General features: G+C 37.0%; 54 protein-coding genes and 2 tRNA genes (2 of these 56 cut by a window edge). 32 read left to right on the forward strand and 24 right to left on the reverse strand.

Annotated elements, in window-relative coordinates:
* The 5 genes in view from Q0E03_RS06255 to lexA are tightly spaced (at most 24 nt apart) and all read right to left on the reverse strand, a layout consistent with a single transcriptional unit that may run on beyond the window.
* Positions 1 to 774, reverse strand: partial view of a hypothetical protein gene (locus tag Q0E03_RS06255; protein ID WP_297130520.1) — the 5' portion only. The gene continues 504 nt to the left of window position 1, outside the view; the window shows 774 of its 1,278 coding nt (coding positions 1-774); it begins with the start codon at positions 772 to 774; the stop codon falls past the left edge of the window.
* 24 nt (positions 775 to 798) lie between these two features.
* A complete protein-coding gene (locus tag Q0E03_RS06260; RefSeq protein WP_297130523.1) occupies positions 799 to 1,389 on the reverse strand; it encodes an HAD family hydrolase in 591 nt (196 codons plus the stop codon).
* A 1-nt stretch (position 1,390) separates the two neighbouring features.
* Positions 1,391 to 1,891, reverse strand: coding sequence for a dCMP deaminase family protein (locus Q0E03_RS06265; protein WP_297130526.1), 501 nt, complete (start codon positions 1,889 to 1,891; stop codon positions 1,391 to 1,393).
* Between the two features lie 15 nt (positions 1,892 to 1,906).
* The gene (locus tag Q0E03_RS06270) at positions 1,907 to 2,725 is read right to left on the reverse strand and encodes an Mrp/NBP35 family ATP-binding protein (protein ID WP_297130529.1); all 819 of its coding nucleotides are present in this window, start codon (positions 2,723 to 2,725) and stop codon (positions 1,907 to 1,909) included.
* Positions 2,726 to 2,746: 21 nt separating this feature from the next.
* Positions 2,747 to 3,337: a transcriptional repressor LexA gene (lexA, locus tag Q0E03_RS06275; RefSeq protein ID WP_297130532.1), complete on the reverse strand. Its 591-nt coding sequence runs from the start codon at positions 3,335 to 3,337 to the stop codon at positions 2,747 to 2,749.
* Between the two features lie 223 nt (positions 3,338 to 3,560).
* On the opposite strand from lexA, the gene Q0E03_RS06280 reads away from it, so the two are divergent.
* Both Q0E03_RS06280 and Q0E03_RS06285 read left to right on the forward strand, forming a co-directional pair.
* Positions 3,561 to 3,637 (forward strand) — tRNA-Met (locus Q0E03_RS06280).
* Positions 3,638 to 3,641: 4 nt separating this feature from the next.
* Positions 3,642 to 3,716, forward strand: a tRNA-Glu gene (locus Q0E03_RS06285).
* A 555-nt stretch (positions 3,717 to 4,271) separates the two neighbouring features.
* Here Q0E03_RS06285 and Q0E03_RS06290 read toward each other — a convergent pair.
* The 3 genes from Q0E03_RS06290 to Q0E03_RS06300 form a co-directional block, all read right to left on the reverse strand.
* Positions 4,272 to 4,694, reverse strand: a complete 423-nt coding sequence (locus tag Q0E03_RS06290) for a flavodoxin (RefSeq protein WP_297130535.1) — start codon at positions 4,692 to 4,694, stop codon at positions 4,272 to 4,274.
* 16 nt (positions 4,695 to 4,710) lie between these two features.
* Positions 4,711 to 5,265, reverse strand: coding sequence for a DUF3793 family protein (locus Q0E03_RS06295; RefSeq protein ID WP_297130538.1), 555 nt, complete (start codon positions 5,263 to 5,265; stop codon positions 4,711 to 4,713).
* A gap of 240 nt (positions 5,266 to 5,505) precedes the next feature.
* The gene (locus Q0E03_RS06300) at positions 5,506 to 5,643 is read right to left on the reverse strand and encodes a hypothetical protein (RefSeq protein WP_297130541.1); all 138 of its coding nucleotides are present in this window, start codon (positions 5,641 to 5,643) and stop codon (positions 5,506 to 5,508) included.
* A 295-nt stretch (positions 5,644 to 5,938) separates the two neighbouring features.
* On the opposite strand from Q0E03_RS06300, the gene Q0E03_RS06305 reads away from it, so the two are divergent.
* The 4 genes from Q0E03_RS06305 to Q0E03_RS06320 all read left to right on the forward strand — a co-directional run bounded on the left by Q0E03_RS06305 (position 5,939) and on the right by Q0E03_RS06320 (position 11,573).
* Positions 5,939 to 8,614, forward strand: a complete 2,676-nt coding sequence (locus tag Q0E03_RS06305; protein ID WP_297130544.1) for a glycosyltransferase — start codon at positions 5,939 to 5,941, stop codon at positions 8,612 to 8,614.
* Complete coding sequence (locus Q0E03_RS06310; protein WP_297130547.1) at positions 8,615 to 9,655, forward strand: glycosyltransferase family A protein; 1,041 nt, start codon at positions 8,615 to 8,617, stop codon at positions 9,653 to 9,655.
* Positions 9,656 to 9,866: 211 nt separating this feature from the next.
* A complete protein-coding gene (locus Q0E03_RS06315; protein WP_297130550.1) occupies positions 9,867 to 10,559 on the forward strand; it encodes an iron-sulfur cluster assembly scaffold protein in 693 nt (230 codons plus the stop codon).
* Positions 10,560 to 10,577: 18 nt separating this feature from the next.
* Complete coding sequence (locus tag Q0E03_RS06320; RefSeq protein ID WP_177663409.1) at positions 10,578 to 11,573, forward strand: GGGtGRT protein; 996 nt, start codon at positions 10,578 to 10,580, stop codon at positions 11,571 to 11,573.
* 128 nt (positions 11,574 to 11,701) lie between these two features.
* Here Q0E03_RS06320 and Q0E03_RS06325 read toward each other — a convergent pair whose 3' ends face one another.
* From Q0E03_RS06325 to Q0E03_RS06335, 3 genes are all read right to left on the reverse strand, one after another.
* The gene (locus tag Q0E03_RS06325; protein WP_297130552.1) at positions 11,702 to 12,919 is read right to left on the reverse strand and encodes a tyrosine-type recombinase/integrase; all 1,218 of its coding nucleotides are present in this window, start codon (positions 12,917 to 12,919) and stop codon (positions 11,702 to 11,704) included.
* Between the two features lie 15 nt (positions 12,920 to 12,934).
* Positions 12,935 to 13,102, reverse strand: a complete 168-nt coding sequence (locus tag Q0E03_RS06330) for a helix-turn-helix domain-containing protein (RefSeq protein WP_277657459.1) — start codon at positions 13,100 to 13,102, stop codon at positions 12,935 to 12,937.
* Positions 13,103 to 13,412: 310 nt separating this feature from the next.
* Positions 13,413 to 14,378 carry a hypothetical protein gene (locus Q0E03_RS06335; protein WP_297130557.1) on the reverse strand — a complete coding sequence of 322 codons (966 nt, stop codon included), beginning with the start codon at positions 14,376 to 14,378 and terminating at the stop codon, positions 13,413 to 13,415.
* A 588-nt stretch (positions 14,379 to 14,966) separates the two neighbouring features.
* On the opposite strand from Q0E03_RS06335, the gene Q0E03_RS06340 reads away from it, so the two are divergent.
* Positions 14,967 to 16,199 (forward strand): HipA domain-containing protein, encoded by a 1,233-nt coding sequence (locus Q0E03_RS06340; RefSeq protein ID WP_297130560.1) that lies wholly within the window; start codon positions 14,967 to 14,969, stop codon positions 16,197 to 16,199.
* Positions 16,200 to 16,444: 245 nt separating this feature from the next.
* On the opposite strand, the gene Q0E03_RS06345 is transcribed toward Q0E03_RS06340, so the two are convergent.
* A complete protein-coding gene (locus tag Q0E03_RS06345; RefSeq protein ID WP_297130563.1) occupies positions 16,445 to 18,019 on the reverse strand; it encodes an Eco57I restriction-modification methylase domain-containing protein in 1,575 nt (524 codons plus the stop codon).
* A gap of 81 nt (positions 18,020 to 18,100) precedes the next feature.
* On the reverse strand, positions 18,101 to 18,283 hold the full coding sequence (locus Q0E03_RS06350; protein ID WP_297130566.1) for a hypothetical protein: 183 nt from the start codon (positions 18,281 to 18,283) through the stop codon (positions 18,101 to 18,103).
* 264 nt (positions 18,284 to 18,547) lie between these two features.
* Between Q0E03_RS06350 and Q0E03_RS06355 the strand changes: the two genes are divergently transcribed.
* Both Q0E03_RS06355 and Q0E03_RS06360 read left to right on the forward strand, forming a co-directional pair.
* Positions 18,548 to 19,111 carry a helix-turn-helix domain-containing protein gene (locus Q0E03_RS06355; RefSeq protein WP_297130569.1) on the forward strand — a complete coding sequence of 188 codons (564 nt, stop codon included), beginning with the start codon at positions 18,548 to 18,550 and terminating at the stop codon, positions 19,109 to 19,111.
* Complete coding sequence (locus Q0E03_RS06360) at positions 19,108 to 19,926, forward strand: hypothetical protein (RefSeq protein ID WP_297130572.1); 819 nt, start codon at positions 19,108 to 19,110, stop codon at positions 19,924 to 19,926. Before Q0E03_RS06355 ends, Q0E03_RS06360 begins: the two co-directional genes overlap by 4 nt.
* A 110-nt stretch (positions 19,927 to 20,036) precedes the next feature.
* Here Q0E03_RS06360 and Q0E03_RS06365 read toward each other — a convergent pair whose 3' ends face one another.
* Positions 20,037 to 20,204, reverse strand: coding sequence for a hypothetical protein (locus Q0E03_RS06365; RefSeq protein WP_297130575.1), 168 nt, complete (start codon positions 20,202 to 20,204; stop codon positions 20,037 to 20,039).
* Positions 20,205 to 20,367: 163 nt separating this feature from the next.
* Here Q0E03_RS06365 and Q0E03_RS06370 point away from each other — a divergent pair, with 163 nt between their 5' ends.
* Positions 20,368 to 20,688: a helix-turn-helix domain-containing protein gene (locus tag Q0E03_RS06370; RefSeq protein ID WP_297130578.1), complete on the forward strand. Its 321-nt coding sequence runs from the start codon at positions 20,368 to 20,370 to the stop codon at positions 20,686 to 20,688.
* A gap of 221 nt (positions 20,689 to 20,909) precedes the next feature.
* Here the strand turns inward: Q0E03_RS06370 and Q0E03_RS06375 are convergent, their stop codons facing one another.
* Positions 20,910 to 21,278, reverse strand: coding sequence for a hypothetical protein (locus Q0E03_RS06375; RefSeq protein WP_297130580.1), 369 nt, complete (start codon positions 21,276 to 21,278; stop codon positions 20,910 to 20,912).
* A 492-nt stretch (positions 21,279 to 21,770) separates the two neighbouring features.
* Between Q0E03_RS06375 and Q0E03_RS06380 the strand changes: the two genes are divergently transcribed.
* Positions 21,771 to 23,789 (forward strand): family 10 glycosylhydrolase, encoded by a 2,019-nt coding sequence (locus Q0E03_RS06380; protein ID WP_297130583.1) that lies wholly within the window; start codon positions 21,771 to 21,773, stop codon positions 23,787 to 23,789.
* A gap of 233 nt (positions 23,790 to 24,022) precedes the next feature.
* Here Q0E03_RS06380 and Q0E03_RS06385 read toward each other — a convergent pair whose 3' ends face one another.
* From Q0E03_RS06385 to Q0E03_RS06395, 3 genes are read right to left on the reverse strand one after another with little or no spacing between them, the layout of a single operon-like run.
* Complete coding sequence (locus Q0E03_RS06385) at positions 24,023 to 24,679, reverse strand: GDSL-type esterase/lipase family protein (protein WP_297130585.1); 657 nt, start codon at positions 24,677 to 24,679, stop codon at positions 24,023 to 24,025.
* A 20-nt stretch (positions 24,680 to 24,699) separates the two neighbouring features.
* Positions 24,700 to 26,331 (reverse strand): acyl-CoA dehydratase activase, encoded by a 1,632-nt coding sequence (locus Q0E03_RS06390; RefSeq protein WP_297130588.1) that lies wholly within the window; start codon positions 26,329 to 26,331, stop codon positions 24,700 to 24,702.
* Complete coding sequence (locus tag Q0E03_RS06395; protein WP_297130591.1) at positions 26,328 to 27,599, reverse strand: 2-hydroxyacyl-CoA dehydratase subunit D; 1,272 nt, start codon at positions 27,597 to 27,599, stop codon at positions 26,328 to 26,330. Before Q0E03_RS06395 ends, Q0E03_RS06390 begins: the two co-directional genes overlap by 4 nt.
* 164 nt (positions 27,600 to 27,763) lie before the next feature.
* Between Q0E03_RS06395 and Q0E03_RS06400 the strand changes: the two genes are divergently transcribed.
* Positions 27,764 to 29,842, forward strand: a complete 2,079-nt coding sequence (locus Q0E03_RS06400; protein ID WP_297130594.1) for a beta-galactosidase — start codon at positions 27,764 to 27,766, stop codon at positions 29,840 to 29,842.
* A gap of 258 nt (positions 29,843 to 30,100) precedes the next feature.
* Here the strand turns inward: Q0E03_RS06400 and Q0E03_RS06405 are convergent, their stop codons facing one another.
* Positions 30,101 to 31,621 (reverse strand): beta-N-acetylhexosaminidase, encoded by a 1,521-nt coding sequence (locus Q0E03_RS06405; protein WP_297130597.1) that lies wholly within the window; start codon positions 31,619 to 31,621, stop codon positions 30,101 to 30,103.
* A gap of 874 nt (positions 31,622 to 32,495) precedes the next feature.
* On the opposite strand from Q0E03_RS06405, the gene Q0E03_RS06410 reads away from it, so the two are divergent.
* The 11 genes from Q0E03_RS06410 to Q0E03_RS06460 all read left to right on the forward strand — a co-directional run bounded on the left by Q0E03_RS06410 (position 32,496) and on the right by Q0E03_RS06460 (position 44,785).
* On the forward strand, positions 32,496 to 33,212 hold the full coding sequence (locus Q0E03_RS06410) for a LytTR family DNA-binding domain-containing protein (protein WP_297130600.1): 717 nt from the start codon (positions 32,496 to 32,498) through the stop codon (positions 33,210 to 33,212).
* Positions 33,205 to 34,491, forward strand: coding sequence for a sensor histidine kinase (locus Q0E03_RS06415; protein ID WP_297130603.1), 1,287 nt, complete (start codon positions 33,205 to 33,207; stop codon positions 34,489 to 34,491). Before Q0E03_RS06410 ends, Q0E03_RS06415 begins: the two co-directional genes overlap by 8 nt.
* A 345-nt stretch (positions 34,492 to 34,836) precedes the next feature.
* Positions 34,837 to 37,998, forward strand: a complete 3,162-nt coding sequence (locus Q0E03_RS06420; protein ID WP_297130606.1) for a S8 family serine peptidase — start codon at positions 34,837 to 34,839, stop codon at positions 37,996 to 37,998.
* Positions 37,999 to 38,000: 2 nt separating this feature from the next.
* Entirely contained in the window at positions 38,001 to 38,126 is a 126-nt protein-coding gene (locus tag Q0E03_RS06425; protein WP_297130609.1) for a hypothetical protein, read from the forward strand.
* Positions 38,127 to 38,412: 286 nt separating this feature from the next.
* Entirely contained in the window at positions 38,413 to 38,991 is a 579-nt protein-coding gene (locus tag Q0E03_RS06430) for an RNA polymerase sigma factor (protein WP_297130612.1), read from the forward strand.
* Positions 38,992 to 39,046: 55 nt separating this feature from the next.
* The gene (locus tag Q0E03_RS06435) at positions 39,047 to 39,844 is read left to right on the forward strand and encodes a hypothetical protein (protein WP_297130614.1); all 798 of its coding nucleotides are present in this window, start codon (positions 39,047 to 39,049) and stop codon (positions 39,842 to 39,844) included.
* Between the two features lie 170 nt (positions 39,845 to 40,014).
* Entirely contained in the window at positions 40,015 to 40,548 is a 534-nt protein-coding gene (locus Q0E03_RS06440; protein WP_297130616.1) for an RNA polymerase sigma factor, read from the forward strand.
* Positions 40,545 to 41,174 carry a DUF4367 domain-containing protein gene (locus Q0E03_RS06445; RefSeq protein WP_297130620.1) on the forward strand — a complete coding sequence of 210 codons (630 nt, stop codon included), beginning with the start codon at positions 40,545 to 40,547 and terminating at the stop codon, positions 41,172 to 41,174. The genes Q0E03_RS06440 and Q0E03_RS06445 overlap by 4 nt, the downstream gene beginning before the upstream one ends.
* Before the next feature lie 785 nt (positions 41,175 to 41,959).
* Positions 41,960 to 43,324 carry a hypothetical protein gene (locus tag Q0E03_RS06450; protein ID WP_297130622.1) on the forward strand — a complete coding sequence of 455 codons (1,365 nt, stop codon included), beginning with the start codon at positions 41,960 to 41,962 and terminating at the stop codon, positions 43,322 to 43,324.
* Between the two features lie 4 nt (positions 43,325 to 43,328).
* Complete coding sequence (locus Q0E03_RS06455; RefSeq protein ID WP_297130625.1) at positions 43,329 to 44,162, forward strand: ATP-binding cassette domain-containing protein; 834 nt, start codon at positions 43,329 to 43,331, stop codon at positions 44,160 to 44,162.
* A complete protein-coding gene (locus Q0E03_RS06460; protein ID WP_297130629.1) occupies positions 44,138 to 44,785 on the forward strand; it encodes a hypothetical protein in 648 nt (215 codons plus the stop codon). Before Q0E03_RS06455 ends, Q0E03_RS06460 begins: the two co-directional genes overlap by 25 nt.
* 417 nt (positions 44,786 to 45,202) lie before the next feature.
* Here the strand turns inward: Q0E03_RS06460 and Q0E03_RS06465 are convergent, their stop codons facing one another.
* The 4 genes from Q0E03_RS06465 to Q0E03_RS06480 all read right to left on the reverse strand — a co-directional run bounded on the left by Q0E03_RS06465 (position 45,203) and on the right by Q0E03_RS06480 (position 47,972).
* Positions 45,203 to 46,150, reverse strand: a complete 948-nt coding sequence (locus Q0E03_RS06465) for a HipA domain-containing protein (RefSeq protein WP_297130632.1) — start codon at positions 46,148 to 46,150, stop codon at positions 45,203 to 45,205.
* On the reverse strand, positions 46,147 to 46,476 hold the full coding sequence (locus tag Q0E03_RS06470; RefSeq protein WP_177400070.1) for a HipA N-terminal domain-containing protein: 330 nt from the start codon (positions 46,474 to 46,476) through the stop codon (positions 46,147 to 46,149). Before Q0E03_RS06470 ends, Q0E03_RS06465 begins: the two co-directional genes overlap by 4 nt.
* A complete protein-coding gene (locus tag Q0E03_RS06475) occupies positions 46,473 to 46,676 on the reverse strand; it encodes a helix-turn-helix domain-containing protein (RefSeq protein ID WP_078767572.1) in 204 nt (67 codons plus the stop codon). The genes Q0E03_RS06470 and Q0E03_RS06475 overlap by 4 nt, the downstream gene beginning before the upstream one ends.
* A 189-nt stretch (positions 46,677 to 46,865) precedes the next feature.
* Positions 46,866 to 47,972: a hypothetical protein gene (locus Q0E03_RS06480; RefSeq protein WP_297130634.1), complete on the reverse strand. Its 1,107-nt coding sequence runs from the start codon at positions 47,970 to 47,972 to the stop codon at positions 46,866 to 46,868.
* A gap of 272 nt (positions 47,973 to 48,244) precedes the next feature.
* Here Q0E03_RS06480 and Q0E03_RS06485 point away from each other — a divergent pair, with 272 nt between their 5' ends.
* Positions 48,245 to 48,367 (forward strand): GGGtGRT protein, encoded by a 123-nt coding sequence (locus Q0E03_RS06485; protein ID WP_297130782.1) that lies wholly within the window; start codon positions 48,245 to 48,247, stop codon positions 48,365 to 48,367.
* A gap of 128 nt (positions 48,368 to 48,495) precedes the next feature.
* On the opposite strand, the gene Q0E03_RS06490 is transcribed toward Q0E03_RS06485, so the two are convergent.
* Positions 48,496 to 48,738, reverse strand: coding sequence for a helix-turn-helix domain-containing protein (locus tag Q0E03_RS06490; protein ID WP_297130636.1), 243 nt, complete (start codon positions 48,736 to 48,738; stop codon positions 48,496 to 48,498).
* Between the two features lie 99 nt (positions 48,739 to 48,837).
* On the opposite strand from Q0E03_RS06490, the gene Q0E03_RS06495 reads away from it, so the two are divergent.
* From Q0E03_RS06495 to Q0E03_RS06530, 8 genes are all read left to right on the forward strand, one after another.
* Entirely contained in the window at positions 48,838 to 49,875 is a 1,038-nt protein-coding gene (locus Q0E03_RS06495; protein ID WP_297130639.1) for a hypothetical protein, read from the forward strand.
* 297 nt (positions 49,876 to 50,172) lie between these two features.
* Complete coding sequence (locus Q0E03_RS06500) at positions 50,173 to 50,691, forward strand: hypothetical protein (protein ID WP_297130641.1); 519 nt, start codon at positions 50,173 to 50,175, stop codon at positions 50,689 to 50,691.
* 64 nt (positions 50,692 to 50,755) lie between these two features.
* On the forward strand, positions 50,756 to 51,208 hold the full coding sequence (locus Q0E03_RS06505; protein WP_297130644.1) for an NUDIX pyrophosphatase: 453 nt from the start codon (positions 50,756 to 50,758) through the stop codon (positions 51,206 to 51,208).
* 354 nt (positions 51,209 to 51,562) lie between these two features.
* Positions 51,563 to 52,906 carry a type I glutamate--ammonia ligase gene (gene glnA, locus Q0E03_RS06510; protein WP_297130647.1) on the forward strand — a complete coding sequence of 448 codons (1,344 nt, stop codon included), beginning with the start codon at positions 51,563 to 51,565 and terminating at the stop codon, positions 52,904 to 52,906.
* A 163-nt stretch (positions 52,907 to 53,069) separates the two neighbouring features.
* Positions 53,070 to 54,782: an ammonium transporter gene (locus Q0E03_RS06515; RefSeq protein WP_297130650.1), complete on the forward strand. Its 1,713-nt coding sequence runs from the start codon at positions 53,070 to 53,072 to the stop codon at positions 54,780 to 54,782.
* 82 nt (positions 54,783 to 54,864) lie between these two features.
* A complete protein-coding gene (locus tag Q0E03_RS06520) occupies positions 54,865 to 55,968 on the forward strand; it encodes a glutamine amidotransferase family protein (protein WP_294835918.1) in 1,104 nt (367 codons plus the stop codon).
* Positions 55,968 to 57,470, forward strand: a complete 1,503-nt coding sequence (locus tag Q0E03_RS06525; protein ID WP_297130653.1) for a glutamate synthase-related protein — start codon at positions 55,968 to 55,970, stop codon at positions 57,468 to 57,470. Before Q0E03_RS06520 ends, Q0E03_RS06525 begins: the two co-directional genes overlap by 1 nt.
* 11 nt (positions 57,471 to 57,481) lie before the next feature.
* Positions 57,482 to 57,671, forward strand: partial view of a glutamate synthase gene (locus Q0E03_RS06530; RefSeq protein WP_294835922.1) — the 5' end (the start) only. It continues 542 nt past the right edge of the window; only the first 190 of its 732 coding nucleotides appear in the window; its start codon is at positions 57,482 to 57,484; its stop codon lies beyond the right edge, outside the window.

Genomic DNA, 57,671 nt, shown 5'->3' on the forward strand with positions numbered 1-57,671 from the left:
CATACATTTGATATATCCTGCGTGCTGTACTTCAGATGTTTCCTTATACTTTATGTCAATAGGGAATGACACAAAAACGCCATTATCCTCAACTGTGTATTCGGCACTTCCGCGACTCCATCCGTCAAGCGTCATATAATTACCGTTTTTGTCTTGAAGTGTATGGAACGGATTGTAATAACCGTCGGGAACACCTGTTTTTCGGTCAAACTTTATTTCTTGATATATATAGCACATAGCAACATAAGCAAGTTTTTTGCAAGTTTTCGCCTGACTTATTTCAATCTTAACTTTTTCATCAATTATTTGCTTAGTAGTTGCTCTTGTCAAGGCGGTAATCTTATATTTTAGCGTTCCGTCCTTATTATCTATTTCCGATAAAATATAAACACCGTAAACATAGCTACCGTCCTCGTTAATATCGTTTACAGCCTTAATGATTATTTTGTCGGTAGGGTCAGAACCCATCTGTTTGAAATAAAGCTGCGGCTTTTCAAGGTCGATATAAGGGCTCCAATTCTCAAAATTATACTCAACGCCCTTATGCGTCATAATTATCTTGTCGCCCTGCTTATAAAAATGATAATCCCTTTTGTTGTTTTCACAAAGCAGCACTTTGTCGCTTTCTTTTTCGGTTACGGCAACTTTGGTCATCGTAACGGCTTTCTCGGCGCTTCTGTCGGTTTTAACTGACTTTTCCGCAATAAAATACGAAGCAAACACAGCGCAAACCGTGAGCAACAAAACTAAAAATATATCGGCAATTTTTCTCATTAAAAACTCTCGTTTCTTTTAATTTTAATCTGAATAAACATCATTGTAATCAAACGGCACTTTTTTGCTGTGCTCGATATGATAGCACTGATTCTTTGCAAGTGAAAAAATATACTTGTCATGTCTGTAAGAATCAGAATAAACATCCATAACTTCCAAATCTTCAGGCTTATGTACCTCGTAAAGACGGCGCACTTTTTCCTCGGCTCTGCAATTTTTGCCAACAATAACGCCTGTCTTTCTGTTGTGACGAGAGCAAATAAGCTCATCAACCTTCAAGCGGTTTGCAATTTCTTCAAGCAAAAAATCAGGGCTTGCACTTATAATAATGCTGTATCTTTTTCTTTCAAGAAACCATGGGTGCACCTTGTTTATGTACTTGTCCCAAAATTTTTTGACAGCCTTTTCTGTCGGTATCATAGGCAAATAGAGGTAGCAAGTGCGTTTGAACTCGGTAAATCCAATTAAGCCAAGTCCCAAAAGCAAGCCTGCAACCACAACGATTGGCAAAATAATTATACACCACGGATAGTGGATCATACAGTACATAAAAAACAACGAACCACTGTCAAACGGAACTATTGTTTTGTCAAAATCATAAATATCAATCTGCATATTATACATCACTTTCGTCAAATGAAATTTCAAGTTTTTTGTGTGAAGCCGTGAACTTTGTGAGTTTCACTCCGGCTGACAAAAACATCTTTTTGCTTGCAAGAGTGCTTTCTGTTTCGGCATACTTGTCGGACATATACACAACCTCTTTTATTCCGCTTTGGATAATTGCCTTGGCACATTCATTGCACGGAAAAAGCGCAACATAAATCCTTGCACCGCTGAGATTGTGACCGCCCGAATTCAAAATCGCATTGAGTTCTGCATGGCAAACAAACGGATACTTTGTGTCGTTTGAACATTCGCCACTTCTCTCCCATGGATACTCGTCATCACTGCAACCACGGGGAAAACCGTTGTAGCCGACAGACATAATTTTGTTGTCATCGCTGACGATACAAGCGCCAACCTGCGTGCTCGGGTCTTTGCTTCTCATAGATGAAAGAAGCGCAATCCCCATAAAATATTCATCCCACGAAATATAATTTTCTCTCTTTGGCATATACCGTTCTCCTCATCAATCAAGTGCAGACACAAACTCATCAAGTTCAGGACAATCAACATCCTCAACTCTGCCCTCGTCAACAAGCTTTGCAACGCTTGGGTCAATCGGAAGCTTTGCAAGAACAGGAACTCCGAGTTCCGATGCTGTTTCGTCAATTTGACTTTCGCCGAAAATGTTGTGCTTCTTGCCACAATCAGGGCACTGATAATAGCTCATATTTTCAACCAAGCCGAGCACAGGAACATTCATAATCTTTGCCATATTGAACGCCTTGTTGACAATCATCTTTACCAAATCCTGCGGAGTTGTAACAATAACAATTCCGTCAACAGGGAGGCTCTGGAACACCGTGAGTGCAACATCGCCCGTTCCCGGAGGCATATCAACAAAGAGATAGTCAAGCTCGCCCCAGTTTACATCGGTCCAAAACTGCTCAATAACGCCCGAAATAACAGGACCTCTCCAAACAACCGGTGAGTTGACATCTTCAAGAAGAAGGTTGATTGACATCATTTTTACACCTGTTTTGGTGACTGTTGGCAAAAGACCTGTTTCGTCCTGCATTGCCCTTGATGTTATACCAAATGATTTTGGAACTGACGGACCTGTAATATCAGCGTCAAGAACGCCGACCTTGAGTCCTGCCTTTTGGCATTTTGCGGCAAGCAAACAGCTTACAAGGCTTTTGCCTACACCGCCCTTACCCGATACAACGCCGATAACTTTCTTAATATTTGAATTTGCATTCATTGGTTTCAAAAAGCTTTGTGGCTCTTTTCTTTCTGCGCAGTTGCTCGAACAACTTGAGCAATCGTGTGTACATTCACTCATTTTTTCCACTCCTAAATTATATTAATAAGTTCTGATTACCATATTCACCTTGCCCAAAATTGCGACCTCATCAACGATAATAGGCTCGTAAGCATCATTTTCAGGTTGAAGCCTGAAATGACCGTTTTCTTTGTAAAACCTCTTAACCGTTGCCTCGTCGCCAATGAGAGCAACAACTATTTCGCCGTTTGTTGCAACGGGGGTTTGCTCAACTATAACCGTGTCGCCGTCCAAAATTCCGGCATTTGTCATCGAGTCGCCCCTAACTCTGAGAGCAAACATATTTTGCCCCTTGTTTTTTACGGGAACAGGAATATAATCCTCGATGCTTTCGACTGCCAAAATCGGCTGACCTGCCGTAACCGTGCCTACAAGCGGAACGTGATACGCCTTTGTGTCGTAGCCCTTTATGCGAATAGTTCTTTTCATCAAAGGGTCACGCTCGATATAGCCGGCTTCTTCAAGAGAATTGAGCATATACTGAGCAGATGACGGCGAGCGATAGCCCAAAGCCGTTTCAATCTCTCTTACGGTCGGCGCAACACCTCGTTCATCAAGACATTTCTTAATAAAATCAAGGCATTTCTGTTGTTTAGCACCCAACTTTTTCATTTAACCCTCCGACATAAATTATAATATAGTTAATTTTATACATCTTATATATTCAATATACTATCACCCAAAAGGTATAAAGTCAAACAAATGTACCCCTTTTAATAAAAAGTTTAAAAAAGAGAGTGATTATGTGGCGAATTTTACACTTTTGAAAAAATTTTTAAAAAAAGTGTTGACAAAAGAGATGTTTTACGCTATACTCTTGCTTGCAAGTCAAAATGGCTTTATAGCTCAGTTGGCTAGAGCATGCGGTTCATACCCGCAGTGTCACTGGTTCGAATCCAGTTAAAGCCACCAATTCGGCCCGGTGGTCAAGAGGTTAAGACACCGCCCTTTCACGGCGGTAACACGGGTTCAATTCCCGTCCGGGTCACCACAGAAGGAACATCAAACGATGTTCCTTTTTTCATACTGTCGATAAAGTCCCTGAAGCACGCCAATATTATTATAACCACATTAGCCTCCTCTTAAATATAAAGGGGGAGATAGCAACACGAAGTGTTGACGGAGGGGTTTTAAAAATGCTGTAAGTATCGAACTTACAGCATTTTTGGCGTTTTCCGTTTTTTGCTCAGTCGAAAGAAAAAGGCTTCCAAAAAATCCGTGGATTTTTTGGAAAGAGGAAAAACATATGTAGTATACTTACAAAACTATGTTTTGTTCTATACGGAATATGTTTTGACGATATACATCTTCCTTCGCAAGAAAACGAAATTCAGAAACTTTCTCAACAGTCTTAAATTATCCAAAAAATTTTTAATATAACAAAAAGCGAACGACATAGCCGCTCGCCTTTTGTTTATTGGATTAGGAGTAGAGAAATAGGAACAATTTTACTTTTTAACCAAGTTTAAACTGTTCCAAACATCTTTAGCGACTGCTAAACACATTTGGAGCAATTTAAGCCGAAGCTCAAATTGTTCATAGGGCTCTAAGCCAGCATTTTACCCAATTCTTTGCATTTTTCTATTGTTTCGTCATCAGGAGCGTCATTACAAATCACGCTGTCGCAAACCAAATCTACACCGAGAGATTTGCAGTCGTCCTCCCATGTTTGCATCCATTCACCGTTGCCCCAGCCATACGAACCAAAAAGTGCAATTTGCTTACCTTTAAGTTTGCCTTTGCAAGAATCGAACATTGGCTCAAATTCTGTATCTTCAAGTTGTTCGCAACCCATTGACGGGCAACCGAACGCTATGAAATCATAATTTTCTGTCATATCGGAGTTAAACGAATCCGCCGTAAAAAGTTCTGCCTGTCCGCCAACGGACTTTACACCTTCAACAATTGCGTCTGCCATAGCAGCCGTGTTGCCTGTTCCGCTCCAATATACAACCGCTGTTTTACTCATAAATTCACCGTCTTTCTTAAAACGCTCTGACAGTAAGTTTTGCTATGCTTCTGCCTTTGAGCCAAAGTTTTGTATATACTTCTTTGCACTTGTTAAATTTTGCAAAGGTTTTTATTGCTTCACACTCGTTACAGTAAACTTTCCAACATCCGGTGCACTTACTGTTTTGCCCCGCATTTTCGATAAATCCTTTGACATCATCAAGCGGATATCCAAGAAAAATTCCGATTTCGTGCGGAAACTCCTCCGTACAAATCAAACGGGATTTTAATCTTTCAATGCACGCTTCAACATCCGTGTTGCAATAGCCGTAATCTCTTAACAAATCCGACACGCCGTCCTGTTGCAAATCGTGTGCCAATTTTGATTTCCTCACGGCATAAACAAGCGCACTGTTTTCACTTTTTTTAAGCACCAAAAGGCATACACCCGTGTCTTGCAATTCGTTGTTTATCTTTTCAACAGATGATGTGAGAAGCGCCTCGTCGTCAAACAAAACATTCACAAGATTTGCTGTTTTCAACGATGCAAGAGTTGGCGAGCAATGCTCTATCAAGTACTTTTCAAGCATATTTTTTCTTCCTGTATTGTGTGCGAATATTCTGCGTCAGCAAGTTAGCATATGCTAACCGCACAGTCAAAAAAATAAAGCACTTTGCTTCATATGATATATTGACTTTCGCTTGTTTTGTCAGTTAGCAACTGCTAACCACAGACACATAATACCATCTCTCACAGCATTTGTCAACACTTTTTTCAAAAAATTTGAGGCATTTTCTTTTGAAGCCTTGTTGTTTTCGTCATCGGTTTTTTAAATGCCGATTTCAACACCGCTTGTATTTTCAACATCACTGTTATCATATTTTAAAATCTTGGTTAACGCCAAATCGTTATCTACCCAAGAGGTTGTCCAAATAATTTTAATTATACACAAAAACATTATTGCCAAATGCACAAGAAAGCAGGGCCAAAAACGCCGTAAAAAAAGAAAAAGCCCTTATTCTTTTGTGCAAATCCAACAAGAATAACGCCTTCTTTCTGTACAAAACTATGTCAAAAACATATGTCAAATCGTAGAACACAACACTAAAATTGTCAATACTTTCCCCGTTTTTGGTCGTTATTTTTTATTTTTTAACAGGGCTATTTTCTTTTTATTTGACAATTCTATTGATATATCGGTTATTATAAAGTATAATATAAAATGATAAAAATGTATAAAACTCAACAAAAGAGGAAACAGAATGAACAGCAACACACAATTCGATTACAAAGTTTCGATAATCATTCCTATATATAATTCGGAAGAATTTATTTCCGACACCCTTGATTCGTTGGTCAATCAAATTTTTGACATTGACGAAATGGAGGTGCTGATGATTGATGACGGCTCTGTTGACAGAAGCGCCGAAATCTGCAAGAAATACGCCGAAAAATACAGCAATTTCAAGCTGTATCAAAAGGAAAACGGCGGTGTTTCAAAGGCTCGTAATTTTGGAATAGACAAGGCTCGTGGAAAATACATTATGTACCTCGATGCCGACGACACATATTCAAGCGAAACAGTTAAAAATGTTGTCGCATTTTTTGACGAGCACTACGATGAGGTTGACTTGGTTACATTTCCTCTTACTCAATACATTCTTCCTGAAATGGAAAAAACTCCGGCACACACAAGATACCATATTTTAAGGCAAACAGGTATTTATGATTTGAACGATTTTAACAACATATACATTGTACAAACAACAATGAATATCTGTGTCAAAAACAAGCCGGGCAACAACAATCTTTTTGACCCTAATCTTTTGTTGCAGGAAGACCAAAAATATATCACCATTATGCTGATGGAAAAAATGAAAATCGGCTTTTGTCGTGAAGCAAGCTACAATTATTTCAGACACGAGGGAAGCACCACAATCAGCAAATTCTATCCTCAAAACATCTTTGAAAAATCAACAAAATATTTTGAATGGCTCTTTGCGCAATACGAACCGGGCAAAATACCAAAATACATCCAAGCCATCGTTTTTCACGATATGAATTGGAAAAACAGAAGCGACATCTTGTATCCATGGCATTTGGAAGGTGAGGCATACAAAAAAGAATATCAGCGCCTCATCAACTTGCTCAATCAAATTGACGCAGATGTTATCAATGCTCACCCGACAGTCAGCAACTTCCACAAGCAATACTTCCTTTGTTTAAAGGAAAACAACCCTATCTACCCATTCATTTCAAAGCGTGGAGTATTCTTGATTAACTCCGACAATTCTCAGGTTTCGTATTTTTGCAGAAAAATAGAAATTATGATGAAAAGAATTTCGGTTCACAACAACGAAATGACATTTTTGGGACACATCAAATCACCGCTTTTCAACTATTTGGACAAGCCGAAAATCGTTGTTTACGAAAACGGCAAAAAGATTGACAAAGAGATTGATTTGTTCCTGTCGTCATACAGCTATTACAGATGCAAAACAAAAACAAACAATTTCTGGGCATTCTACTACACGACACCTATCGACTGCAAAAAATCAATTGAATTTTTTGTTGAAATCGACGGTATGGAGTGCATCACAAAACTAAAAGCATCACCAAATCTTCCGTTCTATGATGATATGAGAAGCAGTTATGTAATTTCAAATGCGGAAATTGCACTTGATGACAACAATCTTGTTGTTGCTCCGCTGACTCCCGAAGAATTCGACGAAAAGCGTGCGCTTATAGACAAAGAATATATCAAACAAACAAGGATTTACAATCATCGTGTAAGTTGCAAAAAATATGCAAACCGCAGAATTTGGCTTTATTGCGACTGCTACACCGTTGACTACGACAACGGATATTATCAGTTCCTAAACGATTGGAACAAGCAAGACGGTGTTGAAAGATATTACATTATCACCAAGGATTTCAGCGAAATCAAAGAGCAATTCACTCCTGAAATGTACAGTCATTTGGTTTCGTTCGGCTCAACACATCACAAAGATTTGTATTTGAATGCCGAAAAAATCTTGACCTCGTATTCAGAGCACGACTGCATAAATCCGTTTATTGAGGAGGACGAAGAAAACGATTATCTCGACTTGTTAAATTCGGAAATAATCTATCTTCAACACGGCATTTTGCACGCAAAACTTCCGTGGTACTATTCATCCGAGAGCAGATTGGTTGACAAGGTTGTTATCTCATCTCCGTTTGAAAAAGAAAACCTTATGAAAAACTACGGTTGGCGTGCCGACCAACTCATCGAGTGCGGTATGCCTCGATACGACCATATCGACAGAAACGCACCTGCAAAGAACCGAATCATCTTTGCCCCGTCATGGAGAAGCTATCTCATCGGTGCACTTTCTGTCACCGAATCAAAGCTTCAGCGTGAAACTTGCATTGGAAAGCTGAAGTCATCAAACTACTATAAAAACATCACCGAATTCATCAACAGTCCAAAACTTCACAAGCTGTTGGAGGACAACGATTTATACCTTGACGTTAAGCTCCACCCGAATTTCTATGAGCCGTACAAACAAACCGTTACAATCAACAGCGACCGTGTGAACATCACAAACAACAAGGTTGATTTGAGCGACTACAAAATGTTTTTGACCGACTTTTCGTCATTTGTTTTTGACTACGCTTATCTCAACCGCCCTATTCACTATTTTGTGCCTGACTACATCGAATTCATTTCGGGTATGAACCACTACCGTGAACTTGATATGCCGTATGATAAAGCGTTCGGCACACTTTCAAAAGACCCGCAAGGGGCTGTTGACGCAATCGAAAAAGCAATCAACAACGGCTTTGAAGTTGAAGAACCGTTCAAGGACAGAATGGAAAACTTCTACTATCCGCTTGAAAACTGTTGCGAGGATTTGTACCAATATCTTATGTCTGAAAACAAGGAGGAAAAGTAAATGAAAAAAATTACGGTCATTCTTCCGCTATACGAATTGTGCTCGGATGTTAAGCGTGCAGTCCTTTCAATCAAGCGTCAAAGCATCGGCAACGAAGTTGAGCTGATTATCGTTGATTTTCGCAAATTCAAAGCTCCAAACGGATACGACAAAAACAAAAACGGCAATGTTCCCGACTTTGTAAAAACCGACAAAAAGATTGCAAAAATCAAGAATATCCACGAATATCTTGACGACACGGGACTTGAATTTGAATTCATTTCTGCCGACAAGGAAGCACCGTACACCGCCCTCAGCACCGCAACAAAAAGTGCAAACGGCGAATACATTATGTTCCTGTCGCAGGGCTGTGTTTTCACAAAAGATATTCTCGAAATTATGTACAACCGTGCAGTCGAAAAAAATGCCGACATTTTGATTGCAAATTCAATCAAACAACGAGGCAAGCAAATTGAAATTTCGCCTGTTGCAACCGAGGTTTACAAAAATGACGAAAGCAAGAATTTCGCCGAAAAGCAAAGCGTTTTGGTCAAAGACAATTCCATATACAACAAGATGTTCAAAACAGAGGTTGTTCACTCTGCCGAGGCTGAATTTTCAAGGCTCAACACACCGAGAAATGTGGAATTTTTGACAAAAGTTTTTGCAAAATCAAGCAATGTTTATTTCATAAATCGTGACGCATATCTCTGTGATTTCAAGCGTTTTTACGAATTTGAGCACACCCACAATTTGGATTACAGCCTCGGCTGTGCAAACTCACTTTTGCAAACAATCAACCGTGCTTCAAAATTCACGGACAAGAAGTTTGCAAAGGAACTTATTTCAAGCTTTGTTTCACCGCTGTTTGAAAACGCTCAAAGCTCTGTAAATTCACAGCTCCGAGCAAAATGCGTAGAAATTTATCACGCTCTCTCAAAGGCTTATCCCGACAGCAAGGCGGTCAAGGAACTCGCAAAGAAGTATCCCGTTGCCGAGCAGAAAAACTACAAGCGAATGAGGGTTATTCTTTCAAGAGCAAAGCACAAAATCATTCATTAAAAAATGTGAGATTACCATATTTGGTAATCTCTTTTTTCATTTCATCACTAAAACTGATAATTAAAAAGTAATTATTTATCTATTTTGTGTATATTTTGTCAAAAAATGCTTAATATTTATATTTTTACTTGAATACAAGAAACTTATTGGGTATAATAAAGACGGTAAATTTTAAAAATTTATTCTAAATTAAAAGTAAGGAGTTTAGAAAATGGTTTATTCACATGAAGTTGAAACAATGTGTCCTGTAGCACAGGGCGTTGCTCACGGTGCTGCTCCTATCCCGGAAGAAGCAAAGTGGGTTATGGCAAAGGAAATCAAGGATATTTCCGGCTTTACACACGGTGTAGGTTGGTGTGCTCCACAGCAGGGTACTTGCAAGCTCACACTTAATGTTAAAAACGGCGTAATTGAAGAAGCTCTTGTAGAAACAATCGGTTGCTCAGGTATGACTCACTCTGCTGCTATGGCATCAGAAATCCTCCCTGGCAGAACAATTCTTGAAGCTCTCAACACAGACCTTGTTTGTGACGCTATCAATACAGCAATGAGAGAACTCTTCCTCCAGATCGTTTACGGTCGTACACAGAGTGCTTTCTCTGATGACGGTTTGGTAATCGGTGCAGGTCTTGAGGATCTCGGTAAGGGTCTTCGTTCACAGGTTGGTACTATGTATGGTACTCGCAAGGCAGGTCCTCGCTACCTCGAAATGACAGACGGTTATGTAACAGGTATCGCTCTTGATGAGGACAACGAAATCATCGGCTACAAGTTCGTTAACTTCGGCAAGATGATGGACTTCATCAAAGCAGGCGACGATGCAAACACAGCATTTGAAAAGGCTCAGGGTCAATACGGCCGTGTTGCTGACGCTGTTAAGGTTATCGACCCAAGAAAAGAATAAGAGTAGGAGGATATTATAATGGCTTTATTTGAATCATATGAAAGAAGAGAAAAGCAAATCCTTGCTGTTCTTGAAAAATACGATATTAAATCAATCGAAGAGTGCAGAGAAATCTGCCAGGCTAAGGGTTTTGACCCTTACAAAATCGTTGAAGGCATTCAGCCAATCTGCTTTGAAAACGCAAAGTGGGCATACACAGTTGGTTGTGCAATCGCTATCAAAAAGGGCGTAAAGTCAGCTGCTGAAGCTGCTGCTGCAATCGGCGAGGGTCTTCAGTCATTCTGCATTCCAGGTTCTGTTGCCGATCAGCGTAAAGTTGGTCTTGGCCACGGTAACCTCGGCAAGATGCTCCTTGAAGAAGAAACAGAGTGCTTCGCATTCCTTGCAGGTCACGAATCATTCGCTGCCGCTGAGGGTGCTATCGGTATCGCTGAAAAGGCAAACAAGGTTAGACAAAAGCCTCTCCGTGTTATCCTTAACGGTCTTGGCAAGGACGCTGCTCAGATCATCGCAAGAATCAACGGCTTCACATATATTGAAACCGAGATGGATTACTACACAGGCGAAGTTAAGGAAGTATTCCGCAAGGCATATTCAGACGGTCTCCGTGCAAAGGTTAACTGCTACGGCGCAAACGATGTAACAGAAGGCGTTGCAATCATGTGGAAAGAGAATGTTGATGTTTCTATCACAGGTAACTCAACAAACCCAACAAGATTCCAGCACCCTGTTGCAGGCACATATAAGAAAGAAAGACTTGAAGCAGGCAAAAAGTACTTCTCAGTTGCTTCAGGTGGCGGTACAGGCCGTACACTTCACCCTGATAATATGGCTGCAGGCCCTGCATCATACGGTATGACAGACACAATGGGTCGTATGCACTCAGACGCTCAGTTCGCAGGTTCTTCATCAGTTCCTGCTCACGTTGAGATGATGGGTCTCATCGGTATGGGTAACAACCCTATGGTCGGAGCTACCGTAGCTTGCGCAGTTGCTGTCGCAGAAGCTCTCTAATAAAGGGTTTCAGGACTTTTAACAGTCTTGACGCAACCACAAAAATTTGATGAAAAATTGGATATTCGCCAAAAATTCGTCAAAATAAATCGTAAAATTACGCTTGGGATTCCTCTCCCAAGCGTTTTTTATTTAAAAATGTCGTTGGCGATTATTCTGCTCTTATCTATCATCTCCTGTGAGCAATGGGTGTATATATTCAGCGTTTCGTTAATGCTCTTGTGTCCGAGTCGTTCTTGAACGGCTTTGATGTCTACTCCGTTTTGCGTCAACAAAGTTGAATTTGTATGTCTTAATGAATGCATCGTAAAACCTTTAATGCCCAATTCGGTTTTTACTACTTCTGTAATGTGCATGCAAATGTTTGAAGTGATAAGTGCTCCGTCCGCTCTTACATTCACAAAGTGTGCCGGGGTCATACCTTTTGATTTGTCATCAATAGAAATATTTAGATTCTCGTCAAAATAATATTCGTTATATCTTTTTTTGAACGCTTCCCTGTTGTTGTCTTGAAGCTCCTTTGTCCTTTTTAGCAAATCCAAAGTTTTTGCGTCCAACGGGATAACCCTTTCGGATTCGTATTTTGGTTTTGTACAATACCATTCTTTTTTGACTTCACTGTACTGAAGCTGTCTTCTGATATGGATGACTTCATTTGAAAAATCTATATCTTCCCAAACAACACCGAACGCTTCGCCTCTTCGCAATCCGAGCCTGTAACACATAACAAGCGGAATGTGTGCCGTTGTGCCCTCGTGAAATCTTTTAAGTATTCTTTCCACTTCGGTTTGTTTAAGCAAAACATTCGGGTGGCTGTTTCCCATTTGCGACAGTTCACCTCGTTTGGCAGGAAGCTTTGCGTTTTTTGCTTTGTTTTCGCTGATGACATTTAATGTCACAATCGCATAATCAAGCGAATTGGTAATCATTCCTTTGTAGCACACAATGGAATTTCTTGAAACTCTTTCTCTTGCAAGCTGATTGATGAATTTTTGAACATCCAAAGTGGTTATTTTGGTAACATTTAAATTACCAAGAGCATTTTTGATTTTTGGAAGCTTTTTCTTGTAAGACACACAGGTGCTTTCTTTATGATTTATCATACAGTATTCGTTGTACCATAAGTCCAACACCTGCGAATATTTCATATTGGATGCGTTGATGTAATTCGGATTACTTTCGTATATTTTCATTGCCCTAACGGCATCTTCCTCGGCTTCCCTTTTTGTTTTAAAACCGCTCTTTGTTTTGCGGTTTCTCTTTGTGGTGTTGGACGGGAATTCAAGTTCCCATCCCCACTTACCTGTGCTGAATTTCCTGACTCTTTTTTTGATTGAATCAACCATACTGTTCACTCCTTATTATGCAATTCTGCTGTTTTCAATATATTCATCTAACCAGTCTTCTTTAATCTTCAATGAGCCCATCTTGCCCGCCTTGAGTTCTCCTGACTTGATTAAATCGTAAACCGTATTGCGATTTGTATGTAAGATTTCCGATACTTCTCGTACAGTGTAAAATTTATTCATATAACTGTCCTTTCTATATTTAAATTTAATATAATTAATTTTTATTTTTTAGTTTTTATTTTTATCATATTTAGTTTTGAATGTTTAGTTTTATCAAAGCAAATCTATCACTCCTTTGCTGTTTTTGGGGCGATTTTTACACCCCTCGCTATATTAATACAACGATTTTTTAAAAAGAAAATTTTTTGCACAATTTTTTTAAGTTTTTTTGCAAATTTTCTTGTTTTGGGGCAAATTTCATACCCCTCACTATATTAATACAACGATTTTTTTAAAAATAAGATTTTGCATTGTTTTTTCAAAATATCTTTCAATTTTTTTCACTATAATATATATCTTTTAATTCGACCAATTCCTTATAAACCGAGTCGCTGATTTTTATCGGATTTTTGCCCGATTCGATTGTGTATTTGATGTAATTTTTATATGACGGCAATTTTTTTGCTTTTGAAAATCCTGATTTTGAAAGTTCGTTATAAAACTTTTTGATGTTCTCTGCAAAGTCCTTGCGTTTTTCCTGTTGTATCTTTTTGAGGAAATAATAGAATTGACCGTTGTTCATAATCGCTCCGTTCATATTCATTTTGTTAACCATAATATCAAAAAATGTTTTCTTTTCGCAGTTGTTTGAAAGAATGTTAAGCAAATATATTTTGTTGCTTTTCCAATAATTTGCTTTCATCTGAAATTCAACCCTTGTGCAAAAACATTTGTGACTGTACGGATTTTCAAAATTTCGATATTTCGTTTTTAACTGCTCATCTTTCGAATAACAAGTCAGGTTGGTCGATTTTGTTCCGTTTTTCTTGCCCGAATTATAAACAACATCTTTTCCGTATGGCATATTGAACTTGCTGACCCATTCCCTGAATTTTTCTTCGTTGCTCTTTGACGAAAAATAATAATCCTGATTCAAATCTAATCGAACAATTCTTGCATAATCCCAAACATCGGGTTTGAATTCATCAAGACCCGTAACACCGTTGAGCAAACCGGAAAGTATTTTTTTGAAATGAGGATAATCACTGTATTTGTATAGTTCTTGCGACGAACCGTACAAAAGTCCCGGCAACGAATCTATATAAATAGAAAGACATTTATAAAAATGATAATATCTGATACTGACTCTGCTTCCGTTTATAAATCTGATTGTTTGATAAAATTTATATTTATTTTCCCAATCGGAATAGCAACTCTCGTTTAATTCCGCATTGATTTTGAAACAAATTGTATCTATATTTATTGGATAATCGGATAATTTTATTTTGTTAATCATATTTACCTTTCTAAAAAAATTAAAAAGACCACTCATCGGAGCAGTCCCTCATATGGATATATTTAGTTTATCTCCGACATTCATAGTAATTGTAACAAATTTTTTGAAAAAACAAAAAACCGCCACAATTACTATTTTGAATGAAAGACCACAAGTTTTGAGTTTTCTCTCTGTCAGAATGTCGTGAATTAAATAACTTATGTTTATAGTCCGGTGGACTGTTGCGAGATGAGTACACCTGTGGTCTTCAATATAATTATAACATAAAAAAATAAAAAACAAAAAAATCAAGAAACACCCTGTTTTTGATTGAAATTTTTAGTCAAAAACAAAACGCTTTTTTAATTTGTCGGTTTTTGACAATATCAAAGCCCTCTCAAACCCGCATAAAATGAGGTTTTCTGCACATTTCGGCAGAACTTATTTTGAGCCCTAAAGAAACACACCGTCTTTGAACCCAATAATATCTATAGCTAAAATGATTATATATATTAATAGGTTATAAATTAAATAAAATGTTAATAATTGATTTTAAATAACAGATTGTGTATAATGATTAATGAAAACAAATTAGGAAGGAGCGTTGTTATGAACTATACTTTGATGCACAAAAACATAAAAGTGGCTGATTTATCATTAGATGAAGAAACCGGTTCAATCGTTGAAATAGGCGAAATATATAACTTTGCTCACCTTCCTATCGGTACAACCAAAGACGATTTATCCGCCGACAGAGCCTTGCTCAATAAATGGTGGACCGATCGTTCAATTCCTGCAAGCAGGTCGGGTGTAAGAGATGCACTTGAAATTTTGCGTGTAAGCACTCCAAAACTGCTTTTGGCAAAATGCTATGGATTAAGCCTATCGGATCAGTATTGGGTTAAGCCTATTAATTCTGATTTGGAATGGGAAGTTATAAATTTCTTTGATAATGATTTTTCAGAAGATGTCGGTGATATTCTGTTCGGAAAAGCAAAAGATTCTGAAAACTTCAGCTTGAACTCACCCGACAACACATCTGACGGCTGCTTAAAGAAAAGATGGAAAATAATTAATCAAAAGCGTTGTCTTCTTAAAGCAGGCAGTTTGCCTTATGAGCAACAGCCGTTTAATGAGGCTATTGCATCATTGATTATGGATAAATTGAATATAGATCATGTCAGTTATTCCGTTATGGTTGATGATGAAAATCCATACAGCGTTTGCGAAGATTTTATTTCAAGAGATACAGAACTTGTTACGGCTTGGAAGATTTTGCAAAGGTATCCTAAACCTAATCACTTGTCTGTTTATCAGCATTATATTGACTGTTGCAAATCTTTGGGCATTGATGACATCGTTGATAAAATCAATCAAATGATTGTAGTTGATTTTATTATAGCCAATGAGGACAGACACCTCAATAATTTCGGTCTTGTCAGAAATGCAAACACGCTTGAATGGATTGATGTTGCACCGATTTTTGACAGTGGCTCATCACTCGGCTATGATAAGGTTACACCTAATATGGATAAGCAATCGTTGATAGTTTGCAAGCCATTCAAGAAAACTCATTTTGAACAGTTAAGATTAGTCACCTCTTTTGATTGGATAGACTTTGACGCTTTGAAAAACATCGACAATGAAATACTCGGCATATTGAATGATGCCGATGAAAATTTAATTGATGATGCAAGAAAACAAAAAATCATATCTTCAATCAACCAAAGAATAGAATATATCCATAATCTTGCATTGGAAAAAACTTGGCAAGCCAATGACGACATCAACGAAGATGTTGAAAACGATGTTGCCGAGGATTACACATCATTTGATAAATAAAAAGCTTTCAACACGCTGAAAAAACTGCCTACTCATTGAGTAAGCAGTTTTTATATATTTTAGCGATTTACTTTTTTGATGAATTGTGATTAATAATCATAATTCCAAGATTTTTTAACAGCACTCCCATATTCAACAAGCATACAAAGTGTAACAATATTGTAATAGATGGATATGTTATTTAATATCATCAACATAGCATAATTATAAAACGGCAGTTAGTAAATTTCTCTAACTGCCGTTTCTTATGCAAGGTTATATAGCTTTTCAACGATGCTGTTTAGTTCGTTTTGAATTATGGTTGCTTCGGTTGGATTGTTCAAAATTTCATCCACGAGCGAAATTATTTTTGCTTGCTGTTGAGCTGTCGGAACCGGAATCGGCAGGGCTTCAATGTGCGATTTTAACATCTTAACCGAATTGAAAGTCTTGCTGAAAAAGAACTCCGCAACGCTTGAATTGAGAATTGCGAGAATGTATTTTAAGTCGAGCCCGTCAATTTGCGGAATGAGAACATTGCAGCTGTTGAGCGGCAACATTTGACGGTCGTCATAAGCAAAAACAGGCGTGTTTGAAATGTAACGGTAGAGTATTTTTTCCTTTGCACGATATGTTTCGGGCGGTGCGGATTGCTGAAAAATACTCCTGTCGTAATGCACAAAAGCGTGCGCCTCGTTGATTATGTATTTGCCAATGTCCGTGCCTTTTAAGATAGGCTCTGTGTCAGGCAAACGCTCCGATTTGATGTGATTTTTGTTGTTACCCGTGATGATTCCGACTGCAAAAACAGCGTTGTTTTTCAAAAACACCGGCTCTTTGATGCTGTTGATTTGTTCAAGATGTTCGTATTCAAAATCGGTGATGTTCAGATTAAAATTACTTGAATCGATGCGTCTGTTTGAGCCGATAACAAACGAATCGGTTTTGGTTTTTATTCTGCAATTTTTTGTTGAGCCACAATCACATTTTTGCAAAGTCATCGCCACAACAGGACTGGTTGAGCCTTTCAATGTTTGACCGAAATAATGAACCGACTTAAACGAAGCGTTGTTCAAAATCAGCTCTCTTGCCTTTTGATGACTGCTCACATTCATCAATGCCTCGGGCAGAATATAGGCTAAAAATCCGTTTTCGTTGAGCATAGCTATTGCTTTTTCGATGAATAAATCAAAGGTGTCGAATTCGTTGCGTTTTGCAACAAGAAACGATTTTCTGACAGCTTTTCTATATTCTTTATCATAGCTTCCGCCCCACGGTGGATTTCCGATTATCACATCATAATTGTTGTCGAGTTCAGTCAGAGAATCAAGACATTTGATGTGGGAATTCAGTTGTTCCGAGGTTAAATTTGTGTCGTTCAAAAACAGACTGATTTTTGCCAAAGCCACGCTTATTTCGTCAATATCAAAGCCAAATATATGATTCAGGCTCAAGCCGTTTTTCATAAGCCGCAAAAGAAAATTTCCCGAACCGCAGCACGGGTCACAAATCGTCTTGTTTTGCAGGTTGGCAATGCAGTTTAAATCGTCAATTATGTCATCGGCTATTCGGTTGGGCGTGAAAAACACACCCTTGGATTTCTTGTTTGAAAATTGCAAAAGTGAGATATAAACGAATCCGAGAGTGTCGTCAAACGGTGTGAATTCAAGGTTGATATTGAAATTGTTGCAGAATAAGTTGACGGAATTTTTCGTCAAATCCGATATGAGTGCTTCAAACACTTCCGAGTTTGATTGCTCTGTTTTTGCGTAAAGTTGGCGTGCAAAATAGGCAAGAACATCTCTGATTTCGTCAAGCGACAGAATATCGGTATCGTTCAAAAGGCGTTTGACTTCCTCACGATTTTTATAGCTGTTGATGTAACCGCCATAAATTTCAACAGCGTCTTTAAGCCTTTTGTTTCATCTGCTTTGCAAGAGCGAACCTATTTTGTTTTCCTCTGCCAAACGCTCAATATATTCCTTGTCAAAGGTTTTGTCATCGTTCATTTTCAGCTTTCCGAGTTTTATCCACTTGCTTGCCGTTTCGGTTGAAATAGACAAAATCTCGCAAGCCTCTCTCCTGCTGATCCTCAAATTTTCCATTGCCCTTCTCCAAAGGTTTCGCTATAAATTTATAAACAAAATTCTAATTCAAAGCCAAATTAAAGCCAAGATTAAATAAACTCATTACGACAATATTGTATCATTTATTCATAGAATTGTAAACAAAGCAAATACACGATAGCTACTTGCCGAATATGACAAATATAAAAACCAAACCCGTATTTTAGTATAGTTGACAAAATAATTTACATAATATATAATAGTGTAAACAATGAAAGTTTACACTATTGAAAGGAGCGGGTTATGACGGATTACAGAAAACTATGTATAGAAATTTTCGGAACTGATGATGAAACGGAATTGCGTGAAATTGCCGGCAGACAGCGCTCCGGCAGAAAGAAAGCGTTAAGCAAAAAGGATACTGAAGCTATTATTGAAATGCAACAGCAAGGAAAAACGACAAAAGAAATCGCAGAGCGTTTTGGTGTAAGCAGACAAACCATCTCAAAATATCTTAACAAGCCTTTAAATGACGATTATGTGATGAGAATAGATTTTATGTATAAACAAAAAATATGCACAGAGATTTATGTTGATTTTACACATAAAAAAATAAATATTGTTAATCGCACAAATGACATTATGAAACGGGCTTTTGGAGTTAATGAAAATCCGACATGGCAAGATTTTGAGGATTTTCTTGCTGACAGATGTTTTCCAAAAGAAAGAGCAATGTGCAAAACTATTCTTGGCAGGATAGGCATTGATAGCTATGACCCGTTTCAAATTGTTGAAAAAACAAACGGAAAAACAGCTGAAGATAACCAATATTTACGATTTACAAGAAAAAGGAGGATGGCATTTTGATAAACACAATTAATCTTAACGGATATGATTTGATTGATACAAAAGTAACTTCATCAAAAGGCAATCAGCAAAAGTGGTCGGTTGATGACTTATGGTACAAAGCTGACCATATGGGATATGAGGCACTCTGTGAAGTTGTTATATCAAAACTTTTAACCAAATCAAATGTAAATAATTTTGTTGCTTATCACCCAACAAAAATCGAATTTGATAACAAAACATTAAATGGTTGCTATTCAAAAAATTTCAAGGGCAAAAACGAAAGCATAGTAACGCTTGAGCATTTGGCTAAAAGTTGGCTTGCTAATTCAATGGCAAAAGAACTTTTAAATTATGAAACTCCGGAGGATAAAATCAAACACACCGTAAATTTTATTGAAAAAATAACACATTTAGAAAATGTTGGTGCATATATCACTATGATGCTTGAGCTTGATGCGTTTTTCTTAAATGAGGATAGACATACAAACAATATTGCATTTATTCTTAATGACGAAACCGGTGAATTTAGATTTTGCCCATATTTTGATTTTGGATTATCTCTGCTCGCAGATACAACAGAAGATTATCCAATCGGTTTAGATATATACAAAGGCATAGAAAAAATCAAAGCAAAACCTTTTAATGATGATTTTGACATTCAATTAGAGGCAGCCACAAAATTGTTTGGTGACCAACTAAAATTATCATTTACAAATTATGATATAGAAAAAACTATTGAAACAGTAAATGATTATTACCCGACCGAAATCATAACAAGAGTGAAAAGCCTACTATATAACCAACGACATAAATATATATACATGTTTAATTGATATTCTTTATAAAATTAACAAGGAGCTGATGACAGAACATCAGCTCCTTGTAATTTCTCAAACTTTATCAGTATTCCGACCGCCTTGCATAAAGCAGAGCGGCTGTTTTATTACACTGCCATTTGTACTTTCACTTTGGCAGAAATGATTTTTATAAAGGCTTCCGGTTCTATATCCATACCGGTATATTTTATAGCTTCTCTGATTTCTTTATCAACTGCTTCGGGTGTTGTCTTATGCTCTTTTGCAACTTTGTTAAGAATAGAAATATAACTCATTTTATCCCCTCCTTTCTCACATCGAATAAACAATAACATATTTATTGCAAATATATTGTCGAACGGTGTCGATAATTCTACTGTTTTAGAATTATTCTATTTTAGTCTGTTAACCGTTTATCCACTCCAAGATATAATATCTAATGTAGTGGAGGTGTTGATATTGAAAAATAATAATTTTAATGGTGAAATGGGCAAAAGAATTATCAAAAGACGCAAACAGTTAGGCTTGTCTCAAGAGCAATTAGCAGAACTCGCAGATGTTTCACCTCAAATGATCTCTACTGCTGAAAGAGGCAGCAAATCCATCTTGTCGGAAAATTTGTACAAAATCAGCAAGGCATTAAATGTATCTGCGGATTATCTTTTGTCCGGCGAAATAACAGAATCGAGTTTTAGCGAGATATACAAAAGAGTCTTAAAAACTCCTGCAGAAATGCAAGAAAAAATATTTCAAGTGATAGACATCTTATTAGAAAAATAATAATGAAAATGGCAGTTAGGAACAATATCCTAACTGCTTTTTTGCATAATATCATTGTATTTACTCAAAATACCCAAGAGCGCTTTATTCGTTGTAAAATTATTAATGTCTTTAATACAAGCTCGTCAAAGCGTTATCCGACTGTGAAATATGCACAGCTAAAGCTAAAAAGACCAAACTAAATAGCAAAAATCCGAGTTTGAAAGGACTCGGATTTGTTATTATAAAGTGGTTTCGCAATATTCATATAGCAGGTCGTTCACTTCAAACAGGTTATAAATTCCGTTTAAAATGCAGAAGCGAACAATTAAATCCTCTTTCAAACTTGTTGACAAAGCATAACCCGCAAGGCTCAACAAATAGTCTGTTTCTGAAAAGTTCAGCTTCAACCCCAAACAAAATTTTATGGCTGTTTGCTTTGACGGTTGATAAAAACGGTTGCTGAACATTTTTGAAAATATATCTCTTGACAAGTCAACGCTTTTGTAAAGTGCCACTTCATTAAGCTGTCGTTCTCTTATTTTCAGGCAAACAAAATCAGAAAATGTTTCGTTGCGGTTTGTGTTTTCCCATAACAAATAATTATTCATCCTTTACCATCCTTTGATATTTATTAAAAAAACAAAAAGCTGCAAACAGCAAAAACCATTTACAGCTCAAATATTACTTTTAATATAATTATATCAAATTTTGGTTCAAAACATTTAGTCGCCGGCAGAACATATTGTATTGTTCTTCGGATTCAAACCACTCCTTTTTAACCTCGTGGATTTGGTTGAATCCGGCTGAACATTTCTTTTATAACTTTATATTTATGATAACAAAAATTAACTTTAATTGCAATATAATTAACATTTTGCCATCATATGATTTTGATGCGTTTTAAATGCCTTGCTCAAATCAAAATCGTAACACAAATTGAAATAAGCAAAAAATTTGAGAGACTTTTTCCTTTGCGTGTGCTTGATTTTTTGTTGTTGCTATCGTTTGACATTTAATATATAATTATCTTTGCGACACTATGCAAAAATATCGTTCGTTATTTCATATTAAGTATCATTTATAAGTAAGGGGTAATAAAAATGTGGTACGATAATGATTACAGACGAATATTTATGGATATGCATATCAACGACACAAATCCTGAATATTTGTCCAAGCTTGATGTAAAAGATTTTGTAAAAACAATGAAAGAAGCCGAGGTCACAAGCGTTGTGGTTAAGGCGAAATCTCATGTGGGATTGCACTATTGGCCGAGCAAATACGGCAAAATGCACGAAACACTCAAAAACAGAAATCTCGACTATGTGGGAGAAATGATTGACGAGTGCCATAAAAACAATATGAATGTTATCCTGTATTTTTCGCAAGTTTACGATAACTACGCATATGCAAACCACAAAAACTGGAGAATCAGACACTTTACAGGCGTGGCTTCTCGCACAAAGTTGCCGGGCGCAAACACAAGATACGGCTTGGTTTGTCCGAACAATCCGGAATACAGAGAATACTGCCACAACATTTTAAGCGAACTTGCACAGACTTATGATTTTGAGAGCATTTTCCTCGATATGCCGTTTTGGCCGAGAGAATGTTTTTGCAAGCATTGCCAAGAACGATTCTTGAAAGAAACGGGAATGGCTATTCCTGCCGTACATAACCCGAACAGCAAAATATGGATTGAATACCTCCACAGAAGACAGGCTTGGATAGACGAATTTATGCGTTCAAACACAAAAGCCATTAAGGATGTTAATCCGAACATCACCATTGAGCACAATATGGCGGCAATCGGACTTGACTGGATGCAGGGGAATACGGAAGCAAACTTCAGCGCCTCCGATTATGCAAGCGGTGACTACTACGGCGGTTATCTTGAGCAAACATTTATGTGCAAATATTATAACAATATGACGCTCAACAAGCCGTTTTGCTACATCACCTCAAAATGCGACAACACTCTGTTTTATCACACGGTTTCAAGAAGTAATGAGGATTTGCTCATTCACAATCTTAACTCTTTGGTGCACGGCGGTGCGTTTGCTATATGCGATGCGATAAATCCGGACGGAACAATCACAAATTCGGTGTATCAAAACAATATCAAAAAAGTTTTTGAAACAACAAAAAGCGTTGAAAAATATGTTTCGGGAAACATAAAAAGCGATGTTGCGATTTGGTACAACACCGCTTTGAAAACGAACAAAAACTATATTCAATCTCCTTTGAACATTGCAAAAATTCTGCGAGAAAAGAACATTGCATTTGATGTTGTCGGCAGTAAAAATCTAAAGGATTTGACGGCAAAGGTTTTGGTTATGAACAGCGTACAGGAAATCTCCGATTACGAAATCGAACAGCTCAGAAGCTATCTTAAAAACGGCGGTTCGATATTCATCACAGGAAAACTTGCAAACGACAAAAAGCTGGAAAGTTTAGTCGGTGTCGACATTAAAGGCACAAGCAAATACAACTATTGTTACTTAAATCCTGCCGAAGAATACAAGCATCTTTTCAAGCATTTCGACAAATCAAGTCCGTACCCGATTGAAAACAGCGCATTTGAAGCAAGGATTATCAACAAAACAAAAACAAAGGCTTTGGCAACTCTTTCTTATCCTTACACAATGCCGAACAGCCTGGACTTTTCTGCAATTCACTCAAACCCGCCGGGAATTCACACAACTCTTCCTGCGGTGACTCAAACGGAGTACGGAGACGGAAAAATCATTTGGATTGCATCTACTCCGGAGCTGACCCTTGCACATGATTGCAGACAATGTTTGGCAGATATAATCAAATATTTGATGGGCGACAAAGTTCCTGAATTTACTTCAAACGCACCCGATTTTGTGGAGCTTTTGAAATGGGAAAAAGACGACAAAACTTATGTCAGCTTGGTAAATCAGCAGACTGTAACGCCTGTATATCCGATTTGCGACATTGAGTTCACCATACCGGGAGAATTCAGTTGTGTTCGCCTTGTTTCAGATGATTCCTATCATTTTGACACAGAGATAAAAGACGGAAAAACAACTGTAAAAATTGCAAAGACAGAGATTTTCCATATTTTCGAGTTCAGCAACAAGGACTGTCGATAAAGCTCCTGAAGCACGCCAAAATATAATCAACCGAATTATGCCTCCCATTTTTTAAAAGGGGAGGTGGCAACACGAAGTGTTGACGGTGGGGTTTTAAAAATGCTGTAAGTATCGAACTTACAGCATTTTTGGCGTTTTCCGTTTTTTGCTCGGGGGCGGTACAATCGTACAGCTCCCACTCGCAAGAAAACGAAATTCAGAAACTTTCTCAACAGTCTACATATTACTTATATTTATTTCAAGAGTGGGATAATATTTTCGGATACAATCTCAAAGCCTTGAGCGTTCAGGTGCAGACCGTCATAGCAATACGCTTTTGCAAGTCTGCCCTTTTCGTCGGACAGCACTTTTGTAAGGTCGAGCCATTGCACCTTGCTTTCAAGAGCGATTTTGTGCAGTTCTTCGTTGATTGCCAAAATCTTTTTGTTACTGCGTTTGCCGACCATCTGCCTTGCAATGACTGACAAATGCGAATTTACGGGATAAATCGCCTGCAACACAATGTTTGTATTCGGGCAGAGTTTCTGCGTTCTTTGCAAAATTTCTTGAATATTTCTCAAGATGTACTCGGTCGGAACTCTTATGCCGATGTCGTTTGTTCCGATTAAAATCACAAGATTTTTCGGGTTTATGTTCAAGGCGTTACATTCGAGCCTTTCCAACAATCTGTCGCTTGTGTCACCGCTGATTCCACGGTTGTAAACCGCCTGTCCTGTGGTTTGCGAAAAGGCATAAAACAGCTCGTAACTGTTAAATATTTCAGTGATTGAGTCGCCGAACAGCACCGTTTGCCCGTGCTGTGCGTACTTCTCATTCAAAAATCTAAAGTTCTCTTTTTTCGTCTGCTTTACATGGTCGTAAGCCGTTTTTTTCTGAAAATTCTTGTTCATTTGCTTCTCCAAAATAAGATTTATCTGTCGCTGTCAACGGCAAACAATCCCGCACCGATTGCACCGCAAAATTCAGGCTTGTCGGATATGAAAATCTTTGTGTCCAACTGCTTTTCAAGTTCGGTTACAACACCCTTGTTGTTTGCAACACCGCCTGTCATCATTACACCGTCTGCACCGACCGCCTTGCTTGCAAGAGCTTTCGTCTTTATCGCAACGCTTTTGTTCAAACCGTGAATAATATCGGCTATCTTTTTATTATCGGAAATCAGCGAAATTACTTCGCTTTCGGCAAACACTGTGCACATATTTGAAATTGAAATGTCCTCGCCGAATTTTAAGCCGTCATTCGCCATTTGCTCCATACTGATTTCAAGAGCCTTTGCCATATTTTCGAGAAAACGACCTGTGCCTGCTGCGCATTTATCATTCATAACAAACGAGGCAACATTTCCGTTTTCATCAAGAGTGATAAACTTTGAATCCTGTCCGCCGATGTCAATAATATATCGTGCTTTGGGATACAAAAACCTCGCCCCTCTTGCGTGGCAAGTGATTTCCGTTACATCCTCGTTTGCAAAATCAATATTTTTTCTGCCATAGCCTGTTGCGGTTATGGCTTTTATTTCGTCAAGACCGATTTGTGCCTCGTCAAGTGCCTTTTGCGCACCTGCCCGGGCGTTAGCACCTGTTCTGACCATAACAGCCTTGACAATATTCTTGTTTTCGTCAAAAATGACAAGCTCCGTTGAGGTTGAACCGCTGTCAATTCCTGCGTAATATTTTCCGTTTTCGTTCATTTTTATCTTTGAATTATTCTCCGTGTTCAAGGTTTCGCAAAAAGCCTCCAGCCTTGTTGAAAGCTGACCTAATTGCTGTGTGGTGTAGTCCGTTTCGATTTTTAAAATCGGCGTCTTTCTGTCTGCAAGTTTTGTGTATTCAAAGCAATAATAATCGCAAAACTTGATTGTGTGGTATACGATTCCTGCCAAATTTTCGTTGTTTAGCAGTTGCTTTCTTGATGTCGTGTCGCTCATTCGCATACAAGGCGTTTGTGCCATCAACGCTCTTGCGTATTTTTCCATCAGTTCGTCAAGACTGTCGTTTTCGCTCATATTTTCGTTTGAAACACAGCGATTGTTTGAACAAGTCATATTGATTACAGGCGTTTGGAACGACTCTCTGATTACATTCATCAGGCTTCCGTTTGCATTTGCACCAAGCACTAAAATGAATTTGCTGTTTGGGAACGCAATCGGCTTGTCGCTGAAATTTTGCAAAAATTCTTTTGCGTCAAACACTTTGCCTGTCTGTGCTTCAAGGTCTTTTATAAGAAAAAGCAAATCATTTTTTAACCGTTTTACGGCACAAGCACCGTTGTCAATCGGCAGGTCAAGAATGGTTTTGTATTTAATTTTTCTTTCTGCCACATCAAACAACCGTCTTGTGCTGTCACAGCAGTTCATAAATACAAGTTTGTCATAGTCGCCCCGATGTATTTCCTCGCAAATCGCCTTGATGTGTGAGCAAACATTTGAGTGCATAGCCTGTGAAGAATAGTCAAAATGCTCCGTTTCGTTATTGATTAAACGATAATCGTCAAAGCCTGCCAAAATCTCCACCGGTGTGTATTTGCAGTTATATCCAATCATTTTCTATTCTCCAACAGTTCTAAAAATGCTTCTGTTCTCGTCACGGTTTGACCGTCGTTGACATTGTTCCAATTACAGCCGTCACCGTCAAGAATAAGCGTTGGGAAGTCGTTTGCCTCAAAGATCGATTTTGCAATGTTTGAAAGTCCTGCCGTTTGCTTGCAACCCCAATGGCAGTACCAAACTATGCCGTCTGCATTGAGCTTTTTGGCAAGTTCAAGCGTTGCGTTTATTCTGTTCGTGCCGTTTCCGTTGACGGTATTTCTGACAAGTCGGTCTGCCATAAATCTGTACGGGTCGGTTTCTTCAAGGTCACAATACATAGCGTCCATAACCATATCACAAGCGACAATCTCGCAACGGTCGGTGAAGTTAATCAAATCACGCAAAGCGTCCTGCCAATAAGGCAAGGTGTGCACCCAAAGAAGCCTTACGCCCTTTTTGCCCTCGGGAACAGCGGCAAGCTCGTTTTTCAAATCATTGCTGTATTTCAATGCGTTGTCCGTGCCGAGCATAACATGTGTTGCAAAAACCGACAGCATTTGAGAAGTCATTTCGTCCGACAACGAACGATTTGCACGAAGTGCCAAAATATCATTAAAATTCTTTAGCGTCTGCTTTGATTTTTCAACCGTTTCAATCAGCTTTGCCTCATCAAAGGTATAGCCCTGCTTTTCAATAAAGGTCACCATATCTCTGATTTGCTGTGCAACATAATCCACCGCACCGCTTGAATAATTGTACGGCACATCAATTATATATTGAGGCACATTGTAGTATTCCGCTGCCCGCCTGAACGACAAGTGATTTGCATCACAGGCAAGGGTTGTGTTGATGATAAAATTAGGCTTTGGCAAAACGCCCGTTTCCACCATTCCGATGAAAGCCTTGTGATAAGAGCACATGGTTTGCGAAACAAAGTTTTGCTCCGCCGTGTCGATGAATATCTGCTCCGACCTTGCGGCAGCCAAATAGCAAGCGAGAGCCTCCGGAAACAGCGTGCTGATGCCCATTGAATGCAAAATTTCGCACGGCAGATACAGACTTACGATTGCAGAATTTTTGCCTGTTTTCAACGGTGTAATTGCAGAATCGGCAGCCGCCCATTGCATAAATTGGCGTGACGGCAAGAGCTTTTTTGTCGGGAAATATTTGCACATAAGACCTGCCGTACTAAATGCAAAGCACAGCTTTTTTCTTGCTGACAAAGGATTTGTCGGTGCGGTTTTATATATATGATTACCAAATAATTCTATCAAATTGTTCATTGGGTTATGCTATTCCTTGTGTTATTTAATTTTGATTATAGCACAGCGATATATGAAAAGCAAAACGATAATATATAATTCGGTTTACAAAAAATTACCGTAATGATATAATAACCGTACGCAATAGAATGCAAAAGCGATATTGCAAAAAAGGGGAATTTTTTATGAAAATCGAAATTAAAGCAAGTCCTAAAGAAGTTAAAAACGGACACTTTGATTATTCAAATATGGAAAGTGAATACGGTTGCAACACGCTGTATTTCACAAAAAACGGCAAGCCTTATTCAATCATTGCAGGTGAAATGCACTTTGCAAGAGTGCCGAAAGAGCGTTGGAAAGAAACACTTTTGAAAATGCGTGAATGCGGCATAAACACCGTATCCACCTATGTGTTTTGGAATTACCACGAGGAAATCAAAGGACAGTTTGATTTTAGCGGAAACAAGGACATTGCAGGTTTTTTGCAACTGTGCAAGGAAATTGATATGCCTTGCATTTTGCGTATCGGCCCTTGGTGTCACGCCGAGGTTGTGTACGGTGACTTCCCAAAACGCATAAACAAAATGATACGAAAAAGAACTGACGCACCCGAATATCTTGCAGAAGTTAAAGAATACTGGCAAGGATTATACAAAGAGGTTGCGCCGTATCTTGATGGAAAAACCGTTATCGGTATTCAGATTGACAACGAATACACAGGACCTATCAAGCACCTTTTGACCTTGAGAAAATTGGCGGAAGAAATCGGATACAAAGCGCCGTTTTTCACAATGACCGCTTGGCCGTTAAGCAAACCCGACAATCGCCTTTTGCCGTTGGCAGGAGGTTATCCCGACGGCCCTTGGAACGGCGGTAAAAAAGAACTCAATCCAAACAATCGTTTTGCCATCACTCCTGCAAGAACAGAGGACGAAATCGGCGGAGATTTATTCAAAAGCCAAAAAGCCGAAAGCGGTGTGTTTGACTACATTCCTTACGGCACTTGCGAAACAGGACCGGGCAATCAGGTAACACAGCACCGCAGACCGTTCATCAGCGAAAAAGACGGCTACGGCGTCAGCTTTGCAAAGTTTGCAAGCGGTATGAATTGGATCGGTTACTATATGTTCTGTGGCGGTGCAAATCCCAATGACCGTCTGTTGCAGGAAAGCAAGTTGACAGGATATCCAAACGACTATCCGATTATTGATTACGACTTCCAAGCACCTATCAGCAGATACGGCGCTTGCCGTGCGCACGGCAACAGACTTCGTCTTATGCACCTTTTCATCAGCGATTTTGACACAGAAATATCCACAAAACAGGCATATTTTCCAAAATGGAACAGCACAGACCCAATGGACATTTCGTTCTTGAAATGTTCCGTAAGAGCCGACAATGACGGAAGCGGTTACTTCTTTGCAGGTGCGTATGAAAAAGGCTTAAAATACAATGATTTCAAAGATGTTCAAGTTGATTTTTCTATACAGGGCAAAACGATAAACTTGCCGAGTATTGATGTAAAAGCCGGTGCAATGTTCTTTTATCCTTTTAATATTCAAATAGACTCGGTGCAGTTTGATTACATTCTTGCACAGCCTGTTGCCAAAACGCAAAAGGACGGCAAAACGGTTTGCTATTTTACCGAGTGTGAAGGTGTCACGCCAAAATGCTCAATCAACGGCAAGGTGCAGGCGCTGGCTCTTGATGAAGAAAACATAATAGACGATGTGACGATTTATATTATCTCTTATGAAAAGGCAAAGCGTTTTCACTTCATTGACGGCAAGCCTTATTTCCTTGACGGCACAGTATATTGCGACAGCGGAAAAATCCTTTGCGAGCAGGTGTCGGATATTGATTTGAAAGACCAAATCACCTTGACTCAAACAAGCAAAAGAAAACTGCCGTATAATCACTATCTGCTTTCAACAGGCAAGCGTTGCTATTATGAATTAAAACTGCCTGAAAACATATTGAAAGAGCACAAGGATGTTGTGCTTGAATTTGATTTTGACGGTTTGAATTTGCAGGTATTTAGTGGAAATCAAATAATAAACGATTATTTCAACATAGACCGAAAATTCATTATGAATCTCCGTGATTACAAGGAATATATCGAAAAAGATTCCACGCTGATTATTCGCACAGCACCAAAAACAAAATTCGGCGTGTCAAATGTGTATAACGAAATTGAAATTCCGCTTCATTCCAACGCACTCTCCATTAAAAGTGCAAAGGTGATAAAAACAGAAGAAGTATAAACAGTGTAAAATTGAAGTTTCGCTGTTTTGCTTTCTTACCATACAGAATAATTTAACATAGTATAAGTTGCCGACCAATGCAGTTAAACTTAATAAAAGGTCACTGATCTAACAAGTTTATATGGCGAAAAGTACGCCCCCTAAATGCTATAATGATTTATAGTTAAGGGGGCGTATTTATGTTTTCGGATAGTTTATTATATTTAAGAAACATTAAAGGCTTATCGCAACAATGAAACCCGATGTCCAATCGCTTTTTCAACAGTCTGTTGTGTGTTGCTGTTTTTTAGCAAGTCGTTCAACTTTCAGGTCGTCAAAAATGTTGGTCAGACCCTCCCAAGTGAGCTGTCGTCTTTCGAACCAAAGATTTTGGAAGAATGCCAAAAGTTTGCTCGGATTTGCCGTATTCGGTTTGGAATAACCGATTCCGTTTTTGTCGAGAAATGAATAATAATAGTCCAAATTTTCGGCAAACTGTTCGTAGGTGTTATCACCGTGCCACACGGTTTGAGCCATTGCACCAAGTCGTGGATAAGTCACCTTGTCCGCCCTCGTCATATTCGGCACATATTCTGTCCATAATGTGACCTCACCGCCGAGGCAGTTGCCGGAGTAAAGTCGGTGCTCGGCTGTATTCTTTAGGCTGATGTATCCATAGGGCAAATCAATGTAGTAAGCAGATGTGCTTGTGTCAATGAACGGTCGGTTGCCCGTGTCCATATCCCCGCATTTTGTAAAGCCCAAATCTTCCGAAAGCAGTTTGTCGTCCTTCAAATCCCAGCTCCACATAAACGCCTGCTTGCCCTTGCTTTTGCAGTAATCGTTCACTCTGTTCATAAAATAGCATTGAAGTTCGTCCTCGTTCTTCAATCCCAATTCTTTCATTTTCGCCTGACAATGCGGACACAAATGCCATCTGTGTTTCGGCACTTCGTCACCGCCGATGTGAAAATATTTGTCGGGGAACATTTCGCAAAATTCATCAATAATATTTTCAACAAATTCGTAGGTTGAGTCCTTCCCTGCACACAGAACATCGTGCTTAACTCCCCAATGGTCGGCAACAGGCAACTTTCTGTCAAAACAGCCAAGATAGCTGTAGCCCGCCATTGCACTCCTGCTGTGCCCCGGAATGTCAAATTCGGGCATAACGCCGATTGCAAAATTGTGGGCATAGTCAACAATCTCTTTGATTTGAGCCTTTGTGTAAAATCCGCCGTGCTCCTTGTGGTTGAAATTGGTCTTTTTTCTAACCGAACCGATTTGAGTGAGCAATGGATATTTGTCGATTTCAACTCGCCATCCCTGATCTTCCGTAAGATGCAGATGCAGAAAATTTAACTTGTGCAGCGACATTTTTCTGATGAACAGTTTTACATCATCAACAAAGAAAAAATATCTGCCCACATCAAGCATAAATCCTCTGATTTCGTGCTTCGGCTTGTCCTTGATTGTGAGGCAAGGCACATTTTCACCATATTGAAAAAGGATTTGTTTCAGCGTTTGCAATGCAAAAATTTTTCCGCCGAGGCTGTTTGAATAAATACGGATTTTGTCGTTGATTTCAAGCCTGTATTCTTCGTTGTCAAGTGAGCCGTCATCAGCAAATTCAATCTGTGAACCGTTGCCGTTTTGAATGTTGATTTTGCTCAAAAACGCATAAAAATCATCAATCGCATCTCGGTTGATATCGGTTTCGTTTATCACGATTGATTTCACATTTAGCGTTTTTGTTTCGTTGATTTCTACAAATTTCGGTGTCGGAATAAGGTTTAACATAATAATATGTAGGCTGTTGAGAAAGTTTCTGAATTTCGTTTTCTTGCGAACATTGCTGTACAATGGTACCGCTTGTTCGCAAAAAACGAAAAACGCCAAAAATGCTGTAAGTTCGATATTTACAGCATTTTTAAAACCCCACCGTCAACACTTCGTGTTGCCACCTCCCCTTTAAAAAAATGGGAGGCATAATTCGGTTAATTATATTTGGCGTGTTTCAGGAGCTTTATCGACAGTCTGTATCCTTTATTATTTATTGGACTTTATTATACATTTATTTTCAGTTTTTGGCAACTGCCAAACTCCCATTTAGCCTTCTCTTTAAGTTTGCCCTTTTATATGCTTCGTCATCAAATGATGCAGTACCCTACTATAAAAGATAATGTGGATTTAGAACTTCTTTCTACACCTCAGTGTAGGGTTCGCAATTCCTCATACGAATTTGCTGTGCTGAGCAAAAATAAAATTCTGAGAGATTTTTGAGAGACGCAAAGTCTGAAAAATGGCTTGAATAGGCGGTTTTGAAAAAAGATTGCGAGGCTCTGACTCCGTCATTTAAGGTTCGAATCCTTATACCTCTGCCACATTCTACAGATTAATCTATTGATTAATCTGTATTTTTTTTGTTCAAAGACACTATATGTTGTGGTTTTTGTTTGTTGGCATATCCTTGATGGGTGTTGATATATCGTAGCTATATCGAGCAAAAACGAATAATTGTCCTCATTTTTGCCCTCATTTTTTCTGCGGATGAAGGCTTGCTTTTGCCTTTTTTGTTGCAGTCAAATGCAATATAATTATTTCGCTTGGATATTGTAACCTTTTGTGATATTATAATTGTGTTAGTAACGCTGTGTTTTTTGGTGGTGAAATAATGAAAATAGCAATATGTGATGATATAACAGAATGCAGACTTTCAGTTAAAACATATGTAAATGAGTATTTTAAACAACATAATTTAACATTTGAATTATATGAATTTTCATCTGGTAAAGAATTACTCAATACAAATCAAAAATTTGATATTGTATTTTTAGATATTGAACTTGGAGATTCAAATGGTATTGATGTTGCAATGAAACTGCAAAAATTAAACCGTAATACTATTATTTTAATTGTAACATCATATCGCCAGTATTTAGATGAGGCTATGGATATTAATGTTACTAGATATATAGATAAACCCATTACACAAAAAAGAATATTTTCAGCATTGGATAAATCTATGTCAATACTCAATGAGAAAATGCTTTCGTTTCATCTAAAGGACAATAATGTAATTAGAATTAAAGCTTCCGAAATCATTTATGTAGAGGCTAAATTCAAGGGAGTTTATATTTACACTAAGCAAAATGAATACAGAATCAAAGAAACCATGAAAAGTTTGAGAGATAAATTAAACATGAGCTGTTTTGCAGTACCACATAATAGTTTTATTGTAAATTTAAATTATGTTAAAAGTTACAAGCGAGAAGAGTTATCCTTATTAGAGCCTTACTCTTTTATAAAAATTTCAATTGCAACAAGAAAACAGCCAATATTTAAAAGACGGTTCTTAGATTTTATCGGAGAGGACTTTAAAAATGACTAAAATAATTATTGATATATTCATGTATTTATTTGAGTTTTTGATGGTTTTTTATTATTCCGATATATTATTTAGTGAAAAGAAAAGCCGAAAAACCAGAATCGTTATATTTTTATTAAATACAACGTTTCTCGGATGTGTATATCAACTTAATATAACATATTTAAATATAGCGCTTATGTTTTTGTCATATACCTTATTATTTTATTTTCTTTATGATATAAGCTTCAAAACAGCTTTATTCCATTCGCTGTTGTTTTTAATTGTAATGTTTGCAACGGAAATTATAACTTCAATAATCGGTGTGGCTTTCTTTGACGATTTTAATGCATTAGAAAAAAACATATCGGCATATGTTTTTGTAACAGTAATTAGTAAGCTTTTGTATTTTTCAATTATGATGGTAATATTGAAATTTTTGGCTCAAAAAGAAAGCACCGACAATAAATTTTTTTGGTTACTTTTTGTCATGCCACTATCAAGTATGTTTATTTTAATATGTTTTAGGTATATTACATATCAAATTACATTAACTCAAATCATGAATGTGCTTTGGATAGTTTCCTGCATAGGTATTCTTTTTGCAAATATATTAGTATTTGTAATATATGAATTTTCATTAAAAAACTCAAATGAACTTCATGAAATCAAAGAAATTCAGCGTCAACAAGAACAAGATGAAAAATATTACGAAATATTAGAACAAACGAATAAAGAAATGCATTTATTTTCACACGATATAAAAAATCATTTAACGCAGATAAGAAATCTTGAGGATATAAATGCTGTTAATCAATATATTGATAAATTATATCCGACCATCGAAAAATTCTCTTATACCGGAATCAGCAAAAATAAAATGTTGGATTTAATTATCAGCAAATATGCAACCTTGTGTGAAAGCAAAAAAATAAAATTTGATGTTGATGTTAAGACCTCAAATCTTTCCTATATTGATGATGTGGATTTATCAACACTAATGAATAATTTGCTTGATAATGCAGTTGAAGCTGCCAAAAATAGTAATAACGCATTTGTTCAGTTAAATGTATTTTCAAAAAATAATATATATGATGGTCTTATAATAAAAAATAGCTGTTTTCTTCCACCGGTGACAGATAACAAGGAGTTAAAAACAAGAAAGAGCGATAAAGCACATCATGGGTTAGGTATTAAAAGTATAAATAAAATAGTAAAAAAGTACGGTGCTGTTTATGACTGGAAATATGACAATCAGCAAAAAGTCTTTGAAACTGAGGTTATTTTCATGAAGAAAAATTAGTATATAACACCATTAACATGGGGGGTTGACATTTGTTTGTCAGCCCCTAATTTTTTCTGCATTTATCCTCTCAGCCTTTGCATTTGTCGCAAATTATTGAACATATGATGTTTTTACTTTATAAAGTAATTGTGACAAAGTATTCTGTTAATAAAACAAAAACTCCGTATCAAACAACAGAATCTATTGAATAAAAGTTTAGTACAGTTATGCTTTCGGGCATAACTGTACTTTACAGAGAAGGTGTGGTTATTAATGAAAAAAGTAATAAGTATTATACTTACACTGACAATGTTTCTATCGGTAATATATCCGTGTGAAAGTGTAATTGCGGCGGGAATTCGGATGAATGATGCCGTTTGCGTGAGCAATGATATTGCAGAAATGTCAGAGAAATATAATGACGAATATGAAGAAATACTTGAAAACACAGGAATAGAAAGTTTAACTGTTGATAACAGAGTTATTGTAAAAACGAAATCCAAAATCAATACATATGATGCTGTTGATGCGGTGTATGGACTTGGCTATGCTTTTATTCAGTTTGAAGACAACGAAGATGCCGAAAACGCTTTAAAGCAGTATGAAAAACAAGGCTTATCAGCAGAAAACGACAGAGTATATAATCTTAATGCTGACATTAATTCCACTTCTTCAACATATGCTTCAGACACATCAAAATGGGCATATACATTTACTGAATCAGATTCAACCTTAAAATATTTGAAAAATAAAAATTTATCTGATGTTACTGTCGGCATTATTGATTCCGGTGTTGATTACACGCATACAATGCTTAAATCAAGAATTATAAGAACAAATGTTAATTTTAGCACATCAGGTGTGCAAAACAATGAAATTGACGATGAAGGTCATGGGACAAACTGTGCCGGTATCATTGCACAATGTACTCCTGATAATGTTAAGATTGCCGCTTTTAAAGCAGGCAGCAGAGATGGAAAAGTATACACTTCTGCTTTAATCTGCACTTATGAGTATATTTTGAATATGAATGATAAACCGGATGTAATTAATATGAGTTTCGGTGGATACGGTGAGCCTAATCATATTGAAACGAATCTTCTAAAAGAACTTAAGGAAAGCGGTATAACTCTAATAGCAAGTGCCGGTAATGAAAATCTTGATACTGCTGAAAGTACACCTGCCAACGATGAAAATGTATTTGCGGTTTCAGCTTTTGACCAAAAAGGTGAAAAATGCTGGTTTTCTAACTATGGTTCAACAGTTGATATGGCAGCACCGGGAATAAATGTTTATACCACAAGTATCGGCGGTTCATATAGCTACAATTTTGCAGGCACATCTGCATCAGCACCATTTGTATCAGCGGCAGCAGCTATTGTGCTTGCTCAGGATAAATCTTTAAATCCTGATGAAGTATATAAAAAGCTAAAAGACTCTGCATTCAATACAAATAAGCCTGCAGACCGACTCTGGTCAGGTGCAGGATTGCTTAATTTTTCAAATCTTATTGTTGACGGAGAAAGAAAAGACGGCGTTTCTTTCAATTACGAAAACGGTGAATATACTGACACAATTAAGGTTGAATTGTCATCACCTGACCGTTTGAACACCAAGATAATTTATACAACCGATAACACCTTGCCAAGCGCCTCAAACGGCACTACATACAGGGGTGCCATTGAAGTTGACAGTCAGGCAACAATTATTGCTGCTGCTTTTCCGATTATAGGCAGTGCACTTCACAGCCAATATACATCTGCAAGTTATCAGATATTCAAAAATGCTCAGGAAAGTGATTTTGAAATAACAGATGAGGGGGATATTACAGCATATAATGGCAAATATGTTGCAATAAAAGTTCCCAATACAATAAACGGAATCACTCCTGTTGCAGTTGGTTCAAATTGTTTTAAGAACAGTGATATAGTTCACATTGAACTACCTGACACGATTGAGATAATTAAAACTTCTGCATTTGAAAACAGCAATTTACAAGAAATTAAGGCTCTTGGAGTTAAAAGTTGTTGGGAATCTGCATTTAAAAACTGTACTGCGCTATATGAAGAAAATATGCCGAAAATTCAGTATATCAATGATGCCACGTTTTACAATTGCAGTATGCTGACAAAACTATCCTTTACCGAAAGTCTGATAGGTGCAAGTTCCGGCGGATATACTGACGGAATAGGAGCTTTGTCAGGCACAGGTATATCAGAAGCGAATTTTCCAAACCTAATCTATTGCCATAGGGTATTTGAAAACACACCGATTAAATCTGCAAATCTTCCCAAGGTTGACCGGTTGATGGGCGCATTTAAAGACTGTAAACTATTGTCTGAAATTAATATTCCTCTCGTAACAATTGTCGGCACAAGAGCATTTGCAAACTGTGCTTCACTTCCCAAGGAAATGGATTTTACACAAATTGAAGAAGTTGAATCCGGCGGCTTTGAAGATTCTTTATTTGAAACATTAGATTTAACTAATTGTACAAAATTATGGGGAAACGCATTTAGAAATGCGGCGGCTAAAACAATTAATCTTCCAAGTTGCAAAACATTAGCCGGCGGCGATTTTGCCGGAGATAAATTAGAGTATTTGAATATTGAAAGTGCAGAAAAATTGGCTTCTATGAGTGATGCGGAATTTACAAATTGCTTTTCGCTAAAATATATTTATGCTCCAAAAATAGACAAAGTGCCGTCTTTTACATTTGATGATAATGGTATGATGGAGATAAATAACGGAAGAATCCCTGCGCTTGAATATATTTATACACCGCAAGCAACACAATTCAATTACTATTCAGATTTAAGAGGATGTCTTAATTTAAACTTCATTTATGCCCCTAAACTTGAAAAAATGAACACAAACTATGATATTTATTATCCGAAAAAAGACGATTTCACTCTTTATCTTTCGGATTGCTTAACAGAAGGAACCATACAAGACAGCAGTATAAACGGTAAATATACGGTTATCGCTCCTAAAGATTCATATGCTGAAAAATGGGCGAAAAATAATTGGTATTATGTTAAAGAAGGATTGAAATTTATACCATGTGACAGTAGAAATGACAGCATAGAAAATCCAATCAATGTAACCGATTTAGGCAGGTCGATATGTACATCTGTTGCCGGTATTCGTTTTGGCTTCACTTGGAATAATATCAGCGAAATAGAAAGTCTTGCAAATGATGTTGAATATGGGTTTATCTACAGTCAAAAGGGCGCGGATAATTTGTCAATAGAAACTGTTGACGGTAAAAATGTCAAAGAAGCATTGGCACCTAACAGAACTGAAAATGACGGCACAACATCGTTTAATCTGGTTATTTCCAATATACCAAAGCAGTATTATAACAGAGAAATTACTGCAAGAGCATATGTTTATATAGACGGAATGTATTTCTATTCAAACACATTAAAAGGCTCTTTCGGCGAAGTTGCAGATCTTGTCCTCGCCGACGATGAAATAGATCAAAACACAAAAAACGCGGTTAATAAATTGTTGGAGGCTTAATAATGAAAGAGTTATACATTAAACCATATGCACAAATCACCGAGTTTTCATCTGCAAATGTTATCACAACAAGTTCAACCGACATTGGCAAAGATGATAATATAGTGGACGGTTCTGATGGTTGGTGAAATAAATGGTATTGATTTGATTTGGGCAATATTGTTTGTATAAAAAATCCTCCTATGGCAGTTCAAACATTCCATAGGAGAATTTTTATTGTATTCTATTTTAAATACGATTCTATATTAAAAACATCTTTCATATAATCTTCGTATTTCTGCACTTCGGTGAACCCTCTTGACAAAAGATGTGTAATGCTTTTTAATTTAATTAGGTGTTTTGCAAAAATTAAGACTGTTTGAAAAATATCATTGTTAAATGGCATTTACAATAGTTGAATTCAAGGAGAGCGTTTTGAGTAAAACAGAATTAAAAGATAATCTTGTTCCTGTTGATAAAAATAATATCAATAAGATAATGGAAGATTGTGAAATTTATCGTGAAAAGTTAATACAGCACTGTCAATTACATTTTCAATTAGGCTACGAAGATGCTCGTGATTGCGTTCAGGATACATATGTTGCTTTATATGAAAACTTATTGCGAGGAATTAAAATAAGTAATTATCGGGCTTGGTTATATCAAGTAACAATGAATTACAATAATAAGATAATAAGAGATAAATTAAAGCGAAACGAATATGATTTTTTAAATAATGAGGATAAAGATAAAGCAATAGAAAACAACCTTTACTATAATCCCGATTATGTAGATAATATGGTTACAGATGAAACTATCGAAAAAAGAGCTGTTAAAATTGTATCTTCATTAAATAAAGACGAACAAAATTTATATATTGCTCATTATTGGAAACAACAATCTTTTGTTGAAATAAGTAAATCATTGGGTTTAGATTCTTCTACAGTAGGCAAAAGACACGCCAAACTAAAAAAGAAAATTTTGAAAATGATAAAAGATTATGAAAAAAGTTAAACTTTTTGTTCCTGTTTTTATTTTTTCTGACACTATATAGATAGGGGGACGCAAAGTGAATAATAAGTTTGGTAAAAATGAATTGTATGAAATGATTAATTCCGGCTTAATCAAATTAACTGAAGAAGAAATATTAGACCTTATAACAGAAGAATTAAACAAAGAAAATACAGAAGTGGATATGGATTATGTTGACCTCTGCTATGATTTATTAGAAATAAAGAGAAATAATGAAATTAATAATACGGTATTAGCTGTCAGAAAAAAAACAAAAAGACCGATTAAGGTATTGCTTATTGCTGCATTGTTTGTATTTGTTACTGTTTCAACATTGGCAGTATCTGCTCAAGTGTTCAATTTTAATATTCCGCAAAAGATTGCCGAACTTATTAACGGAAACGCAGAAATTGATATGACTTTAGAGTTTGCTAACACCAAAGCAGATATGTATAATTTGTCAAACAGTCAATTGGCTTTAGAACTTGCTGAACATAATATTTCACCTGTAACTTTTCCAAAGGAGATGATAACAGAAAACTGTTCGATTGCGAATATTGATTATTCATCAGAAGACAATACTGTTTCATCAGATGCCATAGTCCATTTTAAATATAAAAATCAATATGGAAAAATGATGATTAGGCAATTTAATAACGATTATCAATTTGTAGGAAGTTGGTCTGAAATGGGAGTTGTTTCAGGACAAACAATTTCTTCTAACGGTATGGATATATTGATATTTGAACGTGATGACAGTTGCTCAATAATATATAGAGATAATTTGACAGAATATAATATTTATTTGGAAAGCGATATTGAAACTGCAATTAAATTTGCGAAATCAATAAAATAAACGGTATTGATTTGTATTTAGTATAAATATTAATAAACAAATTGAAATCTTGCAATTATGCCATATTATTTTGCATTTCGGCAAAACTTATTAACAAAATACGTATAATGCTTTTTAATTTAATTAAGATTTGTTATCACAAAAATAGATTTTATAGGGATATAGTGTATATGATAGGAATATTTTTAAATCTGCTTGAAACTCAATCGGACAAAGATAAATTTGCCGAGTTATATGAGACATACAAAGATTTGATGTATTGGATAGCACTCAAAAGGACAAACAGTATAGAGGATGCAGAGGATTGCGTTCAGGAAACATTTTTCTATGTTGCCAAGCATTTTGAAAAAGTTGATGAGGTTAAATCAAAAAGAACCAAATGCTATTTGTCAACTATTGTTACAGGCTTTGCTATTGACATATATAATAAATCTAACAAAATAAATACTGTTTCAACAGAAGAAAATAATGATTTGACTGATTTAAAATATTTTGAAAACTTTGAAAAAGTAGAATTATTATATGTATTTGATAAAGTGTTAGACGAAGAAAGTAAGGTGCTTTTATATCTAAAATACATATACGGTTATAAAAGCAGTGAAATAGCCGAGATATACAAAGTCAAAGATTCTTATATTCGCAAAAAAATTCAATACGCAAAAGAAAAGTTGAAAAAGAATTTGAAGGAGGGAAATTATCAATGAACAATTTTGAAGATGTTTGCCTGCTTTCTTGTGAGAATTGGATTGACTCATTTCCTGATGAAATTCCACCGCATAAATTCAGTAAAAAGTATAATGACAAAATGAAAGAGTTGTTCCAATCGGAGCAGAATAATAAACATAAGTTGTCAAAGAAAACGCTTAAATTTTTATTGATAGCAGCGATTTTATTATCTGTTGCAACAACGGTATTTGCAATTCCTACAAGCAGAGAATATATTGTCGATAAATTTTCTAATCATTCAGAATATAATGTGATTGATACAAAAAAAGCCAAAAAAGTAAAATCCTTTAAAGTAAATTATATTCCTGACGGGTTTAAAAAAGTTGAAGATGAAGATTATGTTTCAAATCATTATTATATTGAAGATTATGAAAATTCTGATAGATTTTTTGTTGCTGAAAAACTTGAATTATCAAGTAGAATAAGTTTTGATACAGAGCATTATGAACAAGAAAATATCAAGATTAACGGTGCTGATGCTGTTTACTTTAGGTCTAATAATAATGCAAAAGGAATAATCTTTAATGACGGAAATTATATTTACATGATAACAGGAAATATAGAAAAAGATGAGCTTGTTAAAATTGCACAAAATTTAGAGTGAGCATTTATGAAAAAAACTGAAACTTTGGGTCGTTTATATTTTCTTATCACAAAATGAAAAAATAAAGGGATTAAGTGTAATGAAGAGATTAATCAGAGAGAAATTATAATAAAGCAAAGTAACAAACTTAAACAATTTGTTTTGATGCTTTTATCATTTTAAATAATATTCGGCATATAATATTGATTTGATTTGGGCAATATCGTAAATATGAACGAAATGGATGTTATTGTGTTTGAGCAGAGCAAGAACACTTTGCATACTTAAAAGAGGGTGATTTTATGACAAATTTATATTTGCAAAAAAAGTCGATAGAAAGAAATAAATTCTATAAGATATTGATTAGCCTTATGGTTTTGTCGTTTTCTGCGTTTTTATTGTATTCGTTTATTTCTTGTATAAATGATGTTAACATCCCATCTTTGTATATGTTAGGTAATACATTATACACATTGCCTTATTTAATAATATTCTTTATATTTTTCACATTTGAATGTTGTTACAAACTCAATAGGTACTATGAGCCTATATGCATTACCAAAAAAGGTATGAAGTGTGTATATAAAAATCAGTTGCAATCAATTTTTTTGTATGATTTGTTGCTGTTTGCAGAGGCTTTGTTGTTTAATGTTATTTATATTTTTGCGAATAAACAGTTTTCGCTCTCTTTAGTAATACATACTTTAGTTGTTTTGATAATTTACTTTTTGCTGTGCATTTTGTCTGCAATATTTATTGGCTTTTTGCTGTCGAAGATAAAGGGCAGATTTGTTTCATATATCATTATGCTTATTATAGCTATATCGGAAACAAACCTTATGGACTCGCTTTCTGTCGGCGTTTATAATTCAACCGGCACAGACATAACGAAATCCCTTAAATTTTTCAACATAGCTCCCGCTTCAATCGGTTGGACTCCAAATATGCATTCGGGATATATAATAACTTTGGACAAGCTATCTCAAATATTGTTTTTTATATTTTTGGCATTGCTTTTTTACTGTTTAACCGATAATGAAATTTCAAAGAATAACAAGATATTAAAAAGCACGATTTGTTCTTGCCTGTGTGTAATAGCATTAGTCGGATATATATTGCCGTTTTCTGCTCCGCAAATGAATTTGAGCGCTTCGGGCGTGTCGGCAGATAAAAGATATTATGAGAACAATGAGCAAGTTTCGGAACCAGCCGATTTTAGGGTAGACAGTTACGACTTGGAGTTTGATTTCAGAAACGACTTAAACGCCGTTGCAACAATCAAAACAGATGACGTTAAAGACGAATACAAATTCACTTTGTATCACGGATATAAAATCAGTAAAATCACCGACAGTAACAATGATGAGTTGGATTTTACAAGAGATTCGGATTATCTTACGATAAAAAACACTTCAAAATCCAAACTGATAAAAATATATTACCATGGCTCTTGCGATAAATATTACAGCAATTATTTATCTGTATTTCTTCCGGGGAATTTTGCGTTTTATCCAATTCCGGGATTTAACGAAATATATAGCACACATTCATATTCCGGGTTTGATAATTTATCACTTCCGTATGAAACTGATTTTAATGTTACTGTTCATTCTTTGAAGAAAGTGCAATGTAATTTGGAGAGCGGAACTAATAACGAATTCAAAGGAAAAAGTGATTCGTTAACATTGTTAAGCGGATTTATTAATTGTGTTGCAATCAATGAAACTCAGATTTATTATCCGTATTTTAACGATGCGTATAACAGCGACACCATTAACGAAAAATTAGAAACTTTTGTTTCGGAAAATCCGAACATCAAAAAAATATTTATTATTCCCGATATAAATTTGGAAGATATTGAATTTGTAAAAACTTTCAACGATTATATGATAACAGCGTCGATTGACGATATAGACAGATTGAGCTTTGTTTCCAAAATCAGTGCAAACAAGATGGAGTTATACGACGCCGTAAACGCTTATATGAATTATCCCGAATACTTTGAGTTCTTAAAAGAGAATTCTTCCGAAGAATTACAAAAAGCAATTCCTATTTTGGAAGAAGTTTTAAAAAATGATAATAATGGTAAAAAGCTTGAAAAAATAAATAATTATTTGATTGATAATGCTGACGAGAGAAGTTTTTCGGAATTTCTTTGCGAATTGAGGTGATTGTATGTTGAAGCTTAACAGTATTAATAAAAGATTCAAATCTATCGTTGTGGCTGATAATGTCAATGTTCAGCTTGAAAATTGCATATACGGCTTGCTGGGCAGAAACGGAAGCGGCAAAACCACTTTGTTGCGGTGCATAACCAAGATAGAAAAACTTAACGGCGGAAGCATCACTTATTCAGACGGCGTTAAAGAAACAAATGATTATTTGACTCACATTGGCTATCTTCCGCAAAATTTTGAAATTTTTAATGAACTTACTTCGTATGAAGTTTTGCAGTTTTTTGCAAATTTAAAGGATTATGACATTACAGATGACGAAATCAACAATCTGTTGAAATCGCTTAATCTTTTTTCTAAAAAAGATACTGTTGTAAAAAAACTGTCAGGCGGAATGAAACGAAGACTCGGAATTGCGCAGGCATTGATAGGAAATCCGGACATTGTTTTGCTTGATGAACCGACAGCAGGTCTTGACCCTGAAGAAAGATTGAATTTCAAAAATGTTGTCAGAGAAATAAAAAAAGACAGATGTGTTGTTCTTTCAACGCACATAATAACCGACATAGAATCCTTATGCGATAAAATATTGATTCTCTCAAACGGGGTTATTACACAATTTAACTCTTGTGACGAATTGGCTAATGTAGCAAACGGAAAAGTTTTTGCAGTCAACAGCGCTGATGATATCGATGCTCCTTTTTATTCAATGGGAACGATTTATATTGACGGCAAGACATATGAAAAAATTATTTGTTTAAACAAAATTGATGCTTTGCCGCTTGCTCCCACAGTAGAGGATGGTTATATATGCTTTATAGAAAATCTGAGTTGAAAAAACACAAATACTTTTTGAAATCCATTCACGGATTATGGATTCTGCCCATAGTAATCATTAACCTGATTGTGCCGTTGTTTAATTTTTTTATATATAAGTTAAATAACAATGATATGGTAATAGATATAGAAAAAATTATTTTTTTCTTTTTCCCGATGTTTTCCGTATGGACAAGTGTTTTTGTGGCGGAAATATTTTTCTCGGAAAAAACGAAAGATGTGTTTTTCTTTTACGGCAATAAAAAACGATTTGAAACTACGATAGTATATTTTTTGTGTTTTTTGATTAATGCTTTGGCAGTGATACTTTTGCATTTTTATTGCATAGATGATTTGATAGGATTTCTTTTTAAGATTTTAAGTGTAGCTGTTTTTTATTACGGATTATCTATGTTTGTAATGTTTTTTTCAAAATCCGCACCGATAACTATAATGGTTTTGTTATTGTACGATTTGATAAACACTTTTGTCAGCAGTACCAAAGTCTTTCTTTTGTATGAAAATTTTGAAATCTTGACTTTTAAAATGTTTTTGACCAATTATTTTCCGTTGATAATCGTTGAGATCATTTTTATTGCCGTTGTATTTAAAGACTGTAAAAAAAGCACCGATTGCCGATAACAATTTTTTCAAAGATGTTTATTTTATAATCTATAAAAATATCTGAAAAACGATATTGAGTTTGATTTGGGCAATATCGTTTGTATAAAAATAATCCTCCTATGGCAGTTCAAATAATACCGTAGGAGGATTATTTATTGGGTTTTATTTTAAATACGATTCTATATCAAAAACATCTTTCATATAATCTTCGTATTTCTGCACTTCTTCATTTTGAAATATGTTGAAAATATCAACATATTTCGTCAACAAAACATCAAAAAATATAATTAACCAAATTATGCTTTCTCTTTTAATAAAAACGGAGGTGGCAACACGAATGTTGACGGTAAGGTTTAAAAAATGCTGTAAGTATCGGACTTACAGCATTTTTCGTTTTTTAAAGACTTATTTGCACCAAAGCTCTTATCAAATTTATTATTGCAAGACTTCCGTTCTTTCGGTAATTATCTTTTTTAATCTATCTTTCAACTCATCGGGGAGCAAAGAGTTTTCACACATTGCAATCCATTTTGGTGTTAGCTTAACAAGATTTTCAATAAGCTTTTCGGCGGTTTGGCGAGCGATTCCGCAGGTGTCGGCAAATTTAAGAAAATCGCCTTTGCGGATATTCATTTTTTTACCGTTCATAGCAAGTGCGAATTGCTCTTTATCGGCAGGCATATTTGCATTAACCGGCAATAAATCATAAGCAGGAGAAAGCACATATTCGCCCGAACCCTCAGCGGTTTCAATAAGTGAAAAATTCTTTAGGTGCATATCGGAATTGCCAACAATAAAGCAGAAAACGAGCCTTATATAAAACTCTGCCATATCAATGCCAACCCTCGATGAATACTGCTTGATTATCTTTGCACAACGCTCGTATGAACCTCTGTATTTGTCCTCGGTAAGTCTTAAATCAAGCTGGCAAAAATCCTCCATAGCGAGCATTTCAATCTTATCATCTGTAAGATTACGGTCAACTCGCTTTGTGATGTACGCAAGCCCTGCATCGCCTTTTATGAGTGCATGCGGAACGGTCGAAATTCCTGCCATATCTGCCATTGTCATTATAAGCTGCTCCGATTCGGGTAATGCTTCAAACTCCGCAACCTGCGGCTTGAGGATATAGCCTGTCGGATAGTTTACAAGCGTTAATCTTGGCTTGCGGCTGTCGCTGACAAGGTGCAAAGATAACTTCTTTTGCACGCCCGGAACGGTAAAGCCTTTATTGGTAGTTTCGGTTGCCAAAAGATTTAATGTTTTATCGTCAATTTCAATTTCGGGAAGCTTAGTTGTGCCGAAAAAGCGTTTAATGCAAGCCTTGTGCCAACCTGTTTCGTCCGGTGTGCGCAAAGGTTTGCCACAACATAAACAATTCATTCCTTTTCCTCCCTTATTGAAACATTGCCGATTCCATCCTTGCAGGCTATGAGCAAAACCCCAAAGCGGTCGTGACTGTCGATTTTCCAATTATCGGTTACAATTTTTAGAAGCCAACCTTCGGGAATAAGCCCGTCAAAAAACGAAAACAATGTTTTTGATGTGTATTCTTCCGCCTGCAATGGCAAGGTAAGCGAAACGGCAGACGCATTTTTACTCTGCAAATAATCTGTATCATATTTGAATGAGTAACCGTTATCTGTTTCCTTGAGGACACCGGCAAAGGTATTTCTCACATAAACATAGGCTGTTCTGAAAACGCTCATTTATCTTCCTTCTTTCCGGCAACAGCCTGTGCATTAAACATTGCAAGCGCAACATTTACCTTGTCCATACGCACGGTTTCCTTGCCTTGCTCAAGCTCACGAACAAAGCGAAGTCCAAGACCCGAACGCAATGCAAATTGTTCCTGCGTAAGTCCTGCAGCTTTTCTATTTTCTTTTACAAATTCCGCAATCGGGTTCATATTACTACTCCTTGTAGTTATTATCTATGATTATTCTACACCCTTTAGGGTACAATGTCAATGAAATTATTTCAATTATAAACCCTATCGGGTATATTGTTTACTTGGAAATATAAAATATACCTTTTAGGGTATAAAAAGCTGCAAACAGCAAAAGCCATTTACAGCTCAATATTACTTTTAATATAATTATATCAAATTTTGGTTCAAAACATTTAGTCGTCGGCAGAACATATTGTATTGTTCCTCGGAGCTAAACCACTCCTTTTTAATCTCGTGGATTTGATTGAGTCCGATTGCCTTAACCGCTTCGACAGCAGCCTCAAGTTGCGACATCGTTTTTGGTGTTGTTTGGCATTTTACACCGTCAAGAATGTCATAGGAATTGAAAGCCTTGTTGAAATCCATCAACGGAAACAGCTTTGCAATCTTATTGTTTGAATTGTCAACAAGGAAGCCCCAGTTGCCCCAATGCCTATCGGTGTTTCCGACAAGATAATCGATTATATTCATCATATGATATGAATAACTGTCATATTGATTAACTAAATCAAAAACGGTCATATCATTGTTGGCACAGTAAATTTCGATATGCTCAATCGGAACAATGCTATAATTCAACGAAGTGAAAATCTTGCAAATGCTAACTTTGTTGTTGTCGTATTCGCCCTCAAAATATTGCACATGCTCAACATCAAAGCAATCAATTATTTTGCTTGCGAGCAACTCGGCATCGACATCACGAATGTCACCGTCTTTATACAGATAGAAGTTGCCGTTCTCTCTTACCCAAGCTTTTGGTGCAACGCCCATTGTGCCAATGTCGCCTGCGACATCCTCTTTGCCGATTAATTCGCTGTTGTCAGCAGTCAACTGCTTGCCACAAAGAGAAACATCCACAAATGCGTTGGAAAGTGAGTGCTCGTACAAATTGATGGCATCAAAAGAAATATCCTCGTCAGCTTTTATCCAATATACATCTGTCATTGAAAGTCCGTGATAAGTAATTGCAATTTCTGCTCTGTCACGGTCAGACACAGCTTGTTTCATACCGATGCTGTTTAAAATTTCTTTAGCATACTTTCTGTCAAGAGTAAGCACTCTGGAAGCGCACCAATGATAGAAATTGTCAAGATTATTCATTCTTGACCTAATGTCATCTTTATCGGTTATCAAATAAAGATTATATGGCATAAAATCAAGATTGTGAATTTCACAAGCACCGTCGCTGTAAACAGTAACAACCTCTGTGTCCTTGTGCATAATCGTATATGAATACCAATCGTTGTTGCCCATAGCCTACTCCTTTCGTAACTTTATATTTATGATAACAAAAATTAACTTTAATTGCAATATAATTAATATTTTGCCATCATACGAGGTTAGAAGTTATTTATTTTTGTTCCTTGCAAGGAATATAATATAAGCATTTTGACTTGGGAAAACAGCGTGACAAATTCGCCAAATATTCGTCAAAATGAAAAATATTCGCCAAAATACAGCAGAATACAGCGAAACACAAAAAGATACAAAATTCAAACAAATAACTCTGAAACGCAGTGATAGCAATGGTTTCGGAAGATACGATTAAACACAAATACACAAAAATAAATATGATTTTTGGATTGGGTAACAATCCTATGGTTGGTGCTACCGTAGCTTGCGCAGTTGCTGTCGCAGAGGCTCTTTAATCAAAACAAATAAGTAAATAATTACTAAACCGCTCGGGTAATACCGGGCGGTTATTTTGTTGAAAAATTTATTAGAAATAACAGTTATTATAACATACTATTTTTAATAAAGAATTGTTTATAGTTTTTTATTTTAATAATTCATCCCAAGAACAATTTAGAACATCTTTTATATCGGCAATAAGGTTAATATCAAAAGAATGATTATTTTCTATTGACGAAACTGCATACCTATCAACGGTACAACCGATAAGATTTAACTTAGCTACCAACTCCGATTGTTTCATTCCTTTTAACTTTCTAAGTTCAACGATATTGTTACCTATTTTATCTCTTATATTATTGTTAGTGCAATATTTTATTTTACCCATATAGTACCACCCCCATATTGACTTTTTACAATTATTATGTTATGCTTTAGTCGTGAATAGGTGGGCACATACGCACATTTAGTAAAAAGGAGAATTAAAATGAAAAAGCTAAAAAATAAAACTATTGCGATAATTATTGTTTGTATTGTATTTTTAATTGGAATAACTACATTTATTTTATCAATCAACAATAAAGACAATACAGATTACAATAACAATGACGCTTACACTGACGAAAATGAAAATTATTCTAATGATGAAACCGAAAACAGTGAAGACGAGAATCAAACTACCGTACTTGCGGACAGTTGCCAGTATATTTTATCAACTGGTTATGACAATGATGGCACTTGTTATCAACTCGTTGGTGAGGACTATGAAGATTATCAAGGCAGCCAAATTAGAATGGGAGTTATTAAGAATAATGAATGGCTTATAGAAATGACTAATGAAATCCCATTTATAGATGAATATAATTGCATTTACGGAAATCAATCGCTAAAAAACGAATATGTTCTTGAGGGTTTTGGAACACTGAAAAATGCCGTCGCAAATGATAATTATGATTTTTATAGCAGATTCGGATATATTGGCAAGGGAAGTTTCTATTTGTTGGGCGCTCCACGTAACGCCCATAGCACTGTTGAGGATAATTTGCAAACTATTGTTTTTTGGAATGTTGAATCTAACAAAAGCAAAATTATTAATAATGTAATGATGGATGATATGAAAAATTACACTCTTGGAAATAGCGTTGTAATAAGTGAACTAACTGATTACGATTACAGAATAGCAGAAGATGCTGTTGATAAATTAGATGTAAAATTATTAAATCCCGAAACATTTGAGACAAAAAAATTATTTTCAAAAAAACTAACTCGTAATAATGGCTGGTCAAGTTATGTCCAGCAAATCAGCGATGGCTATTTCTACTCAAGTGGAACGTATCAAACCGGTTCGTTTTATAATACTAACGGAAGTAAAGCATTTGACTTCAATCTTAAAAATGTTCAAGAAATTGGGCATTTTAATGGTGGAAAATGTGAATTAATTACACAAATTGAAACCGGAACAAAATATAGTGTAATAATTGATAAAAAAGGAAAGGTAGTTAGTAATAAAATAATAGATGAATAATTAAACAATATATTTAATCAATTCCATTGTTGGCGCAACCGTAGCTTGCGCAGTTGCTGTCGCAGAGGCTCTCTAATAAAGGCTTTCAGGACTTTTAACAGTCTTGACACAACCGCAAAAATTTGATGAAAAATTACGCTTGGGATTCCTCTCCCAAGCGTTTTTTATTATAGCTAAAATAATTATGTTGTGATATAATTAACACATAGGGTAAAAACCTAAATAAAAAATCAACAATAATCAAGTTTAGCAAGACTGTCACAACGGTATTTACATTAATAAGATTGGAGATAATTTATGAGCGATATTTTAATAAATACTATTATTGAGCATACGAATTTAATGTTTTATAATTTTTCGATTACATTAAAAACATGTGATATGGATATGATTTTATGCGATATGCCAATATGGAAACATGTATACCATACTTTACATTCTTTGGATCAATGGTACATTAATCCTGAAATATATAATGAACCGGATTTTCATGAACCTAAATTGAATAGTCTTGATGATTTTGATAATCAAAAGGTGTTATCACGAGAATTATTAATTGATTATTTTGAAACAATCAAAGAGAAAATAATGGACTATTTAAATTCGTTAAGTGATGAGGATTTATACGAAAAACCCGAAGGGTGTGAGTATAACAGATTATCATTAATTTTAGGTCAATTTAGACACTTTCATTGCCATATGGGTAATATAAATGCAACAACTATCTGCAACACAAACAAATGGCCACGAGTGCTTGGTATGTATTGGTTAGATAAAATTAACGACTTTGAAGATATAAATAGTTTATATGAATGACTTCATATATTAGTATCATGCTGATATTTAATAAATTTTTGATGTTTATAAAGGATAAAATTCAATGAGCAGAGCACCGTATAATGTATTAGTGTTGCCGTATTATATCTATGAAAATAATGTTGAATACTGCATTTTTAAAAGAGCTGATATGAATATTTGGCAATTTATTGCCGGTGGAGGAGAAGACGACGAAGAGCCAAGAACAGCAGCAATTCGTGAAAGTTTAGAAGAAGCAAGTATTTCTCCCAACAGCAACTATAGACAATTGGTTTCTATGGGTTATATTTCTGTAGAAAACTTTTCTGAAAAAGTGCGTCAAACTTGGGGAGAGAAATCAGTTATTCCTGTTTTTACATTTTCAGTAAATTTAGATAAAAAAGATATAGTTATATCAGATGAACATACGGAATTTAAATGGTGCAACTATACCGAAGCAAAAGAACTATTGCATTTTGATTTGGATAAAACAGCCTTGTATGAATTAAATGAGGAAATTAAAAGAAGAACGTTCTAATAGCAAAACCACAAGGAATGTTTAAATCAAATAATTAAATTTCTCAAATCCATATATAAAAAATAATTTGTGCGTTGCTATCGCAAAGTCACTCTAACAAAGGGTTTCGAGGTTTTTCGGAGGAAAATTTTTTATAATTTTCACGAATACAAAACCCGAAAACAGGGGGTTGTATATAGAAATTGCACAAACATAAAATTTTTTATTGACAAATAAAAATCATCGGCGTATTATGAAAACATAGAAAGAACGAGGAAGTTCCAACAGGTGGAACTCCCTCGCTTTGCTTTTTTATAGACTGCTTTGCGGTTTATGCGGTTTATAAAACAATATAACTATAGGAGGGTGTGTATTATGAGTAAGTACACAAAGGAACAAATCTTGAAAGAGGCCAAAGAAAACGGTGTTGAGTTTATTCGCTTACAGTTTACCGATTTGTTTGGCATTATGAAAAATGTGGCAATTACATTTTCACAGCTTGAAAAAGCGCTTAACAACAATTGTATGTTTGACGGCTCATCAATTGACGGCTTTGTTCGAATTGATGAAAGTGATATGTATTTGCATCCTGATTTTGACACTTGGGCAATTTTCCCATGGCGCAAGCATCAAAATGCACAGACGGCTCGTTTGATTTGCTCCGTTTACAAAGCAGACAATGTTACACCTTTTGAGGGTGACCCGAGAAATGTGTTGCAGAAAGTCATTGACCAGGCTGCCGAAATGGGTTACGGATTCAATGTCGGACCCGAGTGTGAGTTCTTCCTCTTCAACACAGATGAGGACGGCACACCGACACTTGAAACCAACGACAAGGCAGGCTATTTTGACCTCAACCCTATCGACACAGGCTCTAATTGCAGACGAGATATTTGCCTTGCACTTGAAGAAATGGGCTACACCATCGAGGCTTCGCACCACGAAGTTGCAAAGGGTCAGCACGAAATTGACTTCCAGTTCGGCGATGTTATGACAACGGCAGACAGAGTTATGACCTTTAAACATGTTGTCAAAACCTACGCAACCAAACACGGTTTGCACGCAACATTTATGGCAAAGCCTATCGAGGGTATCAACGGCTCGGGTATGCACACAAATATGTCGCTCTACGACCTCAAAACAGGCAAAAATGTTTTTGACGACCCTAACGGCGAATTGGGTCTTTCAGATACAGCTTACAGCTTTATTGCAGGCATTATGGCTCACATCCAGGGCATTGCAGTTGTCAGCAACCCAACAGTAAACAGCTACAAGAGATTGGTTCCGGGCTACGAAGCTCCGTCATATCTCGTGTGGTCAACATCAAACAGAAGTTGCCTTGTTCGTATTCCTGCTTCTCGTGGCAAGGGCACAAGAGTTGAACTTCGTTGTCCTGACCCAACCTGCAATCCATATCTTGAAATGGCACTTTGCCTTGCCGCAGGACTTGACGGAATCAAGAAGGGCTTGAAGCCTGCTCCTGCATATGACGAAAATGTATTTGCTCTTTCCGATGAGGAATTACACGCAAAAGGAATCAAGTGCTTGCCGGGTTCACTTGCCGAAGCTATTGCGGCTGCTGAGGCAGATCCATTTGTTAAAGAAACTCTTGGCAATCATGTATATTCAAACTATATTTCAGGCAAAAAGGCTGAATGGGACAGCTACAAAACCTCTGTTTCGCAGTGGGAGATTAATCACTATATGATTAACTATTAATTTACCCTCTCTTACGACTTTATTAGTCGTTCTCATTTTAAGCGGCATCCTTGAGATTATATCTTGAGGATGCTCAACTTAATTAATGCTCGGCACATTGCGGTTTTCGAGCTCTGCATTAATTCCACTCTATGTCTATAACAAACTATGGGAGAAACTAAATATGAATGATTCAATTTTTACTGCAATTGCAGATAATGTTTTTGGAGTCTGGTTTTTGATTGGCGCCGCACTTGTATTTTTTATGCAATGTGGATTTGCCATGGTTGAAAGCGGATTTACACGAGCAAAGAACGCCGGAAATATCATAATGAAAAACCTTATGGATTTCTGCATCGGTGCTTTGATGTTTATCCTCATCGGCTATGGCTTGATGTTTGGCGAAAATTATGTAGCCGGACTCTTTGGTTTACCTACACTTAAATTATTGACAGATTACACTTCATCAAGTGCAGATTGGTCAAACTTTGTATTCAACCTTGTTTTTTGTGCAACAGCCGCAACTATTGTTTCCGGCTCTATGGCAGAAAGAACAAAATTCAGCTCGTACTGCATTTATTCAGCTGTTATCTCGGCAGTTGTTTATCCGATTGAAGCAGGCTGGATTTGGAATTCAAACGGTTGGCTTGCAAAAATGGGATTCCACGATTATGCAGGTTCAACGGCAATTCATATGGTTGGCGGTATCGCTGCTCTTATCGGTGCGATATTCCTCGGCCCTCGTATCGGCAAATATGTTGTTGATAAGAAAACAGGAAAGAAAAAGGCAAAAGCTATTCCGGGACATTCATTGACACTCGGTGCGCTCGGCGTTTTCATTCTTTGGTTTGCTTGGTACGGCTTCAACGGCGCTGCCGCAAAGGATGTTAACACACTTGCATCAATATTCCTCACAACAACACTTGCACCGGCAACTGCCACATGTGTAACAATGATTTTCACTTGGATTAAAGACGGAAAGCCTGATGTTTCGATGTCGCTCAACGCTTCGCTTGCAGGTTTGGTTGCAATCACGGCTCCGTGCGACTGTGTTGACGCTTTTGGCTCAATTATCATCGGTGCGGTTTCGGGCATACTTGTTGTAGTTGTTGTAGAAGGACTTGACAAGAAGCTCCATATCGACGACCCTGTCGGCGCTGTCGGCGTTCACTTGGCAAACGGTGTTTGGGGCACGATTGCAGTCGGTCTTTTCTCAAGAGGATATGACGGAGTCGGAAAAGGCTTGTTTTACGGCGGCGGTTTCAAACAATTGGGAATTCAGTTGCTCGGCTTTGTTGCGGTTGCCTCATGGGCAGTCATCACAATGATAATTGTATTTACTCTTATCAAAAAGACAAACGGACTTCGTGTTACGGCAGAAGAAGAAATCAAAGGTCTTGATTCAACAGAACACAATTTGCCGTCTGCATATGCAGACTTTGTGCCGACAAGCGTTCTTATCAGTTCCGCTGAGCCTGCACAATCTGTTGAAAAGGCAATCCCTGTTGAAACATTTACAACAAAAACAGACGCTGTGCTTTCAAAGATAGTTATGATTTTCAACCCTTCAAAATTTGAAGAATTGAAAGAAGCGATGAACGGCATCGGCATTACAGGTATGACAGCCACAAATGTTATGGGTTGCGGTGTTCAAAAAGGACACATCAAAAAATACCGTGGTGTAGAAATTGAGGAAATGAACCTGCTTCCAAAGATGAAACTGGAAATGGTTGTGTCCGCAATTCCTGTTAAGACCGTTGTTGAAACAGCGAGAAAAGTTCTTTACACAGGCAACATCGGCGACGGCAAAATCTTTGTTTACGATGTTGAAGATGTGACGAAAGTTCGCACCGGCGAACACGGTTATGACGCACTTCAGGATATTGAAGGCGAATAAAACAAACAATACGAATAAATAATATACAGCAAAAGGGTGAGCGAAAGCTTGCCCAATTGCTGCGTATATTAGGAGGTTATATATGTTAAAGGAAGGACAGATTAGAATTCCGAGCGGATGTGCAATCGCGGCGATTATTGACAGGAAGGGCAACAAAATCAACGGCTCTGAAATCATCAAATCCATTGCACTTATGCACGACAGGTCAAACGGACTCGGCGGCGGATTTGCTGCTTACGGAATTTATCCGGAGCACAAGGAAGATTATGCCATCCATGTATTTTACGACAACGCAGACGCTAAAAAGCAATGCGAGGATTTTTTGTTTAAGCACTTCAACATTGATGTTGCGGAAAGAATACCTACTCGCAAAGTGCAGAGCATAGAGAACGGACCTGACATTTGGCGTTATTTCGGCAGAGCAAACCGAGTAAGAATGAAAAACGCCCGTCTTGACGAGCTTGAATATGTTGCTCAGTGCGTGACAAATGTAAACAATTCAATCGACGGCGCATATATCTTTTCAAGCGGCAAGAATATGGGCTGTTTTAAAGCTGTCGGCTATCCCGAAGATGTCGGAGAGTTCTATATGCTCGACCAATATGACGCTTATCTTTGGACGGCGCACGGCAGATTTCCCACAAACACACCCGGTTGGTGGGGTGGCTCACATCCGTTCAATATCCTCGATTGGTCAATAGTTCACAACGGTGAAATCTCATCATACGACACCAACAGAAGATACATTGAACAGTTTGGCTACATCTGCACAATGCAGACAGACACCGAGGTTATTACATATTTATTTGACCACTTACTGCGTCACCACAAATTGCCTATGGAGGTTGCCGCCGATGTTTTGACAGCACCCGAATGGGACGAAATTGACAGAATGGACGATGACAAAAAGGAATACTTCACCAATCTCCGTGCGATTTACAGCGGAGCGTTGGTTAACGGTCCGTTTTCCGTTATCCTCGGTTCAAACAAAGGCTTGCTTGCAATCAACGACAGGTTGAAACTCCGTTCTCTCACCGCTGCAACAAAGGGCGACAGAGCGTACTTTGCAAGTGAAGAATCGGCTATCAGAATTATTTGCCCCGACCCAGACAAGGTTTGGTCCGTATCGGGAGCAGAACCCGTTTTCATTCCCCTTGAAATTGAAGAAGAGGAGGTTGACGACTGATGATAGGCTACATTCCAAGAAGATTTACTGTAATTCGTGACAAAAATCTGTGCACAAACTGCGGTGGTTGTGTCACCCAATGTATAAACGAATGTCACTTTTTTGCAGATGACAACAAAACGGTTTTGTCAAATTCAAACAACTGCGTTGCTTGTCACCGCTGTGTTGATATGTGCCCGAGCGGTGCATTGAGAATTGAAAAATATGTTTGCGACTACCGTGACAATGCTAACTGGACACCGCAATATCAACAAGAAATTGTCAGACAGGCAAACACAGGCTCAACCCTGCTTTCTGCCATGGGCAATCCAAAACCTTACCCGATTTATTGGGACAAAATTTTGCTCAACGCCTCGCAGGTAACCAATCCGTCCATTGACCCATTGCGCGAACCTATGGAAATCAGAACAATTTTAGGTCGCAAGCCCGACAAGATTGAAGTTGAGAAAAAAGGCAAATCAACCACAAAAATGCCTCCGCAAGTTATGATTGAAACCCCGATTATGTTCTCGGCAATGAGCTTTGGCTCAATTTCGCTCAACGCTCAAAAATCGCTTGCAATGGCAGCAAAAAATCTCGGAACGCTGTTCAACACGGGCGAGGGCGGACTTCATTCTGCCTTAAAAGAGTATTGCGATTATGCGGTCGTTCAGGTTGCATCGGGACGATTCGGCGTGCACAAGGATTACTTGAACAACTGCAAATTTATTGAAATAAAAATCGGTCAAGGTGCAAAGCCGGGTATCGGCGGACATTTGCCGGGCGAAAAGGTAAATGTTGAAGTTTCTAACGCTCGTATGATACCGGAGGGCAGCGATGCGATTTCCCCTGCTCCTCACCACGACATTTATTCTATCGAAGATTTGCGTCAGCTCATTTGGAGCTTGAAGCAGGCAACCGACGGTCAAAAACCCGTTGCGGTAAAAATTGCCGCCGTGCACAATGTTGCAGCCATTGCATCAGGCTGTGCAAGAGCAGGTGCGGACATCATTGTTATTGACGGTTTCAGAGGCGGTACAGGTGCTGCGCCTACCCGAATTCGTGACAATGTCGGTATTCCAATCGAATTGGCACTTGCGGCGGCTGACCAAAGGTTGAGGGACGAGGGTATTCGTTCGACCGTTTCGCTTGTTGCGGGCGGTTCGTTCAGATGTTCAAGCGATATTGTCAAGGCTATTGCACTCGGCGCAGACGCTTGCTATGTTGCTTCTGCTCCGCTTATCGCTATGGGCTGTCATATGTGCCAAACTTGCAACACAGGCAAGTGCAATTGGGGCATTGCAACTCAGCGACCTGAACTCACAAAAAGATTAAATCCGGAGCAAGCACATCAAAGAGTGGAAAACCTCATCACGGCTTGGAACCACGAAATCAAGGAAATTATGGGCGGAATGGGCATCAACTCGGTTGACTCGCTCCGTGGCAACAGGCTTATGCTTCGTGGCATAGGACTGACCGAAAAAGAACTTGAAATACTCGGAATCAAGCACGCAGGCGAATAGGAGGTGTCACTATGATTGAAGCAGGACTCAGACGATACGAAGAAATAAATGACGAAATCAAGGCTGTACTTTCAAAACATAACAAGTGCACCGTTAAAGATGTTAACGGACAGCGATACATTGGCTGTGCTCTTGATGAGGGAAAAACCATTGAAATATACGGAACGCCGGGCAACGATATGGCGTGCTATCTCAACGGTG

Source organism: uncultured Eubacterium sp. (genome assembly GCF_934525195.1).
Classification (GTDB): domain Bacteria; phylum Bacillota; class Clostridia; order Oscillospirales; family Acutalibacteraceae; genus Eubacterium_R.

Coding starts and splice junctions, on each gene's coding strand:
- Q0E03_RS06310 (WP_297130547.1), top strand. CDS start 8,615: ATGAAAAAAATTACGGTCATTCTTCCGCTATACGAATTGTGCTCGGAT.
- Q0E03_RS06405 (WP_297130597.1), bottom strand. CDS start 31,621: ATGTTAAACCTTATTCCGACACCGAAATTTGTAGAAATCAACGAAACA.
- Q0E03_RS06400 (WP_297130594.1), top strand. CDS start 27,764: ATGAAAATCGAAATTAAAGCAAGTCCTAAAGAAGTTAAAAACGGACAC.
- Q0E03_RS06410 (WP_297130600.1), top strand. CDS start 32,496: ATGAAAATAGCAATATGTGATGATATAACAGAATGCAGACTTTCAGTT.
- Q0E03_RS06490 (WP_297130636.1), bottom strand. CDS start 48,738: ATGGGTAAAATAAAATATTGCACTAACAATAATATAAGAGATAAAATA.
- Q0E03_RS06520 (WP_294835918.1), top strand. CDS start 54,865: ATGTTAAAGGAAGGACAGATTAGAATTCCGAGCGGATGTGCAATCGCG.
- Q0E03_RS06295 (WP_297130538.1), bottom strand. CDS start 5,265: ATGCTTGAAAAGTACTTGATAGAGCATTGCTCGCCAACTCTTGCATCG.
- Q0E03_RS06330 (WP_277657459.1), bottom strand. CDS start 13,102: ATGAATAAATTTTACACTGTACGAGAAGTATCGGAAATCTTACATACA.
- Q0E03_RS06425 (WP_297130609.1), top strand. CDS start 38,001: ATGAAAGAGTTATACATTAAACCATATGCACAAATCACCGAGTTTTCA.
- lexA (WP_297130532.1), bottom strand. CDS start 3,337: ATGAAAAAGTTGGGTGCTAAACAACAGAAATGCCTTGATTTTATTAAG.
- Q0E03_RS06260 (WP_297130523.1), bottom strand. CDS start 1,389: ATGCAGATTGATATTTATGATTTTGACAAAACAATAGTTCCGTTTGAC.
- Q0E03_RS06325 (WP_297130552.1), bottom strand. CDS start 12,919: ATGGTTGATTCAATCAAAAAAAGAGTCAGGAAATTCAGCACAGGTAAG.
- Q0E03_RS06445 (WP_297130620.1), top strand. CDS start 40,545: ATGAACAATTTTGAAGATGTTTGCCTGCTTTCTTGTGAGAATTGGATT.
- Q0E03_RS06460 (WP_297130629.1), top strand. CDS start 44,138: ATGCTTTATAGAAAATCTGAGTTGAAAAAACACAAATACTTTTTGAAA.
- Q0E03_RS06475 (WP_078767572.1), bottom strand. CDS start 46,676: ATGAACCCGATTGCGGAATTTGTAAAAGAAAATAGAAAAGCTGCAGGA.
- Q0E03_RS06315 (WP_297130550.1), top strand. CDS start 9,867: ATGGTTTATTCACATGAAGTTGAAACAATGTGTCCTGTAGCACAGGGC.
- Q0E03_RS06395 (WP_297130591.1), bottom strand. CDS start 27,599: ATGAACAATTTGATAGAATTATTTGGTAATCATATATATAAAACCGCA.
- Q0E03_RS06305 (WP_297130544.1), top strand. CDS start 5,939: ATGAACAGCAACACACAATTCGATTACAAAGTTTCGATAATCATTCCT.
- Q0E03_RS06525 (WP_297130653.1), top strand. CDS start 55,968: ATGATAGGCTACATTCCAAGAAGATTTACTGTAATTCGTGACAAAAAT.
- Q0E03_RS06420 (WP_297130606.1), top strand. CDS start 34,837: ATGAATGATGCCGTTTGCGTGAGCAATGATATTGCAGAAATGTCAGAG.
- Q0E03_RS06415 (WP_297130603.1), top strand. CDS start 33,205: ATGACTAAAATAATTATTGATATATTCATGTATTTATTTGAGTTTTTG.
- Q0E03_RS06380 (WP_297130583.1), top strand. CDS start 21,771: ATGTGGTACGATAATGATTACAGACGAATATTTATGGATATGCATATC.
- Q0E03_RS06355 (WP_297130569.1), top strand. CDS start 18,548: ATGACGGATTACAGAAAACTATGTATAGAAATTTTCGGAACTGATGAT.
- Q0E03_RS06290 (WP_297130535.1), bottom strand. CDS start 4,694: ATGAGTAAAACAGCGGTTGTATATTGGAGCGGAACAGGCAACACGGCT.
- Q0E03_RS06375 (WP_297130580.1), bottom strand. CDS start 21,278: ATGAATAATTATTTGTTATGGGAAAACACAAACCGCAACGAAACATTT.
- Q0E03_RS06455 (WP_297130625.1), top strand. CDS start 43,329: ATGTTGAAGCTTAACAGTATTAATAAAAGATTCAAATCTATCGTTGTG.
- Q0E03_RS06495 (WP_297130639.1), top strand. CDS start 48,838: ATGAAAAAGCTAAAAAATAAAACTATTGCGATAATTATTGTTTGTATT.
- Q0E03_RS06480 (WP_297130634.1), bottom strand. CDS start 47,972: ATGGGCAACAACGATTGGTATTCATATACGATTATGCACAAGGACACA.
- Q0E03_RS06500 (WP_297130641.1), top strand. CDS start 50,173: ATGAGCGATATTTTAATAAATACTATTATTGAGCATACGAATTTAATG.
- Q0E03_RS06465 (WP_297130632.1), bottom strand. CDS start 46,150: ATGAATTGTTTATGTTGTGGCAAACCTTTGCGCACACCGGACGAAACA.
- Q0E03_RS06270 (WP_297130529.1), bottom strand. CDS start 2,725: ATGAGTGAATGTACACACGATTGCTCAAGTTGTTCGAGCAACTGCGCA.
- Q0E03_RS06265 (WP_297130526.1), bottom strand. CDS start 1,891: ATGCCAAAGAGAGAAAATTATATTTCGTGGGATGAATATTTTATGGGG.
- Q0E03_RS06485 (WP_297130782.1), top strand. CDS start 48,245: ATGGTTTCGGAAGATACGATTAAACACAAATACACAAAAATAAATATG.
- Q0E03_RS06335 (WP_297130557.1), bottom strand. CDS start 14,378: ATGATTAACAAAATAAAATTATCCGATTATCCAATAAATATAGATACA.
- Q0E03_RS06470 (WP_177400070.1), bottom strand. CDS start 46,476: ATGAGCGTTTTCAGAACAGCCTATGTTTATGTGAGAAATACCTTTGCC.
- Q0E03_RS06340 (WP_297130560.1), top strand. CDS start 14,967: ATGAACTATACTTTGATGCACAAAAACATAAAAGTGGCTGATTTATCA.
- Q0E03_RS06390 (WP_297130588.1), bottom strand. CDS start 26,331: ATGATTGGATATAACTGCAAATACACACCGGTGGAGATTTTGGCAGGC.
- Q0E03_RS06385 (WP_297130585.1), bottom strand. CDS start 24,679: ATGAACAAGAATTTTCAGAAAAAAACGGCTTACGACCATGTAAAGCAG.
- Q0E03_RS06450 (WP_297130622.1), top strand. CDS start 41,960: ATGCTTATTATAGCTATATCGGAAACAAACCTTATGGACTCGCTTTCT.
- Q0E03_RS06320 (WP_177663409.1), top strand. CDS start 10,578: ATGGCTTTATTTGAATCATATGAAAGAAGAGAAAAGCAAATCCTTGCT.
- Q0E03_RS06505 (WP_297130644.1), top strand. CDS start 50,756: ATGAGCAGAGCACCGTATAATGTATTAGTGTTGCCGTATTATATCTAT.
- Q0E03_RS06350 (WP_297130566.1), bottom strand. CDS start 18,283: ATGGAAAATTTGAGGATCAGCAGGAGAGAGGCTTGCGAGATTTTGTCT.
- Q0E03_RS06515 (WP_297130650.1), top strand. CDS start 53,070: ATGAATGATTCAATTTTTACTGCAATTGCAGATAATGTTTTTGGAGTC.
- Q0E03_RS06365 (WP_297130575.1), bottom strand. CDS start 20,204: ATGAGTTATATTTCTATTCTTAACAAAGTTGCAAAAGAGCATAAGACA.
- glnA (WP_297130647.1), top strand. CDS start 51,563: ATGAGTAAGTACACAAAGGAACAAATCTTGAAAGAGGCCAAAGAAAAC.
- Q0E03_RS06440 (WP_297130616.1), top strand. CDS start 40,015: ATGATAGGAATATTTTTAAATCTGCTTGAAACTCAATCGGACAAAGAT.